Below are 54,503 nucleotides of genomic sequence, written 5' to 3'. Positions count from 1 at the left end.
TTCGTGCACAACCGGCTGGTCACCCCGATCCTGTTGGACCAGATCCTGTTCGTGCCGCTGATCCTGCCCATCCGCCGCGCCACGGCGGCGGCCCATCAGAACGGCTTCACGGCAGTGCCGGATCTCGGAGCGCCGTATCAGACGGCTTTGGTCGCACCGACGTAGGACAACACCACGTCGGATTCATCGGTGATTCGGGTCAGCGTCGAGTAGGAGCGAACGAACGATTGTCCGACGCATCCGTCGATCTTCATGTGGAACTCGCTGATCATGATCCACGGATTGGGACCCTTGAATTCTTTCCTGACCACCGGCACCACCACCACGAATCCCGGCTTCATCCCGACGCTGACCACTCCGTTGTACGGCGTGCTGATCAGCGGTAGGAGTTGGAACGGCTCGCCTGGTCCGAACGGCACCACCGCGCCGAGCGAGGGAGAAACACCCCCACCGTTGGCCATGGTGACACCGTTGGCTGTGCTCATATCGATGCCGCAACCGATTTCGTAGCCCACCTCGAGAATGCCGTGCGGGGTTTCCGGACCGATCAGGGAAGCGACGAATATCCCGCTGGACAGGTATTCACGCGACGACGCGGCGGTGGTCAACGGCGCCACCGGAACGTGCTTCTCGTCCCTGGCCCCGAGCGCCAGGGTCCAGCCGTCAGGCGTCGTCACCCGGGCGGGCACGCCGGGTGGTACCGCGCCGTCGGCCGACGACGCTGCGCCGACCGGCTGCGAGAAAGGGTCGGCCGCCGCCGACGGGGTGGAAACAGGTAGCGCCAGACAGACAGCGAGAACCGCAGCACGACGAACGACCGCGGACATGCGCACCACGGGCTACACGCTAGGTACAGTCCGGGCCAGTGTGGGCTTTGCTGGCTGACATGATCGGAGTTGTTGCGCGTTTGTAGCCGGTTTGCGACGAACACTCGGCAGGCTCGGATCGCAACAGCGTTTAACGAGTAAGCTCAGACATGGCCAGTCATTCGCGCCAGAGCAGAGAGGGCGACCGATGAGCCTTCGGAAATTTGCTGCGGGCATCGCTGCCGGCCTGATTGGACTTGCGGCCGCAGTCGGCAGTGCCGGCGCCGCAAACGCGGACCCCGATGACGCGGTGCCACCGATCATCGATGACTACTTGATCATCATCAACCCGCAGCTGGCGCAGGATCCCCGTTCCACGGACACACCCAACAACTTCGGCGTACCGGGCGCCAAGGACTGGACCGGCAGCGGAATGTTTTGTCAGAATCGAAACGCCAACTGCAAGAAGATGGGCTTCTAGCCCAACGAAATTTGCTGCCGGACAAGGCAATCAGCAGTTCGGTGTAGTCTACTAGTGGCTGCGGCCGGAAGGATGTTCCGTTTGTCCACCTGGCTCATCACCGGTTGTTCGACGGGGCTTGGTCGCGCCCTGGCTGAGGCCGTCATCGACAAGGGGCACAACGCGGTCGTGACGGCCCGCGACGTCACCAGCGTGAACGATCTCGCCGATGCCACCCCCGAGCGGGTGCTTGCGGCAACGCTGGACGTGACCAAGCCCGAACAGATCGACGAGGCGGTACTCCAAGCGCAGGAACGGTTCGGCGATATCGACGTGCTGGTCAACAACGCCGGCTACGGCTATCGATCCGCTGTCGAAGAGGGTGAAGACCAGAAGGTTCGCGCTCTGTTCGAAACGCACTTCTTCGGCACGGTCGCGATGATCAAGGCCGTCCTGCCGGCCATGCGTGCCCGCGGTTCCGGCGCCATCGTCAACATCTCCTCGATCGGCGTGCAGTTGACGCCGGTCGGATCGGGCTATTACTCGGCGGCCAAAGCCGCGGTCGAAGGCATGAGCGGGGCATTGACCGGTGAGCTTGCGCCGCTCGGCATTTCGGTCACCGTGGTCGAGCCCGGCGCCTTCCGTACCGATTTCTCCGGTCGCTCGCTGACGCAGTCGGAGACGGTCATTGATGACTACGCCGAGACCGCGGGACGACGCCGCAAAGAGAACGACACCATGCACGGTCACCAGACCGGTGATCCCGCCAAGGCGGCAGCAGCGATCATCGCCGCGGTCGAGGCGAACGAACCCCCCGCGTTCCTGCTGCTCGGCCAGGATGCGCTGTTCTCCTACCGGCATATCGCCGAGCGGCGCGCCAAGGAGATCGCCGCTTGGGAGGACCTCAGCGCAGGCACATGTTTAGACGACTGTACGTAAAGCCTTACGGCGTTGAACTTTTGTAACGATCAAAGCGTCCAGCGAGTACCTTCCCGCACCAAGGAACACCAGCAGGAAGAAGCCGAAGCAGTACAGGATGGCTAAGGTCCCACCGTTGCCGCCGGGCGGTTCGCCGATGGGCCATAAAGCGTGCGGTTGGTGCATCCAGAAATAGGCGACCGCCATCGTGCCGGACGCGAAGAACGCCGCGATCCGGGTGAACAGGCCCGCCGCGACCAACAACCCGGTGACGAATTCGATGGCCCCGGCGTACCAAGCTGGCCATTGCAGAACCGGGATGTCTTGGCCGGTCGAGACAGGCCAATCGAACAGAATCATGGAGCCGTGGCCCGCAAACAAGAGCCCGTAGACCAGTCGAAACAGGCTCAGCACCGCAGGCGAATAGCCGGCGAGGCGTTGGTCGAGGTTCATCTGACCCACCCTACGACCGTGACGGTGGCGGCCTAAATAGTGGGATGCATGTCTGTTACGCCACTCACGGTCGCGGCCCGCAAGCCAATAGCGTCCACGACATGCAAACAATTCCTGGCCTCGTCGATTCCGCGGTAGCTCGGGCCGCGCTTCAGCTGGCCGAATCCACCGAGTCAACATCGGTTTTCAATCACAGCGTGCGCAGCTACCTGTTCGCTGAGCTGCTCGCCGCTCACGACGGTCTAAGCCCGCAAACCGATTACGACAGCGAAACCCTGTTCCTGGGCTCCGTCCTGCACGACCTCGGCGCCGGGACCGCAGCTGCCGGCAAGGAACGTTTCGAGGTCGAAGGTGCCGACCTGGCAGCGACCCTGCTGACCGAACACGGTTGTGACCGTGCGGTAGTGGATGCGGTTTGGGAGGCGATCGCGCTGCACAGCTCCATGGGGATTGCACACCGCCGCGGGCCTATCTGTTATCTGGTCAGTGGCGGGGTAGGCATCGACTTCGGCCGCAACGCCGACTTCATCGACGACCAAGCCGCCGAGGCCATCCACTCTCGGTACCCGCGGTTGGCCATGGCCACAACGTTGGTGGACGCCATCGCCGCGCATGCCCAGCGCAGCCCGGACGCGGGAATGCCCTACACCATGGGCGGTGAGGTCCTGCGCGAACGGCGCAGTGGGGCGACCACGATGCTCGAGCACATGGCCGCGGCCGGCCGCTGGGGTAGCTGACCAGAGCCGTAGAGCCCTCGTGTACATGTACAGATGCACACGAGGAGACCACATTGGCATACCTGTACCTGCTCGTCGCCATCTTCGCCGAGGTGGTGGCCACCAGCCTGCTCAAGAGCACCGACGGCTTCAGTCGGCTATGGCCGACAACGGCCTGCCTGCTCGGGTATGCCGTCGCGTTCGCTTTACTCGCGCTGTCGATCTCGCGCGGCATGCAAACCGATGTCGCCTACGCACTGTGGTCGGCGATAGGCACGGCCGCGATCGTGTTGATCGCGGTGATGTTCCTGGGCTCCCCCATCTCGACCGCAAAGGTGGTCGGCGTCGGACTGATCATTGCCGGCGTGGTCACACTGAATCTCGGTGGCGCCCACTGACTTGGCCGGCCGGCTCGCCCACCACGGTCGCCGCCCAGGCAAGCAGCCTCCGCCACAGCCGATGCCGGCTCGAGGCCATGTTGTGGCAGTGCGCGCTGCCCGACAGGATCACGGTCGTCAGGTCGGGGCTATCGCGGTACATGGCGGCTTCGGCGCGCGGATCCGGCGAGACGTCGGTGGCACCGTAGCCGACCAGGACCGGCACGTCGATGGTGGCTGCGTGCTCGGCGACGATGCCGGGGATCATCGCGAGGCCGAACACCCGCGGTACCACCGACTTCGTTGCGGCGGAATCGGCTTCGATGACAGCGGACGGCACATCGGGCAGATGGAACCAGCTCTGCAGGTCGTCGCGCGGGCCTTCGAAGTACGGCGCCGGCAGGGCTGCGAGGATCTCGTCGCGAAGCGCTGTCCGCCCCTGCGGCGTGGCGGCCCGGGCAATGAAGTCCGGGCTCAGATTCAGCGGTGCCACATGCTTATTGGTGCACCCAAGTACCGCGAGCCCCACATAACTGGAATAGAGGGCTTGTTGGGTGATCGCCAGGTATCCGCCCAGGGAATGCGCGACGGCGACCACGGGCCGGTCGTCACCCGTCACGTCGGGCATGGCCGAAACCGCAACGGCGAGCGCGGCCGCGATGTGGGCGAAGTCGAAATCGCGTGTGAGCTTTGAACTCTCGCCCGTACCCAACGGGTCGACCGTTACGACCGAATAGCCGTTGCCGGCCGCGAATTCGGCGAAACTGTAGCCACAATGACCCGGGACGTGCAAATCCCAGTAGTGCCTGCTGTAGGTGCCGCCGGGCAGGCAGCACAGGACGGCGCCCCTTGGGTCAGCAGTGCACGCCGGGTAGTAGGTCGCGGCCAGGGATGCCGGCTCCCCCAGCGCAGCACTGACGTCGAAGTCGATGCTGGATCCGGAGGTCAACGCATCGAACCGTCAGGAAACCCGCGAGCCCAGCCGACCCAGATAAGCCAGCCACATCAAGCCGCCGAGCACCGAAGCGACAATCGCCCACGTCTTCGCGGTATTGGACGCACTGGTCGCTTCGGCATAGCGCCCCTGTCCCCATAACCCGTCCACCCTGGCGGCGTAAACGGTCGCCACGATGCCCGGGATGGTGCACAGGAAGATCGTGATGATCGACCACACCAGGTAATTGCTCGGCTTGCCCGCCTGCCCGTACTGCATGTGCGGCGGATAGGCGCCATAGGGTTGCGGCGACGACGGCGGGTATCCACCGCCCGGCGGTGGGTATCCCCCGCCCGGCGGTGGGTATCCCCCGGGTGGGTAGCCGCCGCCCGGCGCCGGGTAGCCGTACGGCTGTTGCGGCTGCGGCGGTGGGTATCCGCCGCCTTGGTAAGGCGGGTACTCCCCCGGCGAAGGCTCATAGCCTCCATACGGCGAGTAGTTGTCGGGCGGTGGGCCTGTCATGGCGACTCCGAACTGGAGTTAGCTGGAAAACGCGATCCATAACAGTGGCGCGGTGCATTGGGCGCTGTCAATCCCCAATCGGCACTTAACTATCAAGCTCTGGAACCGGCCGACCAGGATTGACCAGTATGTAACGGGTGATCGCGAGGCCGCCCGACGAGAACGCTGACAAACGATTCCATCAACCCGATCCGCTGCACCGGATGATCTGGCGTCGCCGTAATCAGCTTGGGCGCAACCTGTTCGGCAAACACCCGACGCCATGGTCAGCCGCGATCGCGGCACTGCCGGCCGGGTTCGACGGCGTCGTCAACCGGCCGGCCGAATAGCCCTGGTGCAGGGGTCTTGACACGGTTGGTTGATCCCGGGCAAGACCTGCGGTGTGATATCTGCGCCCGCGCGAATTGTCGCAAACGCCGCGATCGCGCCCAGGACACATATGACGGCCGTAATGATCAGCGCCACAGAGTAACCGGGACCGAGTGGCTGCCCGGGACCGGCGCTGATCCCCGCGGCCACCGGCAGCACTGCCACGGCGAACAATCCGGCGACCCTGGCGATGGCGTTGTTGACCCCCGAAGCAGTGCCCGCATAGTTATCCGGGACGGCAGACAGGACTGCCGCGGTCAAGGGCGCGACCGTGATCGCCAGCCCTACGCCGAACACCACCACTGCCGGCAGTACCGCACTCAAATACGTTGACCCGGGGACAATCCGGGCCATCAAAGCCAGGCCCACCGCCGCCACGAGCGGGCCGATGGTCATCGGAACCCGAGGACCCGTGCGTTGCGCAACAGCGCCGGCACGCGGAGAGCCGATCATCGTGATGATGGTGATCGGTAACGTCGCAACTCCGGCCGCAAGCGCGGAATAGTGCATGCTTTGCTGCAACTGCAGAACCAACAAGAACAACGCGCCGCCGACGGCGGTGTAGACGGCCAACGTACTCAGGTTTGCGCCAGTGAACTGCGCGGAGCGAAATAGCTTGAGCGGCAACAACGGTGCCGCCACTCGCCGCTCGATCAGCGGAAACGCCACTAAACCTGCGACGCCGACGATCGCCGTGCCCACAACGCCGGCGGTCCAGCCACGAGCGGGAACCTCGATCAGCGCATACGTCACCCCGGCCAGGCCGACGGTGATCGTCATCGTCCCCGCGAAGTCCGGACGGCCGGCGGCGGTCGGGTCACGTGACTCGCGGAGATGGCGTGCCGCGATCCAGGCCACTGCGGCGGCGAGCGGGACATTCAACAAGAACACCAGACGCCAGGACACCGCGTCGACCAGCCACCCGCCGATGAACGGACCGAGCGCCGTCGTCGCCCCGGACGCCCCGGCCCAAATTCCTACCGCACGACCCCGGTCCGCCTCGATGATGCCTGCATCGATCAACGCGAGACTGCCCGGCACAAGTGCGGCTGCACCGACGCCCTGGATCAGCCGGGCGCCGATCAGCCAGCCGATCCCTGGAGCCAGACCGCATGCGAGCGACGCGAGGGTGAAAATCGCCAGCCCGGCGACGAAGATCCGGCGGCGACCGTACCGGTCGCCGGCGACGCCGCCGGAAAGCAGTAACGCGCTTAAGGTCAATAGATAGCCATCCAGGATCCACTGCTGATCGGTCAGGCCGGCATCGAAGTCCCGACCAATCGCGGGAAGCGCCACGTTGACGACCGTGCCGTCCAGAAACGCGATGCCTGAGCCCAGGACCGCGGCGGCAAGCAGCCAGCGCGCACCGGCCGACGCCAACGGCAACTGACCCACCCCAGCATTGTGCGGCACGCGGCAGCGGTGATCATGCCTGTCGGAACAAAAAGAAAGGGACGCGGAGTTTACTCATGCAATCTCCTGCGTCCCGGTCCACCATATCCCGGCACCGGGGGCTTGCGGCAAGGCCAGGGTCGTACCGCACAATGGCTGGCCGGACCCCAGGGGGAATTGCGAATTGCAGGAATCCACGACCAGCTACGAGCACGAGCTAGAGGCCGAGCAAAGCTACGTCGACGAGCTCTACCAACGGCTCGAGAACGAACGCGCCCAGGCGAAGGCTCGCTACCGCGACGCGTTGCGGGGCGAGGGAACCAGCCCGATGGACCGCGACGTCGAGGTGCGGGCGCTGGCCAGGCGGATGACGCGTCTTGATGTCGCCGACGACGGATTGTGTTTCGGGCGGCTGGACAGCGCTTCGGGAAAGCGCTCCTACATCGGCCGCATCGGCCTGCTCGATGAAGACAACGAGTACGAGCCCTTACTGCTGGACTGGCGGGCGCCGGCGGCGCGGGCGTTTTACACGGCCACCGCGGCACACCCGGAGAACATGCGGCGGCGGCGACAGTTCCACACCCGCGGCCACCGCGTCGTCGACTTCACCGACGAGGTCCTCGGTCGCACCGAAGCCGGTGACCAGCTCGCAGATTCCAGCGACGCCGCCCTGCTGGCCGCGATCAACGCGCCCCGCGGTGACGGCATGCGCGACATCGTGGCAACGATCCAGGCCGAACAGGACGAGATCATCCGGCTCGACCACTCGGGCGTACTGGTGATCGAAGGGGGCCCCGGCACCGGCAAGACGGTCGTGGCGCTGCATCGCGTCGCCTACCTGCTCTACACCCAGCGGGAGCGGATGGAGCGGCACGGCGTGCTGGTGATCGGGCCCAATCCCGCGTTCTTGAACCACATCAGCCGGGTGCTGCCGTCGCTGGGTGAATCCACCGTGGTGTTCATGACCATCGGCGACCTGGTGCCAGGTCTGCGCGTCACTGCCGAAGACGAGCCCGACGTGGTCCGCCTGAAAGGTTCGCTGCAGATCCTGGACGTGCTCGCCGCGGCCATCGCCGACCGTCAACGGCTACCCGAGGATCCGTTGCGCATCAAACTGTCCGACGTCGAGCTGCGGATCGACGCCGAGACGGCGCAGTGGGCCAGGGAGGAAGCGCGCGCCACCAAGCTGCCCCACAACGCCGCCCGGGTGGCATTCACCGACATCGTCACATGGGTGCTCACCGAGCGCGCCATCGCCAAGATCGGCCGCGGCTGGCTGACCCGGTCCGACCGGAACGCCTGGGAGAAGCTTCGCGACGAACTGATCGAGGAGCTCGCGGAGAACGACGCATTCACCACCGCGCTCGACGAGTTATGGCCGATCCTGACTCCCGAAGAGTTGCTGTCCGGGCTGCTCGCGTCCCCCGAGCGGCTGCAGGCCGCGGGGGCAGACCCGGCATTGTTCCGCGAGGTCGGTGACGCCTGGACGGTGTCGGACGTCCCGTTGCTCGACGAGCTCACCGACCTGCTCGGCATCGACAAGGTGTCCAGTGAGCGAGCCCGACTGCAGGCCGAGCAGGAACAGCGTGAGGAGGCGGCGTACGCCGCCGGGGTGCTCGATTTGATGGTCAGCCGCGAGGACCTGATGGACGACGAGGATCAGCTGCTGGCCCAGGACCTGCTCTACGGCGAGGACCTTGCCGAGCGATTCGTCGAACGCGACACCCGAGAGTTGTCCGAACGCGCTGCCGCAGAACGGGATTGGACCTACCGGCACATCGTCGTCGACGAGGCGCAGGAACTCTCCGAAATGGACTGGCGGGTGTTGATGCGGCGCTGTCCGGCACGCTCCTTCACGGTGGTCGGCGATCTAGCCCAGCGCCGGTCCGCCGCCGGGGCGACGTCCTGGGACACCGTGCTGAAGCCCTACGTGCCGGGCCGGTGGGTCTATCGGGCGCTGTCGGTGAACTACCGGACCCCTGCGGAGATCATGACGATCGCCGCCGCGTTGCTCGCCGAGTATGCGCCCGCCGTCGAACCGCCGGAATCGGTGCGCGCGTGCGGCGTCAAGCCCTGGTCCCGGCGGGTCAGCGACGACGAGTTATCTTCCGCGCTAGACGAATTCGTCCGCGACGAAGCCCGCCGCGAGGGCACCAGCGTCGTGATCGGGCCGCCGGACGCGCCGGGCGCGGTGCCCCCTTCGGAGACCAAGGGCCTGGAGTTCGACGCCGTCCTGGTGGTAGACCCGCAACGCATCCTGTCCGAGAGCCCGCGCGGCGCCGCCGAACTGTACGTCGCCCTCACCCGCGCCACCCAGCGCCTCGGCGTCCTGCATCGCGATCCGTTGCCGCCGGCGCTGAGCGGACTGGAGGCCCGGGATTCATAGCTGGCGTTCACTTGTTCGGACGGCATTTCCAGTTCGGGTGTGAAAACATCGCAACGGGACTTCGGTGCGTTACTGGCGACATTCAGGGAGGGACTCACGATGACTGATGTCGATCGGACAGGTCCAACGACTGCCACCGGGCACCTCGTCGAACCCGCGCGCACCGGCATGCAGGCACCCGCGCTGCAGCGGGCGATCGCCGACCATCTGCGCTATTCCATCGGCCGCCCGGCCGCCGCACTGCGGCCCGAGCACTACTACAAGGCGCTCGCGCTGGCCGTGCGGGACCGCATGCAGGACCGCCGGGTGGCCTCGACTCAGGTGTCCCTCGACCTCGGCCGCAAGGTGACCTGCTATCTGTCTGCCGAGTTCCTGATGGGCCCTCAGCTCGGCAACAACCTGCTGAACCTCCGCATGGAGCGCGCGGCGCGGGACGCCCTGGCGGCGATGGGCCAGAACTATGACGAGGTGCTGGCATGCGAGGAGGAGCCCGGCCTGGGGAACGGCGGTCTGGGCCGGCTCGCCGCGTGCTACCTGGACTCGCTTGCCACCCTGGAGCGCCCGGCGATCGGCTACGGCATCCGCTACGAGTTCGGCATTTTCGACCAGGAGATCCACGACGGCTGGCAGGTCGAGCAGACCGACAACTGGCTGGACAACGGAAACCCTTGGGAAATCGCCAAACCCGACGTCAACTACCTGGTCAAGTGGGGCGGCCACGTCGAGCACTACACCGACGACGAGGGCCGTGACCGGTCCCGCTGGGTGCCGGGCCTGATGCTCAAGGGCGTCGCGTATGACACGCCCATCCAGGGATACGGCGTCAACACCTGCAACGTGCTCACGCTGTGGAGTGCGCGGGCGGTGAAGTCGTTCGCGCTGGACGCTTTCAATACCGGCGACTACTACAGGGCCGTAGAGGACGAGGTGACGTCGGAGACGGTCACCAAGGTGCTCTACCCCAACGACGAGCCCGAAGCCGGCAAGCGGCTGCGACTGCTGCAGCAGCACTTCTTCGTGTCGTGTTCGCTGCAGCACGTTCTGCACATCATGGACGACCTCGCCGATGTCTCGGTGCGCGAGCTTCCGCAGCGATTCGCCTTGCAGCTCAATGACACTCACCCCTCCATCGGGGTCGCCGAGTTGATGCGGCTACTGGTCGACGAGCGCCACCTGCTCTGGGAAGAGGCGTGGGACATCACCGTGGCGACCTTCGCCTACACCAATCACACGCTCCTGCCCGAGGCGCTGGAGACCTGGCCGCTGGAGATGTTCGGGCAGTCACTGCCCCGTCATCTGGAGATCATCTACGAGATCAACCGCCGCTTCCTCGACGAGGTCCGCATCCGGTTCCTGGGCGACGCCGAACGGGTCGGCCGGATGTCGCTGATCGGCGAGGAGGGCGGCAAGAACGTCCGCATGGCCCACCTGGCCACCGTCGGCAGCCATGCCATCAACGGGGTCGCCGCGCTGCACACCGAGCTGCTCAAAGACAGTGTGCTCAAGGACTTTTACGAGATGTGGCCGGAGCGATTCAGCAACAAGACCAACGGCGTGACGCCGCGCCGCTTCCTGGCGCTGGCCAACCCCGGCCTGCGGGAGTTGCTCGACCGCACCATCGGCGACGGCTGGCTGACCGATCTCGGCCGCTTACGCGGGCTCGAGCAGTACGTCAACGACTCGTCCTTCCGGGCGCAGTGGCGCGACATCAAACGCAGCAATAAGGCCCGGCTGGCCGCGTTCATCCGCTCCGCCACCGGTGTGGAACTGAACCCGAACTGGATTTTCGACATCCAGGTAAAACGCATTCATGAGTACAAGCGTCAACACCTCAACGTCCTGCACATCATTGCCCTGTACTACCGGCTCAAGCAGAACCCCGGTTTGTCGATTCCGCCGCGGGCGTTCATCTTTGGCGGCAAGGCGGCGCCCGGCTATTTCATCGCCAAGCGAATCATCAAGCTGATCAACGCCGTTGCCGAGACCATCAACGCCGACCCCGAGGTCAACCGGTTCCTGAAGGTGGCGTTCATCCCGAACTTCAACGTGCAGAACGCACATCTGATCTATCCCGCCGCCAACGTTTCCGAGCAGATCTCCACGGCAGGCAAGGAAGCCTCAGGCACCGGCAACATGAAGTTCATGATCAACGGCGCCCTGACCGTCGGCACCCTCGACGGAGCCAACGTCGAGATCCGCGAAGAGGCCGGGCCGGAGAACTTCTTTCTGTTCGGGCTGACGGTGCAGGAGGTGGAGGCCCTCAAGGCCAGCGGGTACCGCCCCCAGGATTACATCGACAGCAACGAGGAACTGCGCGCGGTGCTGGATCTGATTCTGGGCGGGACGTTCTCACACGGGGACCCCGAGGTGTTCCGGCCACTGGTGGACAATCTTCGCTACGACGACCCGTTCCTGGTGCTCGCCGACTTCGCCTCCTACGTGGAGTGCCAGGAGCGGGTAAGCGCGGCGTGGCAGGACGGCGAAGCCTGGACGAAGATGTCGATCCTGAACTCCGCACGCAGCGGCAAGTTCTCGTCGGACCGGGCCATCGCCGAGTACTGCGAGGACATCTGGCAGGTCTGGCCGCTGACAGTGAAGATCTGAGGGCCGACGGAAAAGGGTTCGGGTCTAGCCGTCCTCGCGCGCGACGTACACCGTGACGTAACCGATCGGGATGCCAGTCCTGGCCGCGATGCATTTACGCGCCGCCAACTCCACCGCGGCCCGCCGGCTGGCCCGGGCGACCCCACCCACCTCGGGGATCCGGATCAGCCATCCTTCGGCGTCGCGGGTGACTTCGATGTCGAAGCACTGGCCGACCGACAGGCAATGCAGGTGACGAGGGAACCGCTGGGCACGACCGCTGCGTAACGAATGTGAGCGACGCAGTGTGGGCTGGAGAGACATGGTTGCTTTCCTCAGTCGATGACGGACCGCGGGCAAGAATAATGCGACTCCTGAGCAAAACCTAATCGGCACAGCGGGCGGGCCAGAACCGCAGGTCTATGCTTGGGCCTCGCCACCGCCCCACCGCTACAAGCAGGGCCCAAGGAGGTCACAGTGCCGGTTGTTCTGGTGCATGGCAACCCCGAGACCCCGGCGATTTGGGGTCCCTTGGTGCAAGCGCTCGGCCGCGAGGATGTGGTGCGGTTGTCGCCGCCTGGTTTCGGTGCGCCACTGCCCGACGACTTCCCGGCGACGTTTTTGGCCTACCGTGACTGGCTCGAGGGCGAGCTGGAACAGATCTCCGGCCCGATCGACCTGGTCGGCCACGACTGGGGCGGTGGCCACGTCGTCAACGCGGTGATGCATCGCCCCGAGCTGGTCCGGAGCTGGGTCAGCGACGTAGTCGGCCTCTTCGACCCCGAATACGTCTGGCATGACATGGCGCAGATCTGGCAGACACCGGACGCAGGCGAAGAGCTGATCGAGACCATGATGGCCGGGACCGTCGAGGACCGCGCGGAGCAGCTGACCGGGCTGGGCATCACGCCCGACATCGCCACCTCTCTCGCGCAGGCGCAGGGTCCGGAGATGGGACGGGCCATTCTGTCGCTCTATCGCTCGGCCCGACAACCGGCAATGGCGGAGGCCGGTCAGGCCTTGCCGAATGCCGCGACGCGACCGGGGCTGTCGATACTGGCTACCGAGGACGGCTATGTCGGATCAGCGGCGATCCGCCGCCGCGCCGCCGAGCGCGCCGGAGCACGCACGGAGGTGCTGGACGGGCTCGGACATTGGTGGATGGTGCAGGACCCGGCCTGCGGCGCCGAGGCGCTGACGCGGTTCTGGGCGACGCTCGACTAGCCGGCTTCCTGCTCTTCGTTTCGGGCGGCTTCGGCTTTCGAGCGACCTTTGCCCGCGGTTCGGCGATGATCGCTTGCCGCGTCGTCGTGCAGATCTGTGTTGCGACCGGGCTTGGCCCGTGCGGCCCATTCGTGGCCCTCGGCGACCTGCTCGTTCAACTCGGCCGCGCGATCGCCCGCGTCTTGATCGCGTCCTTCATCCGACATGTCCCACGGAATAACCGCGCGGCGTACTCCCAAACACGAGGCTGCTTATCGAACGGCCAGTTCCAGCCGGTCCAGGCGGCGGACCAAGATACTGGGCAGCCACTCTCCCACGTCCGCCGCCTCGATCCAGTTGGTGCGTTCCAGCAGCATGCGGAAGACGATCTGCGCTTCTAACCGCGCCAGGGCGGCACCGATGCAGAAGTGGACACCCCGGCCGAAGGTGACGTGCCCTTTGGCGCCCGAGCGGTCGAGCCGGAATTCATCGGGCGCGTCGAACTGTGCGGGATCACGGTTGGCCGCACCCCACATCAGCAACAGATGAGAGTTCGCCTCGACCGGCACGCCGCCAAGGGTCGTGTCGCGCCATACGTGGCGATAGTGCCCCCGGAATGGCGGCTCGTATCGCAATGCCTCTTCGATGAAGGCGTTGAGTAGTTCCGGATTCCGCCGTAGCTGCTCTTGGATCTTCGGGCGGTCGGCGAGTATCCATGCGGCACTGCCCAATAGCGACGCCGTTGATTCGCCGGCGGCACTGAACAGGGTCAGCATGATGCCCATTGCGACGGTTTGGTCGACTTCACCGGAGGCGTAGCGAGCGGCCATGTCTGGGATCAGTCCGAATTCAGTTGCCGGGTCGGCTTTTTCGAAGTGTTCCAAGACGTAGGTGGACAGCTCGAATGCGGCCAGACCGGCCGTTTCGAGCTGAGCTTGGGTGACCACGCCATCGAGCAACGTTGTAGTTGCGAAGCCGAGTCGAATCAGCTTGTCGACGTCGGCCTGGGGCAGGCCCAGCAACTTGGCGACCACCATCATCGGTAATCGGTTGGCCAGAGCGCTCATCCATTCGATGCGCCCGGCGTGCAGATTCTCGGTCCAGAGCCGCTCGGCGAGCTCGCCGGCGAATTCTTCGATGACGCGGACGCGCTTGGCGGACAAGTGTGGCAGCAGGATCTTGCGGTGCGCCGCATGAATCGGGTCGTCGGCGGTCGCCAACGCATGGCTGGGGCTACCTGGCTCCATCATGTCGAATGGGCCGACGGTCCCGTCCTCGCGGTAGACGATGGTCGCGGTGAGATTCGACGAGAAGTCGTCGACCCGGTTCACGGCGTCGATCAGCGCATCCCAACCGCAAACCGCGAAGAACGCCGAATCGCCGATGCGGTGCACCGGCGCCTCGGCGCGCATCCGCTCGTACAGCGGATAGGGATCCTGCAGCGCCTCCGCGCCGAAGAAGTTCACCGGGTCGTCCAGTACCGCCACGCACTCAGGCTGAACGTGATCGTTGGCCCCCGTCAACGGTGGCCCGTGAAGTTGATAAGCCCCAAACGTTCGCGACGAAGGCGGCGAAATCAGTTGCACGGCATGACCTGCATTTTCGAGTGAGAAATTCATGCCGAATGTCTCAGCATGCAAAAGCCTTGCAAGGCGTTCGCGCCAGATGCAACATCGTCACATGCCACAGACCGATTGGCTGGTGGGAAGAGATCGGCACGACGAAGCCGCGGACCGAATCTACGCCGCCGCGGCCGAACTGATCCTGGACGCCGGCTACGAGGCATTCTCCATCGATGCGCTGGCCAAGCGCATCCATTGCTCACCGGCCACCATCTATCGCCACGCCGGTGGCAAGGCAGCGATCCGCGACGCGGTGGTGAAGATCCACGCCACCCAAATCGTCGACTCCGTGCGCGAGTCGATCAGGGATCTTCGTGGTCCGGACCGCGTGGTGGCCGCGACCATTGCCGCCCTCGAGCGGGTGCAGTCGCACCCGCTCACTCAGCTCTTCCGCTCGATGGACATGGACTCCGGGAGCGACTGGCTGACCAATTCGCCTGCCGTCACAGGATTCGCCGCCGAGATGCTGGGCACGGACGACGCCGACCCGCTCGCCGCACAATGGCTGATCCGCGTCTTTCTCGCATTGTGGGTATGGCCGCTGAAAGACCCGAAAGCCGAACTGGCGATGCTGCAGCGCTTCTTCGCGGCCTCGTTCCGCGGATCCTGACCCACGATCAGCGCCGGACCTCCTCGGCCAATGCCTGACGCCATACTGATGCGGGATGATGCAGCATCGGTTCGTTCCGGCCGAAGAGCACCTCGGCGACTCCGCCTTCCAGACCCCGCTGACACGCCTCCGCCATCGGAAAGTCTTGATTGCACAACACGTTACACACCGCCTCCATCGACATTCGGTACCACTCGCGTTCCTGATCCGTGGTGATCGGGGTCGGCGAACCGTAGGTGATATAGACGACGCACTCCCCCGGGTTGCGGCCCGGGTACACCCGAAGCATCTGGTAGGACGCGGGCGCCTCGATCAGGACGCATGAGGGGAACAAGCCATAGACCACCGTACCGAAAAACTGTTCGGGCCAATCGGATTCGGGCACATCAGCCAAATTGACGATGTCGCGGAACGGAAAGGCCCACCGGTTGTGACGACCGTAGCTGTCGCACACCGAGTTGTTGCAGGCGATGGGGTCGAGGGTGTCGGCGTGCACGTATGGGAAGTGGTATCCCTCGAAGTTCACGCCGACCGCCAATTTCCAGTTGGTGGCGATCTCGAACCGCCTGGTCTCGGCGTGGTGCCGGGTCCCGAAGTCATACTGGGACAACGGTTCGGCGAGCTCGCCCAGTGCGTCGTCGATGTCGGTTCCCGGCGCCAAGCCAACCGTGATCAGGCCGGCGTGCTCGCTCACGGGCAACGGGATCAATCCCCTGCCCTCTAACGAGCCCGCGAACATCTTGCGAGCCGGCGCACCGGTCAGGCGACCGTCCGTGCCGTACGTCCAACCGTGGTACGGACAGGTGAACATCCTTGCGGTCCCGCAACCGTCGGCCACCTGGGCTCCGCGATGCGCGCAGCCGTTGACGAACCCCCGCAGGGCGCCTTCCCGACCGCGCACCACCAGAATGGGAACGCCCATCACGTCTTTGGTGGTGTACTGGCCGGGCGTCGCAACTTCTCCGGCCCAACCGATGACGTGCGGAACCCGCCGCAGCATCGCCACTTCGGCCTCGAAGTGGTCTCGATCAACGAAGGCTTCGCGCGGCTCGTGCCATACATCCTCGACCGTGTCGAGCGTGTCGTTCTCCAAGTGCTTTAGCACCCGTCGCGTGAGCTCCAATGACTCCTGCCTTGGCATGCCACTCCTCAGGTTCCTTACGAGGTCGTCCACCAACGCCGCCCGAACCGCGCCGCACCGGCCGGCGATGAAGCACTGCAGCTCCTCACCCGCTCACAATACACTTCAGGCTGCTTGTATGGTCAAGGTGTGACCGAACCGCGGACGCTGGAGTTCGAGCTACCTCATATCCGAATGACCGCGCTCGCCTGGGGACCGGAGGACGGCCGGCTGGCCCTGTGTGTGCATGGCTTCCCGCACAGCGCCCATAGTTGGCGTGACGTCGGAGCAATGCTGGTGGCCAACGGATTTCACGTGGTCGCATCGGCTACCTGGACGGCGTGATCGACGGGCTCCCACCCGGAAGCCGGGTCCAGATCATTGCGGGCGCCGGGCACTTCCTGCAGGTCGACCAGCCCGAGGCGGTGTGCTCCGCCATCCTCGACTATCTCAACGGCGAATAGGGTTGGGCCGCAACTCGTAGTCGTTCTCGTTCACTCGGCTTGTCCACCGCCAATAGTCGAAGATGCGGAAACCGTACAACGTCGGCAACTCCCCGGCGGAATTCTTGTAGTAACTGCTGCAGACGGCCGGATGGCTGTAGACCATCCGCTTCAGCCGCTCCTGGTTACGCCGGTTGTAGTCGTCACAGACGTCCTTACGCGGCATGACCGATCCGACACCACGCGCGAGCACCAGGTCGATACATCCCATGATGTAACGCATCTGGCACTCGGAGTTGTAGATGATGCTGGCGCCGTTGACGGCGTTGGTGCCCGGCCCGTACATGCAGAAGAAATTGGGGAAGCCCGGCACGGTGACCCCAAGGTAGGCGTAGGCGGAATCGCCCCACACGGTGTTGAGCTCCACCCCGTCCAGACCCCGGACGTTGACGGGGCCGAGTTGGTGGTTGACGTCGAAACCCGTTGCCCAGACCAGGACGTCGGCCGGCCGGTGCTTACCGTCGACGGTGGTGACTCCGGTCGGAGTGATCTCCGCGATGCCCTCGGTGACCAGCTCGACGTCGTCGCGCTGCAAAGTCCTCAACCAGGTTCCGTTGTCCTGCAACGTCCGTTTGCCCATCGGCGGGTACTTCGGCGTGACCTTCTCCAGCAGCTCCTCGTCGGCGCAGAAGGCCCGCATCCACGCGATGAACAGTTCCCGAATGGCATGGTTGGACTCGTTGCAGGACAGTCCGCCGTTGTCCCACTCCGGGTCGATCAGCACTTGCTCGTCAAGCGCGTCGGCAATCGGCCACCAGGACACGAACCGCAGCCATCTGGCGTAGTAGGGCAGGTGGCGGATGGCCCATCTGGCGCCGTCGGGGATCGCGTCGTGGTAGCTCGGATTGGGCGCCATCCATTGCGGGGTTCGCTGGTAGACGTCCACCCGTGCGGTCGTGTCCGCGATCGCGGGCACGAGTTGGAATCCACTGGCTCCCGCGCCGATCACCGCGACCCGCTTGCCGGTCAAATCGACGTCATCACGCCAGTCCGCGGTGTGGAATGAGGACCCCCGAAAAGCACTGGCGCCGTTGAGGTTCGGGATGATGGAGTTGCTGAACTGTCCCACGGCGCAGATCACCGCCCGAGCGGTCAACGTGTCCTGGCCGCCGTCGGCAGACCGGATCGTCACCCGCCAGGTGGCCGAGTCATCGTCCCAGGCCGCCCCGGTCACCTCGGTGTTGAAGCGCGCGTGGGGCTCGATGCCGTGACGGGCCGCGACGTCTTGCAGGTATTGCAGGATCTCCGGCTGCTCGGCGTAGTAATGGGTCCAGTGGTCGCTGGGTTCGAATGAGTAGGTGTAGTACTGGCTGGCGATGTCGACGCGGCAGCCGGGATACCGGTTGGCAAGCCAGGTTCCGCCGACCCCCGGCTGCTTGTCGATGATCGTGAACGGCACACCTGCCGCCTTGAGCTTGATCCCGGCCAGCAAACCGGCCTCGCCGCAACCTATGACGACCACCGGAAATCCGGCGCGCTGCTCGGGCGTCGACGCCGGCGCAGGGCCGCACTGATCGGCGTCACTGAATCTCAGGTCCGCAGCGACATAGTCGACGAACTGCTCGGTCACTGCTCCGGCTGATATCGCGTCGAACATCGCCCGCATCTGCGCGGCGTCGGGTACGAACGGTGGCGGGCAGCCACGGTCCCGGTAGTCGCGGATCACGTCGAAAGCACGGTCCCGCACGGTCCGCTTGTCGGGTTCGCTCATAGCGCCCTGCAGATCCATGGCAATCAACATGAACGGTCGCGGGAGTTCGTCGAGCAGGCCCATGTCGCCCGTCATGTGCACCATCGACATCAGCAGGGCGGGCACACTGGATTGCTCGACGGCGGCGCGGATGACCTCGTCGGAGTCGTCGAAGGGCAGGCCGAGCAACACGTTTGCGTTGAGCACCGTCCCGGTCGGGGCGCCGACTGTCGAGTGACTCATTACAGCACCATACATTCACTGCGGTGCGTATGGTCAAGAACACGCACCGGTGCTAGCTTGAAGACAAGACGAAAGTCCCACGAGTGTCTGGTCAAACGACGCAGGACACGCCGAGGCAGGACGTAATGACTCTTCAGGTACGACGGGTGCGATTCGACTTCGCCGGGGACGACATCCCGTTCATATGGCATCAGCAACGACCGGCGTTCGCCGTCCAGTGCAACCTGATCACCTTCTTCGCACCGAGTTTCGAGAAGTTCATCGTGGATGCCACCCGTGAGGCGATCCCGCTGATCCGCGATCCCCGCGCCGCGGAAGAGGCAATGGCGTACCTGCGGCAGGAAGCTCAACATTCAGCGGCGCACATGAGCCACTTCCGCGCCCTCGTCCGACGCTGGCCCGGGCTGCAGGCCACGATGGATGAGGTTGTCGCTTCCTTCGAGTACCTGACCGCCACCAAACCACTGGCGTGGCGCCTGGCTTACACCGCGATCATCGAGAACACCTTCACGCCCTACTTCAAAGTCTTCCTCGATCACGAGGACAAACTGTTCGAGCCCGGCGACGAGCGAGTGGCCTCGCTCTTCTTGTGGCACTTCGTCGAGGAGATCGAGCACCGCAGTTCGGCCCTGATGGTTTACGACGCCGTCCACGGCAGTTTCCCGTACCGCCTGAAAACGATCGGCGGCGTCGTCAAGCACATCGGTGAGATCCTCTCGATCGTGACGGACGGTTTTCAGCAGCACGTCCCGGCTTCGGACGGCGGGAGCTATGGGCAACTGCTGCCGGCCGGTTGGTCGCTGGGGGCGATCCGTGCGTCGATCAACGCGAACCGCCGACTCACGGGTTCCGGGCAGGCCACCTACGCCGGCGTACCCAAGCGAGAAGTGGCCGCGATGCTGGCGGGTCTCGTCCGTTCCCAGGGGCCCCGCCACGATCCCACTTACGAGAATCTGCCCGCGTTCGCTGGGCGCTGGTTCGACCGGTACGCCGAGGAACCCAAGTGCGCCGCGCACTGGTATTCGGTCGGCGCGACCAGCGGTTAGCTTGCTGTGCACCGATATGATCGCGCCATGCACGCGGCTCAGGTGGGCAGATAGTGGTCCGAAGTCACGGCTGGTCCGGCAACACGCCGCGTTCGGATGAAGAGGCCATCACCCGGATTCTCGACGCCGCCGATGAGTTGATCGCCGAGCGAGGTTCGGCGATGCGGATCGCCGACGTCGCGCGCTCGCTCGGGGTGACTCGCCAGACGGTGTACCGCTACTTTCCCGGCACCGAAGCGTTGATGATCGCCACCGCAATGCGCTCCGGAGACGGGTTCCTGCAACAACTGGCCGAACACGTGCGCGGCCAGACCGACCCCGCCGCAGCGATGGTGGAAGGGGTCGCCTTCGCGATAGAGCATCTCTCCGACGACAACCGCCTCGGTCTGATCCTCAGCAAGCGATCGCGGGACTCGGTGACCACCTCCCTCACCTCTGACACGGCGTTGGCGTTCAGCCGTTCGATGCTGCACCGGTACGAGGTCGATTGGGAGGCGGCCGGTTTCGACGAGGAAGCGCTGAGCGAGCTCTCTGAGTTCTGCCTTCGGGTCCTGTACTCCTTCCTGATCGACCGCGGCCAGGCGCACCGAAGCGGTGACGATCTGCGGCGTTTCCTGGCGCGCTGGATCGGGCCCGCCGTCGTCTACCCACGAATGGCGGGTGCGATGGAAACGTTGGCTGAGATGACCGCGCCCCCGCAACGGTCCCGACGCCGGTCGGCCTCGTGACCCGTGCCCGGGGGGCAGATTGGCGCTCGTTGCACCGGAACGCTAATTTCCTGGGGTGATGTTCTCAGCTGCTGGTGCCCTCGCGCGGTGGATCGCCCCTTTCCTCACAGTTGCGGCCGTTGCCGGCCTAGGTTTCCTTGCCGACCCGGTGCAGGTCGGCCGCGCCCCGTCGGTGCGGCTGGCCGCCGACGGCAACCCACTGGCCGGCATGCCGTTCTACGTCAACCCCAACTCCGCGGCGATGCGCGCCGCCCAGCACGCCGAGCCGCCGAGCCCCGAGCTGACCGCCATCGCCAACACCCCGCAGGCGTACTGGATCGTGCCCGGCTCTTCGGCGTCGACGGTCGCCAGGTACGCCGGGGACGCGGCGGCCGCCGGCGCGATGCCCGTGTTCAGCATCTACGGAATCCCGCACCGTGACTGCGGCAGCTTCGCCGCCGGAGGGTTCGGCTCGGCCGGTGAATACCGCGGCTGGATCGACGGCATCGCCAACGACCTTGGCTCCTCGCCGGCGGCGGTCGTCGTCGAACCCGATGCTCTGGCCATGGCCGACTGCCTGTCAGGTGACCAGCGCCAGGAACGCTACGACTTGATTCGCTACGCCGTCGAGGCGCTGACGCGCGACCCGAATGCGGCCGTGTATGTCGACGCCGGCCACCTGCGCTGGCACAGCGCCGAGGACATGGCCGGTCGGCTCAACCAGGCAGGCGTCGCCCGGGCCCGGGGATTCAGCCTCAACACCGCGAACTTCTTCACCACCGGAGACGAGATCGGCTACGGCGAGGCGATCTCAGGGCTCACGAATGGTTCGCACTACGTGATCGACACCTCACGCAACGGCGTGGGACCAGCGCCGGACTCCGCTCTGAACTGGTGCAACCCCAGCGGCCGGGCGCTGGGCACCCCGCCTACGGCGGCCACCGCGGGTGCCCACGCCGACGCCTACCTCTGGGTGAAGCGGCCGGGCGAATCCGACGGAACTTGCGACAAGGGCGACCCGCCGGCGGGCACCTTCGTCAACCAGTTCGCCATCGATCTGGCGCGCCGCGCTGGTTAACCCGAAAATCATTCCGCCGGCCTCCGGACAGGCGTAACTTTTTCTCCAGCTATCGGCGTAAAAACCCCGGGGCGGGGTAAACATACGTCGAATAGTCGCTTTGCAGAACCGGAGGGCTGCACGGTGAGGTGGGTGTTCGGCGTGCTAGGCGCCGCAGCGGTGCTCGGGTCACTTTTCGGGTTGACACTGCCCCTGTCGCTGCAAGTCGTCGATCGCGGGGGAACCCCGATCGCTTGTGGCACCGGATTCCATCCGGACCGTTCCGTTGCCGCCCACGAAGATGTCGTCAACCGGGACCTGCAGACCCACTTCGGCGCACCATATGAGCCGAGCGACTACACGGCTCAATGCGACGCGATGGTGGCTGCCCGGCGCGACATCTCTTTCTCCGTAATGGCTTTCGGCGGCGGCCTGCTGGCTGTCACCGTTCTGCTCACGCTGCGGGCGGCTGGCTATGTGGATTTTTCCCGACGAAGCCGTAGTCAGCGGTGGGCCACTGGGGGCAGAGCGGTCGGCATTCCGCCGGCGCCCGCGCCGGTCCGGTATTGCGATGATCTCAGCAGCGCGCTCAGCAGCATCGGGATCCGCGTCCAGCACTGAATTGTGTCACCGTCGATACTTCCACCTCCGGCACGAAACGAAAGACGTTGCCCGCGAGTGATACTCGGCAGACAGGAAGAACGGCGTCGACGGCGATGTACCCAGGGCGAGGGGCTCGCGGTGTCGCGACCGCAAACTTGCGGCGATCGGACCGGCTATTTCGGCCAGATGTAGCAGGCCGCATGTCAACAAGCCGCATTTTGTTCTGCCAGTTGGTATTCCGAACCATCGGCCCACCATGGTTGTGCGTCAAGAGCAGTTTGGCGATGTCGCCCTTAGCTTGATCACCAACGATCTCGACGATTTTCCGCACCACCCCGCAGGTGCACTACTTGCTCAGACAGTGCCTTACGACAGATCACTAATCCCAGCAGCCTCGGACGTCGCCATCACCGGCGGCCCGCCTGCGAGTCACGCAGCCAATCTCAAGACAGGTTGCCTATTCTCGACACATGCCTATCGCTTCCCTCACCGCGGATGTCGTTGTCATCCACACCGACGGCGGCTGCAGACCCAACCCTGGGCCCGGCGGCTGGGGGGCGGTGTTGCGCCAACGTCAGCACGTCCGCGAGATGTGCGGTGGCGAGTCCGGCCAGACCAGCAACAACCGGATGGAGCTGATGGCGCCGATCATGGCGCTGGAGGCCCTGACCCGCGCCGTGGACGTGCACCTGTTCACCGACAGCACGTACGTCCGGAACGGCATCACCAAGTGGGTTCTTGGCTGGGAGCGTAACGGTTGGATGACGGCCGCGAAGCAGCCGGTGAAGAACGTCGACCTCTGGCAGCGACTTCAGGCGGCCTGCGCGCGGCATCGGGTCGAGTGGTTCTGGGTGAAGGGGCACGCCGGTGTCGCCGACAACGAACTCGCCGACCAACTGGCACTGCGAGGCATGCGCGAAGCGATCGCCCTAGCCGCAGCTCAATAGCGCACGCGGCCGCTTGCCCCTGGTTGCCGCTGCTTGGCTCCCTGGGCGCTGACACACGCCGAAGTTGGGATCGGTAGCGCTACCGCACCGGTCTAATCGCCGAGACGACGCCGAGACGCGGCGCACAGACAAGGGGGAAAGAATGCACACCACACGGATGCTGGCCGCAGCGCTGACGTCTGTCGGTATCGCCGCGGCAGGCCTGGGTCTGGGTACGGGAACCGCGTCGGCCGCCCCATCGGTGCCTCATCAATGGTGCCCAGGCGACTCCATGTATCCGCCGGCCGGCCCTGGCGCCGTCTACGTGTGGGACATGAACGTGTGCCACACCTGGCAGTACGTGCGCATGGGGATGGGCAATGTCGCCAGCAAAAACTTCGACGGCAGCATCGACAATGGCGCCAGCAATGTCTTTGATGGCCCGAACCCGCCGCCGGGGTCCGCATTCGAGTGCGGCACCGGTCTGTTCGGCGAACCCATCCGTTGCTAGAACTGCGTCGTGGCTCTGGCCGGTCAACCACACAGCCCGATTTGATATCAGCTACGACACACCACTTCTGTTAACTGAAATCACATAGTTAACATCGCGCGATGCAGGAGTTGTTGTGTGATCCATGCCTGGGGCGGTCGCGCCCGATCGCCCGGCGTGACGTATTGCGTTACGCGGCGGCGATTGCTGCGCTGCCGGGGTTGTATGCGGCAGCGGCGGCCGGCGCCGCCGTCCCTGCGTCGGCCGCGGCAGCACCCAAGCTGATTGACTTCGCGATGCATCAGATTCCGGCAGAGCACATTCGGGCCGCGGGCTACCACGGTGTCATCAACTACGTCTCGCTGTCGCGGCCCGGCTCGTCGTTCGGCGCCAAGCCGATCACCCGGCCCTACGCCGAGCAACTGACCGCCGCCGGGCTGATGATCGTCAGCAATTACCAGTACGGCAAGCCGGGCGGGTCGGCGCCGTCGGACTTCAAGCGCGGGTTCGACGGCGGCGTCGCCGATGCTCGCACCGCCTGGAAACTGCACACCGCGGCGGGCGGCGGCCAGAGTGCCCCGATCTTCTTCACTATCGATGAGGACATCAACCACGACACCTGGAACAACGTGGCGCTGAAGTGGTTTCGCGGCATCAACTCGGTGCTGGGCGTGCAGCGCACCGGCGTCTACGGCGGTATCGACGTGTGCAAGTGGGCGGCCGACGACGGCGTCATCGGAAACTCGCGCACCCCCGGCCGTCGGTGGGCCTGGCAGACCAAGGCCTGGTCCGAGGGTCAGATCTACCCGGGCGCGGTCCTCTACCAACGCGTGGTTAGTACGGCGTCGAATCCAGGGCCGAAAGTCGGGGGGCAAGAGGTCGACGTCAACGACGTCCTTGCTGCGGATTGCGGTCAGTGGAACCTTCATCCTTGAGCCCACCACCAATTTCGTCCACCGGTGCAGGCCGCTCAGCCGCGATACTGCTGCTCATTGCGGCGGATACGGTCCCAACCAAGAGCCCAGATCCGCTCGAACTCCGCGGCCATGAACCGCTCTTCGAAAGGTGTTGCCAGCAACCAGAATCCGTGCGCAGTGATGTACTCGAATCCCGCAACAACGGTGACGCCGCCGGACTCGATCAGCTGCACCTCGCCCACACCGCGCCAGAATCCACCAAAGGTCCACCGTACGAGCCGATCGGGTTGCACCTCCACGTTTCGAGTCACAAGCGGAAACGGGAAACGCTTCAGCGGAACGGCGTACCAGCCATCGCCTTTGGACTTGGTATTACCCGCCGCGCCGTACAGAGTGGCCCAATCCGCGGGAGTAGCGAAATACGGGAAGATCCGATGCGCAGGAAGGTGGAACTCTTCGCGGAAACCCAGATACACCGAGGTCCTTTCTAGGTTCGGTACACCATTCGGGCAGTTCCCTGTTCGAATGACGACAGCTGTAACCATTGAACTCCTGCCGCCTCGGTCAAGAAACCCCTGATGTCGCGCAGGGACACTCTTGCGACAGCAGATTTCGCGTCATCGCAGCGACGCCGGTGCCCCCAGGCCGCGACTAATACGTAACCCCGGCGATGGCCGGGGAATCAGTGGTCAAAACGAGCTGCCAGCCGATGCCGGCGCGCTGCGCGAGTCGAAGCTGTTCACACCACAGGGTTGGGTCGGTGAGCGCGCCGGCGTGCAGTCAAGGCTCTTGGATCGTCTTGGGCGCGATCCTTCGTGGCGGTGGACTGATTGGAGTCGACTGATTGAAGTCGTGCAGCGGTGGTATTCACGATCAGCGCGCGTCGGGGCAGCAAAGAGCTAGTGACTTAAGAGTGGTGATTGCTGAGTCGGCAGTGGCTCGGGCGATGGTCATCGCCGCTGAGCGAAACGATGCCGGCACGCTGCATTAGGGATGTGACGGATAGGAGTTCAGCAATGGGATACAACGTGACACCGCCAGACATCAATGTTCGAGGCGAAAAGTTTGAAGACAGCGCCGACCCGATCCGAGTGGCGTTCGAGGCTTACCGCAAAGGCCGGGAACAAACCACTCTCGGCGACGTCGACGCGAGGGAGCTTGCGGAGCACATCAAAGCGGCGCTGCCGTAAGGCGCGTCGCAACCAGGCGCTATTCGATGGGGGGCGGTATCTCTCGCAGCGCGTCATCGACGGTTGTGTGGAGCTCGAACTTGGAGTCTATCCCGGTCAAGCGGATGGGTCTGAGGGTGGTCGGCCCGGTAGCTACCACCGCGAAATACCGCTTCCCTTTTGATCTTTCGCCTGTCTGGCCGAGTAACTGCAGTCCCACCGAGGCGAGAAAGTCCACCCCCGACAGATCGATAATGAGCGCCGCCGGCTCTTCGGCTAGAACTTCGTCGATAGCGCCAGCCAGGTGTGGAGCGGAGCTCAGATCAATTTCACCCGTGACCGTGAGCAGGACCACACCGGCCCGGCGCTCGACCGACGTGGCGATTAGATCCTCAGGCGACATTGGCCCTCGTTTCGGGGGTCGTCCGGGAGGGCGCTTCTTACCCTGTGCGAACTTAGAGAGCTTAACGTGCCCGATCGTCGGCGACGAGGCAGAGATCTTTTGCCGTATCGGGGTGGCTCGCCCGAGGTCGCAAGCAGGATTAATCGACCCGCCAAATGGCTATGCTCGCTCCGATGTCCCGCGAGGTGCCACCGGTTGACCAGGTTGGCGGCAGCTCCTTTGCCGTCCACCTTGCTGCCGCGCCGGAACATATCGCGACCTTCCGCCACGAGTTAAGACACTGGCTCCAAGGCTTGGCACTTGACCCTGCCCGAATTTACGACATATTGCTGGCCGCGGGCGAAGCCGTCACAAATGCGATTGAGCACGGGAGTTGCTCCGACGCAACCCAATCGGTTTCGGTGCAAGCGGCACTGCATAAGGGAACCGTCACAGTCGTGGTCAGTGACGGTGGCCGCTGGATCGACTCGCCAGATGCTCCGCTGACGCCGACCCAGCACCGAGGCCGGGGCTTGTTCCTCATGGAAGGGCTCGCTGACCGCTGCGCCATCGACGGCACGGATCAAGGCACACGAATAACCATGCACTTCGATGTGCCGGCAGCTGCTGATCGGAGAGCCGGGGCGCGGCTGAGCGAGCCAAGAGAATGCTGATGCCCGTCTGCATTGTTGCTGATACGCGAGCTCAGCGGGTCGAATAGGACTTTGAGCTGCGATTATTGAGTGGAGCTAAGGGGACTCGAACCCCTGACCCCCACACTGCCAGTGTGGTGCGCTACCAGCTGCGCCATAGCCCCAAGTCGTGCCAATCGAAGCTACACCACCTGCAACCGTCCATCAAAACCGCTGGTCAGTCATCCTCGTCGGCCGCCGAAGAAGCCGCCGAGCCATAGTCACAAGCGCCAACCAGCCGCGTTTCCGGCCCTAGCACCCAGCCGAAGGCGGCAATCAACAGCACGATCCCGCTGATCGAAAAGCTCCACCCGTAGCTGATGTGCCCGGCCACCCAACCGACCGCGGTTGCTCCGACGATCGCGCCGAGATCGGACACCATCTGCACCATCGCGACCGGGGCACCGGCCCGGGCCTCGCTGCCCAGGATGTCGGCCACCGCGGCCTGCATCGGTGACATGTAGACGCCCGCCGTCGCGCCGCCCACGAACGCCGCCGCCAGAAACCATGGCAACGAAGTCGCGAAGCCGAGCCACACCGTTGCCGCACCGGACGCGGCCAGCCCGACGATCAGCAATGTGCGCCGCCCCATCCGGTCGGACAGGTCACCGCTCGGGATGACGGCCAGCGCGTTGCCCACCGCGAACGTTGCGAGCACCACGCCGATGATGCCCACACTGCGACCCATGACGTCGGTGATGAACAGCGGGACGAGCGCGACCCGAAGCCCGAACGCCGACCAGCCTGTGGCAAGACTGGCTCCCAAAGCCGCCCAGTATGCGCGGACACGTAGCGCCTGGCGCATGGTCACCGTCGAACGCGTCGGCGGCCCGGGTGCCGTCAGTTCCGAGTTCCGCAGGCTGTATGCGAGCACCACCACCACGCCGAGCAGTGCGCCGCCGTAGACAAGGAAGGGAGCCGCCAACCCCCAGTGCGCGGCGATGCCGCCGACCGCCGGACCACCGACCGCGCCCACCATGAACGAGGTGGTGAACAGCCCCGCGACCCGTCCCCGCGCATCCGGTGGGCTGATATGGATCATCAGTCCCAGCGCCGAGACGAAGAACATTGTCGATCCGATGCCGCTGATCAGCCGGAACACCAGTAACTGCCAGTAGGTGTGGGAGAAGGGACACGCGGCGGTGGACAACGCCACGATCAGCACACCCGCGATGTAGATCCGCCGCTCCCCCAGCCGATGCACCAACACACCGCTGACCGGGGCGAAGCACATCCGGCTCAACGAGAAAGCGGTGACCAGGAAGGTCACCGCGTCGATGCTGACTCCGAAAGAACGGGCGAAGGAAGGCATCACCGGCGAGATGACGCCATAACCCAGCGCGACCATGATGTTTGCCCAGCTGAGGATCCAGACTTCGCGTGGCAGCCGGGTGGCCCCCCTGGACCTAGGACGTCGCAGGGAAATGGTCACCCGATGACTTTATTGACCACCTCTCGCGCGGTTTCTTGCACCTCCGTCAAATGCTCGGATCCGAGGAAGGATTCGGCGTAGATCTTGTACACATCCTCGGTGCCCGAGGGCCGGGCCGCGAACCACGCGTTGGCCGTGGTCACCTTGAGTCCGCCCAGTGGCGCGCCGTTGCCCGGCGCGTTGGTCAGCTTCGCCGTGATCGGTTCCCCCGCCAGCTCGGTGGCCGTCACCTGCTCGGCAGACAGCCGAGACAACCGAGCCTTCTGCTCACGGTCGGCCGGCGCATCCACCCGGGCATACACCGGCGCACCGTATTCCGACGCCAATTCCGCGTACCGCTGCGACGGGGTCCGACCGGTCACCGCGAGGATCTCCGATGCCAGCAGCGCCAAGATGATGCCGTCCTTATCGGTGGTCCACACCGACCCGTCCCGCCGCAGGAACGATGCGCCCGCCGACTCCTCGCCACCGAACCCGATGGTTCCGCCGATCAGCCCGTCGACGAACCACTTGAACCCGACCGGCACTTCGACCAGCGAACGCCCGATACCGCCCACCACCCGGTCGATGATCGACGAACTCACCGCGGTCTTGCCGACGGCGATACCGCCCGGCCACGACGGCCGATGGGTGTAGAGGTAGTCGATCGCCACCGCCAGATAGTGGTTCGGGTTCAGCAGCCCCTCATCGGGTGTGACGATCCCGTGCCGGTCGGAGTCGGCGTCGTTGCCGGTGGCGATCTGGTATTCATCCCGATTAGCGATCAGGGAAGCCATCGCGTCCGGCGAACTGCAGTCCATCCGGATCTTGCCGTCGTGGTCCAGCGTCATGAACCGCCACGTCGCGTCCACCAGCGGATTGACCACCGTCAGATCGAGGCGGTGACGCGAGGCGATCTCCGCCCAGTAATCCACGCTGGCCCCGCCCAGCGGGTCGGCACCGATGCGCACCCCGGCCTCACGTATCGCATCGATGTCCACCACATTCGGCAAGTCGTCGACGTAGGCGCCCAGATAGTCGTGGCGCCGCACGGAACCTGATGCACGTGCCCACGGGACACGGCGTACCGCGGACATATCTCGCAGAATCTCGTTGGCGCGCTTGGCAATTGCCCCTGTCGCGTCGCTGTCCGCCGGACCACCGTGCGGCGGGTTGTACTTGAAGCCGCCGTCGGGCGGCGGATTGTGCGACGGCGTGACCACGATCCCGTCGGCCAAACCCTCGGTGCGGCCGCGGTTGTAAGTCAAGATGGCGTGGCTGATCGCCGGCGTCGGCGTGTACCGGTCGGCCGCGTCGACAAAGGCAACAACATCGTTGGCGGCCAACACTTCCAGCGCCGAAACCCACGCGGGCTCCGAAAGCCCGTGCGTGTCCCGACCGATGAACAGTGGACCCGTGGTGCCCTGTGCGGCCCGGTATTCGACGATCGCCTGGGTGATCGCCAGAATATGCGCCTCGTTGAACGCCCCGTTCAGCGCCGATCCCCGATGCCCTGACGTGCCGAACACGACCTGCTGCGCCACGTCGTCGGGATCAGGCTCGACGGTGTAGTACGCCGTCACCAGGTGCGACAGGTCGACAAGGTCTTCGGGCAGTGCCGGCTGACCGGCGCGCGGGTTGGCCATGGTTACCAATTCTGCCCACATCCCGCGACCCGGTCTTAGGCTGCTAGGCGCACGGTTGGCACACGGGAGGTAAACACCAGTGGCGCGGCCTGACTATCGAGAGCTTGCAGCAATTTTCGCCGGCGGCGCGCTGGGCTCGTTGGCCAGAGCCGGGCTGGCGACGCTCGTTGTTCCCGATCCGGCACGTTGGCCCTGGCCTACGTTCGTCGTCAACATCGTCGGCGCCTTCCTGGTCGGATACTTCACCACCCGACTCCTGGAACGATTGCCGCTGTCCAGTTATCGTCGTCCCCTGCTGGGCACCGGATTGTGCGGCGGGCTGACCACCTTTTCCACCATGCAGGTCGAGACCGTCCGGATGATCGAGCACCGCCATTGGGTGCTGGCCACCAGCTACACGCTCGTCAGCATCGTGCTCGGCCTGCTGGCGGTGTACCTGGCCACGGCCCTGGTCCGCCGGGTGCGCATCCGATGACGACCGTTCTGGTGTGGCTGGGCGTCATGGCCATCGGCGGCATCGGGTCGGTGGCGCGGTTTCTGGTGGACCGGTCCGTCGCCCGCCGGGTCGGCCGCGGCTTTCCGTTCGGCACGCTGACGGTCAACATCACCGGTGCCGCCCTGCTCGGGTTCCTCGCCACCCTCGCGCTGCCGAAGGACGTGGCCTTGCTGGCCGGCACCGCGTTCGTCGGCGCCTACACGACGTTTTCGACCTGGATGCTGGAAACCCAACGTCTCAGCGAGGAACGGCAGCTGCTCGCGGCGTTCGCCAATATCGGCGTCAGCGTCGTCCTTGGGCTGGCGGCGGCGGTACTCGGTCAGCGGATCGCGGGGCTGATATGAGCGAACAGAGCCTGAAGCTGACCGCATACTTCGGCGAGCGGCAGCGCGCCGTCGGTGAACCCAGGCGGTTTCTGGCCGACGGGATGCTGGACCTGTTCGGCTCACGCGGAGTGGCCACCAGCGTCATGCTGCGCGGCATCGCCAGCTTCGGCCCCAAGGGCGATCTGCGCACCGATCAATCGCTGAGCCTGTCCGAAGACCCGCCGGTCACCATCGCGGCGGTCGACGTCGAATCCAAGATCCGTCCCCTGGTCGACGAGGTCGCAGCGATGACCGGTCGCGGCATGGTGACACTGGAACGAGCGCGATTGATCACCCGCGACAGCGGCACCGACGCCCTCGGCGAGATCGACAGCCGGACCGGAGACGCGGCCAAGCTCACCATCTACGTCGGCCGCCAGGTACGCGTCGCGGGCAAGCCCGCCCACTACACGATCTGCGAACTGCTGCATCGGCACTCATTCGCCGGCGCCACAGTGCTTCTCGGGGTCGACGGCACCGCATACGGCCAGCGCCAGCGAGCCCGCTTCTTCGGCCGCAACGTCAATGTTCCCCAGATGATCATCGCAGTCGGGTTGCCTGCACAGGTTTCGGCCGCGGCCACCGAACTGGCCCGGATGCTGCCCAACCCGTTGCTGACCGTCGAACGGGTGCGGTTGTGCAAACGTGACGGCGAACTGTTCGCCCGCCCCCAGGAGCTACCGGCGGCCGACAGCCAGGGCCGCACGCTGTGGCAGAAGCTGATGGTGCACACCGCCGAGGTCGGTCGCGATGACACCCAACCGATCCACCGCGCCATAGTGCACCGGCTGATGCAGTCCCAGACGGCTCGCGGCGCTACCGTGCTACGCGGCATCTGGGGTTTCCACGGTGACCATGAACCACACGGCGACAAGCTTTTTCAGCTCACCCGCAAGGTGCCGCTGGCCACCATCATCGTCGACACACCACAGGCGATCGCGCGCAGTTTCACCGTGGTCGACGAGCTGACGGTCCACCACGGATTGGTCACCAGCGAAATGGTTCCCGCTGCGATATCGCTGGACGGCACGCAACGCAGCACCGAAACACCGCTTGCCGAATACGATTACTGAACGCCGCAACCCGCCAGCAGCGCATCAAGCAATCCAGCGAAGCGCCGCGCCGCGCCTCCGTGCGTCATCACACGCAGTAGTAACGTGCCGATCAATGCTTCCGCGACCGCATCGAGGTCGGTGTCGGCACGAATCTGTCCATCCCGCACACCACGATGGAGCCGAACCAACACACCCGCATGCTGCGGTGCGCTCAACTGCTGATACAGCGCAATCCCGTCGGCGGAATTCGCCGCCGCTGCCGCCACCAGTGCCCGCACCAGGGCGGCGTTGGCCGGTTCAGCCAGGAAGTCGGCATGTTCGTCGAGCCACGATGTCAGGTCGTCGCGGATGTCTCCGGTCTCGGCGACGGGGAACGATCCGGACCCTCCAAATGCGGCCAACACGGCATCGGCAACCAGAGGTGCCTTCGAGGGCCAGCGGCGGTACACCGTCTTCTTTCCCACGCCGGCACGCGCGGCAACGCTTTCCATCGATAGTCCCGCGTAGCCGGCCGACGCCAGCAGGTCCCGGGTAGCGGCGAGGATCGCCTCGTCGAGCTGCCTATCGCGCGGCCGACCGAGCTGAGTTACCGTCATATAGGAAACGATACGTGTCGTATCTCTACGAGCACCGGAAGGACCCTTAATGACCGCCGCGCTCTCGGTACCTAAGACCTGGGATGACCTGACGCCGGAGTGGATGACAGCCGCGCTTGCCGCGAAGCATCCGGGTTGCCAGGTCGACACGGTCGAGGTGACAGGGCGCGACGACGGCACCAATCGGCGAGCCCGGCTGAGCGTGACCTATTCGGCCGGAACCGGGCCGGCGACCCTCTTCGCCAAGGCCGCCGATCCGGCACACAAAGAGATGATCCGACTGACCAGCGGCATGTTCCACGAACCGCGACTGTTCACCTGCGGCGTCGAACTGCCGCTGGAACATCCCCTTGTCTACGCCGCCCTGATTGATGAGGACGCCTACGATTTCGTGCTGCTCATGGAAGACCTCACCGCCCGCGGCGCCGATCCGCGGGATGCCACGCGGCCGATGTCCGTGGAGCAGGTCGCCACCGGCGTGCGAGGTTTGGCCAGATTGCACGGAAGATACTGGGGCGAACGGGCGTTGCAGCATCCCGCCCTGCACTGGCTGGAGCCCTTCTTGCCGTGGGACGGAATGCAATACGCCCCACTGCATCAAGCGCAGCAAAGTCTGGGCGACGCGCCCCCCGAGGTGCTGGCGCTGACCATCGACCAACTCATCGAAACAATCTGGAAGCCCTACATCAGAACTCTGACGACTTCACCCCCGACGTTGTTGCACGGCGACCCGCACATCGGCAATACCTATCTGCTTCCCAATGACGAGGTCGGCTTCCTGGACTGGCAGGTCGCCCGAAGCGGCAATTGGTCGCTGGATCTGGGCTACTTCCTGCAAGGCGCCCTGACCATCGACGATCGCCGCAGCAGCGAACGCGCGCTGCTGGAGGAATACCGCGTCTCCCTCGGGTTACCCGCCGAGGAATTGCCGAGCGCCCAGGAGGTCTGGCTGCGCTACCGTGCGTCTGTGGCACACGGACTCGCGATCTGGTTATGCACCGCCAGCGCCGGTGAACTGTGGCAGCGTCCGGACATTGCTATCGCACTGGCACAACGTTATTCGGCCGCGTATGCCGATCTGGACACCGCTGAGGCACTGGTCGAGATCACACGATGAACTCAACCACTGCCGAGTAGCTTCGCCAGCACGGCCACGTGACTGATGTCGACCTGACGGGTCGAGGTCACCAAAGTAAGCGCGCCACGCTTGGCCATGTCCCGCAGCTTTTCCAGCGCCGGACTGCCCGCAAGCTCCGCCTCGTAACGCGCCGCGAACTCGTCGAACAGCTCGGGCCGGTGGTGGTACCACTCCCGCAGCTCCTTCGACGGCGCCACGTCCTTGCACCAAATGCCCACTCGCGAATCGTCTTTGCGGACCCCGCGTGGCCAGATGCGGTCCACCAGCACCCGCTGCCCTTCGCCGGGATCCGGTTTGTCGTAGATTCGAGCCATCCGGACCTCATGCTTGGAAATCATTGCACCACAGTTCAATTCACCCGAATACCAGGCTGATGTGGTTGTGGCAATACGTCTGGATCGCTGCGTAGACCGTCGATTTGGCTTCCTGCTGGGTGAAGTTGCCGGGTCCGCCTACGAGTCGGGCCATGGTCGCCTGGTAGGTCGCGGGCGTCGGGTCCTGATCAAGCATCGAGCAGGTGGTGTGCGCCTGATCGATCATCCACTGCGTGCTTACTCTGCCCTGATAGTTGACGCCCGATTCGGAGAGCCACTTGGTGTAATTGTGGTCCTGCAGAGTCATCGGATCCGCTTGAGCCCCAGGGCATATCACCAATATCGGTCCGGCAAGTGAACCCACCAAAGCTGCCCCGTGCTTCATCGTCCGCCTCCTCGACGACAGGTGCTGCCAGAAGACGTTACGCCGGGTTTATCAGTAGTGGTAGGTGTCCGACGGGGCCGGCGAGTGCACCTGCTCGTCTTCGAACTCCGAGGCCTCGATGCCGTACGAGCGTGCCAGATCCAGGATTTTGGTGGCACGGGCGATGCGCGGCAGGTCCGACCCGTTGCGGATCTCGCCCCCGTCCCGCTCGAACTCGGCGAAAAACTCTTTGGCCCAACCGATTTCTTCCTGCGACGGCGACAGGCCCTCGTTGACCACCGCGCACTGGTCCGGGGACAGACAGATTTTGCCGGTCATGCCGAACTCCACGGACACCGCGGTAGCCTCGATGAGCTTCAGCGGGTTTGAACCGATGGTCGGCCCGTCGATGGCACTGGCCAGTCCCGCGGCCTTAGCGGCGATGGTGAACCGGGACCGCGCATACGCCAGGGTGGTCGGGTCTTCACCGAACCCGGTGTCGCGGCGGAAGTCGCCGATGCCGAACGCCAGCCGGAAGGTGCCCTTGGCCGCCGCGATCTCGGTGATGCGCTCCAGCCCGCGGGCAGTTTCGACCAGTGCCACGATCGGCACGTTGGGTAGCCGCTTGGCGGTCTCGGTGACGTGATCGACCGATTCGACCATCGCCAGCATGACCCCGCCCACCGGTGTGTCGGCCAGCTTCGCGAGGTCCTCGGCCCACCACGGCGTCCCGAAGCCGTTGACCCGCACCCAGTCGTTGTTGTCCGCGGACAGCCAGCGCACGACGTTGTCGCGGGCGGTCACTTTGTCTTTCGGGGCCACCGCGTCCTCGATGTCGAAGACGACGATGTCGGCGCGAGATCGGGACGCGGCCTCGAACCGGTCGGCATGGGCGCCGTTGACCAGCAGCCAGCTCCGGGCCAGGACCGGATCGAGGCGTGAGCCGATGTCGGCGGGATCCGTCGCGTCGTAGTTGGCGTGGTCATACATTGCGTGGTCGGCCGCCTCTGCATTCCGGTCGTGTCGAGCGTGTCGTCACTAACCGTAGCGGCAGGTCAAGCGACCAGGGCAGCGGCCAGATCCAGCGGTTCCACCTCGACCCCTGCCAGATCAGCGTTGAAGTCCGGCCCCAGCAGGTGACCGGCCTCGTGCATCTGGAGCAGCGGTCCGCTGGTGAACGTAGCGAGATCCATCGACACGGGCGTCATGTCCTCCCACGGCCCGGTGGCGTGCCGCTGCGCGTAGGCCGCGGCCGAGAAAATCAGGTGCACGACGACCGGTTCTCCATCTCGCGCCACGTACTCGTTCGACTCCACCCACGCGCCGCGCAGGTCGGGATCGACCAGCAGCCATACCTCGTTTTCGGCTCGAACGCGAGCGACAAAACGCTGGTAACGAGCGTTCAGGTCAGCTTGTAAATGCAAAGGCATGGCATATCTTACCAACAGCAATAGTTGACTATGCAAACTGTACGATGAATGTCGTGAATTGCCCACGATGTGTGGGCGAAGGTGGTTGGATGGCCGCGTGGCAAACATCACCCGAAGTCGGACGGTGACGGCTCCACAGCAGGCGATCTGGGATATCCTGGCCGACTTCGGCGGGCTGGGTTCCTGGATGGACAGCGTCGACCATTCGTGCGTGTTGCGCGCGGGCCCCGACGGCGAGCCGGTCGGCACCACCCGACGCGTGCAGCTGGGCGGCAACGTGCTGGTGGAGACCATTACCGAATTCGAGCCGCCCACCACGCTGGCCTACGACATCGAGGGGCTACCGACCCGGTTGGGGCAGATGGCCAATCGCTGGACGCTGCAACCCGCGGGCGCCGCAACTTTGGTGACGCTGACCAGCACGCTCAAGATCGGCAACCGCCCGCCGGCCCACCTGGCCGAACGGGTGTTACTGCGGTTCATGGCCAGGCAGTCCGACGCGCTCTTGGCCGGACTCGCTCATCGAGTGGAGACCACGCATGTCTGATCGCCCCGACATCGTCATCCTGATGACCGACGAGGAGCGCGCGGTGCCGCCCTACGAATCCGCCGATGTCCTCGCCTGGCGGCAGCGGGCCCTACCCGGCCGCCGGTGGTTCGACGAACACGGCGTGAGTTTCACCCGGCACTACACCGGTTCGCTCGCCTGCGTGCCGAGCCGGCCCACCATCTTCACCGGCCACTACCCCGACCTGCACGGTGTCACTCAGACCGACGGCATCGGCAAACGCTACGACGACTCCCGGTTGCGCTGGCTGCGCGCCGGCGAGGTACCCACGCTGGGCAACTGGTTCCGAGCGGCCGGGTATGACACCCATTACGACGGCAAGTGGCACATCTCGCACGCCGACCTCGAGGATCCGGCGACCGGTGGCGCACTGGCCACCAACGACGACGACGGAGTCGTCGACCCGGCGGCCGTGCAGCGCTATCTCGACGCCGACCGGCTCGCCCCCTACGGCTTCTCCGGCTGGGTGGGACCCGAACCCCACGGCGCCGGCAACGCCAACAGCGGCTACCGACGGGACCCGCTGATCGCCGACCGGGTGGTGGCGTGGCTCGAGGACCGCTACGCGCGCCGCCGCGCCGGTGACGCGGCCGCGTTGCGCCCCTTCCTGCTGGTGGCCAGCTTCGTCAACCCGCACGACATCGTCCTGTTCCCGGCCTGGGCGCGGCGCAGCCCGGTGCAGCCGTCGCCGCTCGACCCGCCGCCGGTGCCGCCGGCCCCCACCTCCGAAGAGGACCTGTCGACGAAGCCCGCCGCGCAGATCGCCTTCCGCGAGGCCTACTACTCGGGATACGGACCGACTCCGGCTATCAGCCGCACGTACAAGCGGAACGCGCAGCGCTATCGAGACCTGTACTACCGCTTACACGCCGAAGTCGACGCCCCGATCGACCGGGTGCGGCGGGCCGTCACCGAGGGCGGATCGGACAACGCCGTCCTGGTACGCACTTCCGACCACGGCGAGCTCCTCGGCGCACACGGCGGCTTGCACCAGAAGTGGTTCAACATGTACGACGAGGCCACCCGGGTGCCGTTCGTCATCGCTCGTATCGGCCGGCAGGCGACCGGGCCGCGCGCCGTGACCGCGCCCACCTCTCATGTTGATCTGGTGCCGACCCTGCTCAGCGCAGCCGGCATCGACGTGGAGGCCACGGCCACCGACCTCGCCGAGTCGTTCTCCGAGGTGCATCCGCTCCCGGGGCGCGACCTGATGCCGGTAGTGGACGGGGCACCCGCCGACGAGACCAGGGCTGTGTATCTGATGACGCGCGACAACGTGCTCGAGGGTGACACCGGGGCCTCGGCGCTGTCGCGTCAACTCGGCCGTGACGTGAATCCTCCTGCGCCGCTTCGCATCAAGCTGCCGGCACACGTAGCCTCGAACTTCGAGGGACTGGTGGTGCGCGTCGACGACAGCGACGGCGGCGCCGGACACCTGTGGAAGCTGGTGCGCACGTTCGACGACCCGGCCACCTGGACGGAGCCCGGCGTGCGGCACCTGGCCTCCAACGGCATCGGCGGCGAGGCCTACCGCACCGACCCGATCGACGACCAATGGGAACTGTATGACCTCACCACCGACCCCGTGGAGGCGGACAACAGGTGGGCCGACCCCGGATTGCATGAATTGCGAACGCATCTGCGGATGCAGCTCAAGCAAGCTCGGGCGTCGTCGGTGCCCGAACGCAACCGGCCGTGGCCCTACGCCACCCGGCAACCACCCGAGCGCAAGTCGCCAGGGGTGCTGCAGCGGGTGTTCGGTCGGTTCGGCTAGATTCCACCTAGCCAGACTGGATCGAGGCCAGCAACTTGTGGGCGCGCTGAGCCCGGTCTGAATCCTGTGCCATCACTTCTTCGAAAAACGAAGCCACATCGTCCAATCCGGCCTTCTTGGCATCCCGCACGTACTGCCCGTAGTCGTGGCCAGCCTTCAGTGAGTGGTACTGCACCGAGATCAGATCAAAAGTGACGTCGTCGAATCCGGTTTCACCCGTAGCCATGATTTCTCCTCGTGTGTGAATTGATCCGTCAGTGCTACCCCTGCGCAGAGTGCCTAAACGACTATCAGGACTGCAAATCCAGCGCCGCGCCGATGAGCGCCAGGTGGCTGAGCCCCTGCGGCAGATTGCCCAGGAACGAGTTGTCGCCCGGGTCGATCATCTCGGCAAACACGCCCACATCGTTGCCCAGCGCCACCAGTTCGTCCATCAACTCGCGCGCCTCTTCATCGCGGCCGACCGAGTGCAGCGCCGACACCGTCCAGAAGGAGCAGGCGACGAACGCCCCCTCTTGTTCTTCCCGCGCGCCGGTGAAGCGATAGAGCAGCGGTCCACTGCCCAAGTTGTGGCGAAGGGCGTCAATGGTCTTAGACATCCGCGGGCCCTGGTCGAAACCGCTGCCGGCGTGCAACAGGATTGAGGCATCGAGTTTTCCGCTGCCCGGATACCACTCGTAGCTGGTGAGTTCGTCCGACCAGCATTCGCGTTCCACCCAGTTGCGGATGCGTTCGGCTTCACTGGCCCAGCGGTCCGGATCGCCGGGAATCTGGCCCATCTCGGCCAGCCCTACCGCGCAGCGCAAAGCGTGCCAGCAGCCCAGCTTGGAAGAGGTGTAGTGCTCCAGCGCCTCCAGCTCCCACATTCCGGCGTCACGGTTGCGCCACGCGTCGCAGGCTTGGTCGGCGAAGTCGGCCAACATGTGTCCGGTGTGCGTGTCCAGCGCATGACCGGCGTCGACGTACAACCGCACGGTTGAAAACAGATCGGCGTAGATGCTCAGCTGCAGTTGATTGTGTGCGCGGTTGCCCGTCACCACCGGGCCGATTCCGCGCCAGCCGGGCGCCTCCCGCTCGATCACCGGATCCACCGGCGAACCGTCCAGGCGGTAGAACACCCCGGTGCCGGCGCGGTGGCGACGCACGGTGCGCAGCAACCAGCTGATTGCGGCGTGGGTCTCCTCCCTGATGCCCAACCGGCGCAACGCGTCGAGTGTGTAAGCGGTGTCGCGCACCCACGCGTAGCGGTAGTCCCAATTCTTCCCTCCGGTCCGCCGTTCGGGGAGCGAGGTCGTCGCGGCCGCGGCCACGGCACCGGTCGGGGTGAAGATCAGCAGTTTCAAGAACAGCACGCTGCGGTGCAGCGCTTCTTTCCAGGTGCCGGTGCACTCGAACTGACTGGACCAGTTAGACCAATGGGCGACGGTGCGGTCCAGACCGCGGTCGATGTCGTCCACCGGCGACAACATCAACGGTTCTGCGTCGGTGGCCACCAACCCGATTACCCGACGCTGTCCGGCATCGATGGTGAACGCGCCCGCTACGGCTTGGTCGGTGACCTCGGCGTCCATGTCTTCGGAAGTCACCACGCCGAGGTTTAAATCTTTGAGGCGCAGCACTATTCCGTGCGGGGTCTGTCGGGCCCACGGCGACGCCGTATCGAAGCAGGTGCCGGGTGCGATGCGCCACCGCATCGGCACTTCACCGTCGACGCCATCCACCCGGCGCACCAGTTCAGTCCATGGCAACCGGCCATCGAGGCCAAGGTTGAGCGCATCGGTGACCAGCACCTGTCCGGCATCGGTGCTGAAGGTCGTTTCCAATACGTTGGTTCCCGGCAGGTAGCGGCGCTGCGAGGTGAAGGGAATCGACGGTGCCAGTTCGAGGCGACCGCCGTTGGACGAGTCGAGGGCGGCGGCGAAGGCCGGTATCGAGTCGAGGTTGGGTATCGGAAGCCAGTCGATGGCACCGTCTTCGGCGACCAGCGCGATCGTGCGGCCGTCCCCGATCGGGGCGTAGCTGCGCAGCGGAACGAAACCGTCTTCGCGACAGGGTGATTCAGTTGGCGCTGAGGTGGTCGGGTCTAGTTCGGGTGCCGGCACGCCATCGCGTTCCCCAGCTGGTCGAGGATAAACCCGGCGCGGGCCGTGTAGATCAGGCGTTACGGGGTAGCCGGGACGCCATGGCGAAGATCGGATATTTCTTGTCCTGTGAGCAATTCGGACCCGCGGAGCTGGTCGACCAGGCCAAGCGCGCTGAGGCGGCCGGGTTTGACGCGCTGTGGATCTCCGACCATTTTCACCCCTGGAACGACGAGCAGGGCCAAAGTCCTTTCGTCTGGGGCATCATCGGCGCGCTGTCGCAGGTGACCAGCCTGCCCGTCAGCACCGCGGTGACCTGTCCGACCATCCGCATCCATCCGGCGATCATCGCCCAAGCCGCGGCCACGGCGGCGGTTCAGTTGAACGGACGCTTCGTCCTGGGCGTGGGCAGTGGTGAGGCGCTTAACGAGCACATCCTGGGCGATCCTTGGCCTTCGGTCGGGGTGCGGCAGGAGATGCTGGAAGAGGCGATCGATGTGATCCGCCTGCTGCACAAGGGTGACGAAGTCAGCCACCACGGCAAGCACTACGAAGTGCAAGACGCTCGTATCTACACTCGCCCGGACCAGCCGGTCCCCATCTACGTGTCCGGTTTCGGCCCGCAGGCCGCCGAACTGGCCGGCCGGATTGGCGACGGGTACGTGCTGGCGATGCCTGACGCCGATCTGGTGAAAACCTTCCGCGAGTCAGGTGGCGGCGGCAAACCGGTGCAAGCCGGCACCAAGGTCAGCTGGGATCGCGACCCGGACAACGGACTCAAGGCGGCCCACCGGCTGTGGGCCAACGAGGCGCTGCCCGGGCAGGCGGCCCAGATTCTGCCTCGGCCAAGGGATTTCGCCGAATTGATGTCGCTGGTTGCGCCGGAACAGGTAGCCGAGAACGTCACCTGCGGGCCCGACACCGACAAGCATGCCGCTCAGGTCCGGCAGCATTTCGAGGCCGGCATCGACGAGGTATACGTGCAGCAGATCGGACCCGATATGGAAGGGTTCTTCACGGCCTGGGAGCGCGAAGTGCTGCCCCAGTTACGTCAGTAGGGGTCAGGCCAGCGGCGCCAGCTGAGCCGCCAGCCCATCGAGCCTGCGCAGCGTCTCATCGCGTGGCTCGCTCGGCAACTCCACCAGGACCCGCTCGACGCCCAACGGCGCATAGCCGGCCAGGACATCGGGGCTCGCCTCACCCCACTGACACACCGTCACCGGCACATCGGGCCCGGCCGTGTTGCGCAACTCGTCGAGTGGCCACGACAACAACTCCGGGGACGGGCAGATCGCGATCCAACCGGCTCCCAGGCGGGCGATCCGCTTGAAACTGGCCGGACCGCCACCGACATACAGCGGCGGATACGGCTTGGTGGCTGGCTTGGGCCAGCAGTAGATCGGATCGAAATCGACATGCTTGCCGTGGAATTCGGCTTGCTCCTTGGTCCAGATCTCGATCATGGCGAGCAGCCGCTCTTCGGCCACCCGGCCGCGCACCGCGGGATCGACACCGTGGTTGGCGACTTCCTCACGCAGCCAACCCACACCCACTCCGAAGCGGAAACGACCCTGCGACACCAAATCCAGCGACGCGACCCCTTTGGCCGTGACGATGGGATCTCGTTCGGGAACCAGCGCGATCCCGGTACCCAGCACCAGCCTCTGGGTGGCCGTCCCCGCCGCGGTCAACGCCACAAACGGATCCAGCGGCCGGTAGTACTTCCGCGGCAGCTCACCGCCACCGGGGTAGGGGCTGTCGTGGTTGACCGGGATATGGGTGTGTTCGGCCACGAACAGTGACTCGAACCCGCGCTCCTCAAGAGCTCGCCCCAGTTCCGCCGGCCCGATGCTCTCGTCAGTGATGAACGCCAGAACACCGAAATCCATCGCTTACTCCTCCGCGCGACCCGACGCGAATTGCTGCCTGGCGGCATAAAGAATAGAGCCGGCGGTGTGAAAGGACGTTGTCTCGCAATACGCGGGATCAATCGGCAGATTGGCCGCACGCCGCAGCATCATCGTCGCCAGGGTGCTGTTGGTGGCATACGGAATGATCAGCACGTTCGCGCACGCGTCGCCGCTCTTCGCGCTGATGACGTGCTGATGCTTGAGCTGCCACCCGCGCCAGTTCAGATCGGGTGGGCGTTGCAGCGACGGCCAGTTGACGTTGATTTCGGTGATCTCGCCCAGCCGGTTACTCAGCGCCAGCACCAGGTCCGGCAGCTCACCACTGATCCGATCGGTGCGCGGCCACCACGCACCGTCGATGTCCTGGCCCAGGTCAGAAGCGAGGCTGAGTCGGATGGGGGTGGCTCGTCGGCGGGCCACCAGAGGATATGTCACGGCGCGGTCGGACGGGTGGGGCGCATCAGGATCGTTCCTTCCCACCGCCGACAACCGAACGGCTCAGTGGCAAAGCTACGCCACCGGTCACCCGGCCCCAACGGCGAGGTGGTCGTGGGCTTGATGCCACCGAACTATGCGTACTGTGGAATTAATGCCGGTTCGGCACGCAAATCCGCAATATGAGCGAGGATAGGTGGCATGGCCATACAGGACTGGCGGGACGCTCCCGAGATCCATCCGTCGGAGATCCGGGTAGGTGACGCCATCGGTACGGTGGACGCCGAGCATTCCCGCTACATCGTGAAAATGATCAGCGGCCCCCAATCGGGCCGCAAGCGCTGGACCTTCTTCGGTCGCGACGACCGGGGACAGGACTACGCGAGCACGTTCGGCGAGAACGATCTGGTGCGCAGGTTCGCCAAAGCATCCTGATGGTGTAGGCGCCGACCGGAATGGGCAGACCACCGTTTCGGTTCGCCGTTCAGGCCACCAACGCCGCGAGCGCCCACGAGTGGCGTGACACCGCTCTGAAGGTCCAGGACCTCGGCTATGCCACGCTGTTTCTGGCCGATCACTACCTTGGGCCCGGCCCTGCCCAGCGCGCCGCTCGCACGCCCCGCCAAGACCTCGCTCCCATCGCGGCGATGGCCGCGGCAGCGACGGTGACCGAGACGCTGCGCATCGGATGCCGCGTCTTCTGCGTCGATTACCACCTCCCAGCCGTGCTGGCCAAGGAGGCCGCCACTCTTGATCTGCTCTCCGACGGACGGCTGGAATTAGGTATCGGTGCGGGGTGGAGCGCTGACGAGTACGCCGCGTTGGGCGTGCCGTTCGACCGCCCGCAGCGCCGAATCGCCAAGCTGCGCGAGGTGATTGGCTTGTTGCGTGCCCACTTCTCCGGCACTGAGATCGATTGCGCCGGTGAATTCGTCAATGTGCAGGGCTACGCCGGCCGGCCCCGGCCCGTGCAACGTCCGTATCCGCCGATCATGGTCGGTGGCGGCGGCCGGCGGGTTCTGAGCCTGGCCGCCCAGGAAGCAGACATCGTCAGCATCTCCAACGTCCCCTTCATCGCGCGCAACGAGGCCGGCCTCGATCCGCAGGCGGAGGCGCGCCGCCGGATCGGCTATGTGCGGGCCGCCGCGGGTGACCGCTACGGCGCCCTGGAGGTCGAGAGCTCGCCGTATTTCGTCGACGTCACCGAGGACACGCAGGCCGCGCTGGCGAATCTGGCGTCCCGCACCGGAATTGCACCGGAGGTCTTGCGCGACCATCCGAATGTGTTGATCGGCTCGGGGGAAACTATTGCCGAGACGCTTCTTTCGCGCCGCGAGGTGCTGGGCGTGAACTATGTGACCGTGCAGCAGGCACACGTCGACGCCTTCGCAGGCGTCGTCGCTAAGCTGAGCGGCCGCGGATGATGCTGGCTGACCAAGGCTTTGACAGGGCCTTGAAGAAGGCCTTGACAAAGGAGTCGACGATGCCGAAATTCTCGCTGCCCGACGACGCGCCATCCGGGCTGACGTCCCCGGTGACCGCCAAGGTTATGAAGTACGCGTCCAAAGGGCACGTTGCGGTCTTCAAGCTCACCAATGGGCGCATCGGCAACAAATGGCGTATCGGCGCCGGCCTCCGCAAGCCCGTGCCGACGCTGCTGCTCGAACATCGGGGCCGTAAGTCGGGCCGCGAATTCACCACGCCGCTGCTGTATCTCAACGACGGTGACGACTTCGTCATCGTGGCGTCGCAGGGCGGTATGCCCAAGAACCCGCAGTGGTACCACAACCTGGTCGCCAACCCCGAGACCCGGATCCACGTGAAAGGCCGACGCAACCTCGCGGTCTCGGCCCGCGTCGCCACACCCGGAGAACGGGCCGAGCTGTGGCCGCGCTTGGTCGATCTGTACGCCGACTTCGCCAAGTATCAAAGCTGGACCGAGCGGGAGATCCCCGTGGTCATCCTTTCCCCACGCTGACCGTCAGCCGGAACAGCGCGCGCTGCAGGGTCGGCAGGATCTCGGTGATGGGGATCTCTCCGGCGGCGAACCGCGCAACCAGGCCGTAGGCGAGGTTCGACACGATCGGCGGCAGATCCTCGACCAGGTCGGCGTCGGTGTCACGCAGCACCGCCATGGTGGCCGGGATGACAACGTCGAGGCCACGGTCGACGAGCCGCCGGCCCCCGGGAGCCGACCGCGCCCGGAAGTAGGCGCGAAGCATGTCCGGGTGACGTTCCCACGGCTCGAAGATGGTGCGGAAGACCCGCATGAGCCCGTCGTAGACGGATTCGTCGGGATCATGCGTCTGCGACGCCAATCCGGCGTACCGGTTCGCGTCCATCCAGCTCTCCAGCGCGGCCAGGATCAGCGCGTCCCGGTTCGGAAAGCGCTTGTAGATGGTGGCCAACGACGTCCGCGAGCGCTTTGCCACCTCGCGCAACTGCACCGCGTCGTAGCCGTCGGATTCCAGGATGCCCACTACGACATCGAGGATGGGGTCACCGACTCGGCGATCCTGATCGCCGATCGTCGCTTCGGCGCCGACCACGTGACGAACCCCTTGCCCTCGTCGGGTAACCCGGTTACCGTACCTTCTGTAACAAGGTTACTCAACGAGGAGGGCCATGGCAGGCCGGGTTGCAGGCAAGGTCGCATTCGTTACGGGCGCGGCGCGCGGACAGGGCCGCAGTCACGCGGTGCGACTGGCGCAAGAGGGCGCCGACATCATCGCCATCGATATCTGTCGGGGCTTCGACAACTCCCCCGCTCCGGCGTCCTCGCCGGAAGACCTGGCCGAGACGGCCGACCTCGTCAAGGGCCTGGACCGCCGCGTGGTCACCGCCGAGGTCGACGTCCGCGACTACGAAGCGCTCAAGGCTGCGGTCGACAGCGGCGTCGAGCAACTCGGCCGGCTCGACATCGTGGTGGCCAACGCCGGCATCGGCACCATCGCTCCGCGCCTGGACCGGATGGACGAAGACCTGTGGCAGGAGATGCTCGACGTCAACCTGAGCGGGGTGTGGAAGTCAGTGAAAGCCGCTGTCCCCCACATGCTTTCGGGTGATGGCGGTTCCATCGTGCTGACCAGTTCGGTGGCCGGCCTGAAGGCCTACACGCATACTGGGCACTACAACGCCGCCAAGCACGGCGTGGTGGGGCTGATGCGGTCGTTCGCCGTCGAGCTGGGGCCGAGGAACATTCGGGTCAACACCGTGCACCCGACCCACGTCAACACACCACTGTTGATCAACGACATGACCTTTCGGCTGTTCCGCCCCGACCTGGAGAATCCCGGACCAGACGACCTGGCACCCATCTGTCAGACCTTCCACACATTGCCGATCCCCTGGGTGAACGCCGAAGACATCAGCAACGCCGTGTTGTTCCTGGCCTCCGACGAGGCGCGCTACATCACCGGAGTCACGCTTCCCGTGGACGCGGGCAGCTGCCTGAAGTAAGGAAACGCCCCCGCATGACCATCGCCCCCGAGACGGACGTCTACTACGACCCCTACGACGTCAACATCACCGCGGACCCCTACCCCACCTACGCCCGGCTGCGCGACGAGGCCCCGCTCTATTACAACGAGCGCTACAACTTCTGGGCGATCTCCCGGCATGCCGATGTGGAGAAGGCGCTCTCGGACTGGGAGACGTTCTCCAACAGCCGAAGTGACATTCTCGAGCTGATCCAGTCCAAGTTCCCGATGCCGCCCGGCGTGATGATGTTCGAGGACCCCCCGACCCACACCATGCTGCGCGGCGTCATGTCTCGCGTCTTCACCCCACGGCGGATGGCGGCCATCGAGGATCAGATCCGCGCTTACTGCGTGCGTTGTCTGGATCCACTGGTCGGCTCGGACGGATTCGACATCATCGCCGAACTCGCCTCGATGATGCCGATGCGCGTGATCGGCATGCTGCTGGGCATCCCAGAGGAAGAGCAGATCGGCGTGCGCGACGCCAATGACGCCAACCTGCGCACCAGGCCCGGTACCCCGATGAAGGTGGCCGACCCGGAAGCGATCGCCGATGGCCGCATCTACGCCGAGTACGTCGACTGGCGGGCCAAGAACCCCTCCGACGACTTGATGACCTCGCTGCTCAACGTCGAGTTCGAGGACGCCGACGGCGTGACGCGCAAGCTCACCCGCAAGGAGGTGCTGCACTACACGCAGGTGGTCGCCGGGGCGGGCAACGAGACGACGGGACGGCTGATCGGCTGGCTGGCCAAGGTGCTGGCCGAGCATCCCGATCAGCGCCGGGAGATCGTGCAGGACCGGTCGCTGCTGACGCGCGCGGTCGACGAAACGCTGCGGTTCGAGCCGACAGGTCCGCACGTCGGGCGCTACACGATCCGCGACTTCGAGGCCTACGGCACCAAGGTGCCGGCCGGCAGCGCGGTGCTGCTGCTCTTCGGGGCGGCCAACCGAGATCCGTTGCGCTACATGGATCCTGACACCTTCAACATCCATCGCGACAACATCTCGCATCTCACGTTCGGCAAAGGCGTGCATTACTGCCTGGGCGCGAACCTGGCCCGGTTGGAAGGCAGGGTGGCACTCGACGAGCTGCTCAACCGGTGGCCGGAGTGGGAAATCGACTACGACAGCCTCAAGCTGGCGCCCACCTCGACGGTCCGGGGCTGGGAGCGGCTACGCATTGTGGTGTGACCGGGACGGGAATTAATCACCCGCCGCGGCGGTATAACAACGCATGAAACTCAACGATGCGGCGCGGCAGCTCATCGGAGCAGGTGCCGACGCCACCCTGGTCACCCTCAATCCCGACGGCAGTCCCCAGGTGAGCCTGGTCTGGGTCGCGCTGCAGTCGACGCCGGACGGCGACGAACTCGTCACCGCGCATCTGGCCGAACACAAGAAGGTGCGCAACGTCCGCAACGATCCGCGGGTTGCGGTGACCATCGTGTCCACCGAGGACCCGGGCGGGGCGATGCGCCCCTACCTGGCCATCAACGGCACCGCCCGAATCGTCGAGGGCGGGGCGCCCGAGTTGCTCAAGGAACTCGCGAAGACACTGTCCGACCCGAACGTCTTTCCCCCACCCGGCGCGCCGCCCGGTTTCCTGACCCGCATCCGCATCGACAAGGTCGGCGGCATCGGGCCTTGGTCCTGATGGCGTCCTAGCAGCGTCCTAGCTAAGACCTCAGGCGTCGGTCGGCTCGACCGCCGCCGGCCTGCGGCGCGCCGCACCCCACAATCCGACACCGATGCCCACCGCGGCGCCGCCCAACCCAATGACGCGCTGCGCAGGCTTCATCTGGTCATGCACGCTGAGCCCGCCGAGCAGGTCTGCCGCGTCGGCACCGCCGGAGGCCAGGAACCAGCCGCGGGTATTCTTGCCCCGCAGACCCGAGACGGCGAGCAGGCCGCCGATCAGCGCGTCGCGGTAACCCATTGAGCGCAAAAGCAATTGCGCGGTCGCGGTCTGATCGTCGGGATCACCCCACAACTTGTTTGCCTTGATGGGGTCAACGAGGAAGGAAATACCGGAGGCAAGCCGGATGCTGCCGGCAATGAGCGCCGCACGATCAATCGACATGGTCGGCAGCTTAGTACCGAGCACTCCGATCTCAATGAGCTTGTTGCGAAAGCGATTTATCCCTCCCCCCGTGCAGCGGCCGGTCGATAGGATTCCCGCGACACACGAGCAAAAGGAGTCCAGGGATGACGTGGCAGATCGTGCTGTTTGTGCTGGGTTTGATCGTTGCCGGCGTCGCGGCGGTGTCGTGGCGGTTCGCCGGCAGCGACACCGGCCGCGCCCGCGGCAGGCGCGTGGCACTGGGCGCGCTCGCCGCCGCGGTGCTGTTCTTCCTCTTCGGCTGCTTCACGATCGTGGGCACTCGCCAGATCGCGATCCTCACCACCTTCGGCCGGCCGACCGGCGTGAGCCTGAACAACGGTTTTCACGGTAAGTGGCCGTGGCAGATGGCGCACCAGATGGACGGAGCCGTCCAGATCGACAAGTACGTCAAGAACGGCAGCCACGATGAACGCATCATGGTGCGGCTAGGCAATCAATCCACCGCATGGGCCGACGTCAGCATCCGCTGGCAGCTCAAGCAGCACGCCGCTCCGGAGCTTTTTCAGAGCTACAAGACGTTCGACAACGTGCGGGTAAACCTGATCGAGCGCAACCTGTCGGTGGCGCTAAACGAGGTGTTCGCCGCTTTCAACCCGCTGGACCCGCGCAACTTGGAGGTGTCGCCGTTGCCGGCGCTGGCAAAGCGGGCCGCCGACATCCTGCGCCAGGACGTCGGCGGGCAGGTCGACATCTTCGACGTCAACGTGCCGACCATCCAGTACGACCAGGGCACCGAGGACAAGATCAACCAGCTCAACCAGCAGCGCGCGCAGACCTCGATCGCGGTGGAGTCCCAGCGCACCGCCGAGGCGCAGGCCAAGGCGAACGAGATCCTGTCCCGCTCGATCAGCAACGACCCGAATGTGGTGGTGCAGAACTGCATCACCGCCGCGATCAATAAGGGGATCAGCCCGTTGGGCTGCTGGCCGGGCACCGCGGCGGTGCCGACCGTGCCGGTGCCCGGGCGGTAGGCGTGCCGCTCCCGTTCGCCGACGCGCTGCGCGGCCGCTGGGGTGGACGCAGGCCCAGCCTGGATCTGCTCGAAGAGGTCGAGGACCTCGAGACCGAGGCGACCGAAGCGGCCCTGGACACCGTCGACCTACCGGCCGCCGATCCGGCCGTGCTGCTGCAGAAGATGGAGAACCGGCTCGTCCGCAACCAGCTGGCCCATCCCGACGTGCTGGCCCCCGAGGAAGTGCGCAGACTGCGCTACATCCTCAACTTCGCCCGGCTCGCCGACTTCGAACCCGGGGCGGCGGGTCCCGGCGGCCGCCGCGGCCGCGGGGACATCTCGGTGGGCGCGGAGGTCGGGCCGTGGCGGTCCCGCGTCGTCGACGCGCTCTACGGGCCGCTGCGCGAGGAATCGGATCCGGTCAAGGCGCTGACGGCCGCACGTGAGGTGCTCAGGAGCCTGACCGACGAGCAGGACGATCAACGATCCGTCCTAATCGAACGCCACCGTAACGATTTCAGCGCCGATGAACTCGACGCCGAGGTCGGCTACAAGAAGCTGGTGACGATCCTGGGCGGGGGCGGTGGCGCCGGTTTCGTCTATATCGGCGGCGTGCAACGCCTGTTGGAGGCCGGTCAGTTACCCGACTACCTGATCGGCTCCTCGTTCGGCTCGATCCTGGGCAGCCTGGTGGCCCGGGAACTGCCGATACCGATCGAGGAGTACGTCGACTGGGCCAAAACGGTCTCCTATCGGGCCATCCTGGGGCCGGAGCGGCTGCGCCGCCGTCACGGTATGGCCGGCCTGTTCACGTTGCGGTTCGACGAGTTCGCCCACGCGCTGCTCAGCCGCGAGGACGGTGAACGGCTGCGGATGTCGGACCTGGCGATCCCGTTCGACGTCGTCATCGCCGGCGTGCGCCGGCAACCGTACGCAGCGCTGCCCTCCCGGTTTCGCCGCCCCGAACTGGCGGCGTTGCAGGGCCGGTCAGTTCCGTTCCGCCCCATCGGGATTGGGCCGCTGGTCGCGGCACGCATGTGGCAGGTCTCGGCGTTCATCGACCTGCGGGTGGTCAAGCCGGTCGTCGTCACCGGCGACGATCCCGCGCTCGACTTCGACGTCCTGGACGCGGCATCGTTCTCGTCGGCGATCCCCGGCGTGCTGCACCACGAGACCCGCGACCCGCGCATGCTGCCGCTGCTCGACGACCTGTGCGCCCAGCGGGACATCGCGGCGCTCGTGGATGGCGGTGCGGCCAGCAATGTCCCGGTAGAACTGGCCTGGAAGCGGGTCCGCGACGGCAAGCTCGGTACCCGCAATGCCTGCTACCTGGCGTTCGATTGCTTTCACCCACAATGGGATTCGCGACACCTCTGGCTGGCGCCGATCCTGCAGGCGATCCAGCTGCAGATGCTGCGCAACCTCCCCTACGCCGACCACCTGGTCCGATTCGAACGGACCCTGTCGCCGATCAACCTCGCCCCGTCGGCCGCCGCGATCGACCGCGCGTGCCGCTGGGGACGGAGCAGCGTCGACAAAGCCATCCCGGTGACGTCGGCACTGTTGCAGGCCACGTGGTGGGAAGGTGACGCCCCCGCGGCGCCCAGCACGGAGCCCCAGGAACACGCGAAGTCGGTGGCGTCGTCGATGAGTTCGGTGATGGCCGCGATCCAGGCGCCCAGCAGCCGCTTCGCCCGCTGGCGCGGCCGTCGCCTGACCTGACCGGCAACCGCAGACTACGATGACCCACATGTCCGACCCGGAGGAATCGGGGAACCTGGCGTGGTCGCGGGGTAACGACGTCCCGGCCGTCACGAACATGCCGGCCGAGGGCGGTGACCGCCAGCAGGCCGCCGGCGCGCCGGCAGACATCGACCAGACCTGGCTCACCGCCTGGAGCCGCGCCGCCGCGCTGCTGTTGACGTGTCTGGCGCTCGCGATCGTGATCGTGGTGGTCGGCTGGGTGATGGCCACCGACAACAAATCGAACGACGCCTCACAACCGGCCGGCACCACCGCCGCGTCGAGCCGTGCCTCGGCGACGACGACCACCACCGTCTCCTCGACGCCCGACCAGGACAACCGCTACATCGCGGCGCTCAACGAAAAAGGCATTGAGTTCGCCAATCCCGACGTGGCCGTACACAACGGGAAAACGGTGTGCCAGAACCTTGATGCCGGCATGTCCGTCCAGCAGATAACGGCGCAGTTTCAACAAGACAGTCCCGATTTCGCCGCTCACGCCAACGATTTCGTCGCCGTGTCCGTCCGCGCCTACTGCACGCAGTACAGCAAGTTGGTCGCCGCCTTCTGATCAGTCGGTGGCCCGCCGGAAGGCGCTGACCAGTTCCGCAAGCGCCTCGGTCGTGTGCGCAGGGTCGCGCGGCAGCCCGCCGCTGAACCGGATATCGGTCGCTCCGTCGGCGACGAGCTGTGTCGCAGCGTCGATGCAGGCAGCGACGTCGATGGAGCGGTCGGGGGCTTTCACCAACGCCGCGGACCCCTGCACCTGCAAACCGCTCGGGTCGCCGCCGGCGTCGGTGATTGCCTTTTTCATGGCCGGGACGGCGCCTTTGAGGTTGGTGATGGCGGGTCCCCATGGGATCCAACGTTTTCCGAATCTGCTCAGCCGTCGTGCCACCGCCGGATTGACCGTTCCGCTGACCCAGATCGGGATACCGCCGGCCTGCACCGGCTTTGGCATCTGGTGAATGCCGTCGAACGACAATTCCGGCGAGTCGTAGGTCGCGCGCTGTTGGGTCCACAACGTCTCGCACACCTCGAGGGTGTGGTCGAGCAGACGCCCGCGCCGCTCGAACGCCAGACCCGCCGCCTCGTACTCCTCGCGTTGCCAGCCGATGCCCACGCCCAGGTCCACCCGACCGCCCGACAGGGCATCCAAGGTGGCCAGTTGCTTGGCCAACACCACCGGCCGCCGCAGAGCGGCCAATAACACCCCAGTGCCGAGCCGGATGCGTTCGGTGGTGGCGGCCACCGCGGTCAGGAGCACGACGGGTTCCAGCCAGTGCCCATCCGGGCCGGTCGGCTGGCGTCCTCCCGCGGTTCCACCCAACGCCGGGTCGCTGTAGGCGGCCAGGTTCTCGCCGAATACCACGTGGTCGGACACCACCACCCGGTCGACACCGGCCGCATCCATGGCACGCGCGGTGTCAAGGGTCCCTTGCCAGTCCGCCTCCGGGTCATCACTGAAAGTGCGCAGATACAACGAGATTTTCGGACGATCCGTCATGCGTCGAGAGTATCGGTCAAGAACGCGCTTACCGCTATCGTGCAGGGAGCGGCGACGGTGCTGCGCCCCCGGATCGAGGCAGGTATTGCAATGGATCTTGGTTTTACCGGTGCGACAACGGTCGTCACCGGAGGCAGCAAGGGCATGGGACTGGCCATCGCCGAGAGCTTGGGCACCGAAGGCGCGTCGGTCGCCATCATGGCCCGCGGCCGGGCCGCACTCGACGCTGCCGCCGCAAAAATCCGCTCGGCCGGCGCGCCTGAGGTGCTGCCGGTCGAGGTGGACATGTCCGACCCACAATCGATCGTCGCCGGCTTCGGCGCGGTGGCCGACCGGTGGCCTTCGCTCAATGCGCTGGTCCACACCGTCGGACCGAGCGCCGGATCGTTCGACGATCTCGACGACGCGGATTGGCATGCGGCGTTCGAGCTGGGCACGATGTCGGCGGTGCGGTCGATCCGGGCCGCCCTCCCCCAACTGCGCGCGGCGAATTGGGCGCGCATCGTGACGCTGTCCGCCCATTCCATCCAGCGGCAGAGTCCGCACCTGGTGGCCTACACCGCGGCCAAGTCGGCCCTGTCCAGCGTCACCAAGAACCTATCCAAAAGTCTTGGCCCCGAGGGCATCCTGGTGAACTGCGTATGCCCCGGGACGATCGTGACGGCCAGCTTCACCGAGGTGCTCAAGGATACGCTGGCGCTCGACGGCCTGGACTCGTCCGATCCGCACGATGTCATGCGCTGGGTGGAGAAGACCTTTCATCACCCCTGCGATCTCGGCCGGGCCGGACTCCCGGAGGAGATCGCCTCGGTGACAACGTATCTGGCTTCCCGCCGCAACGGATATGTGACCGGCGCGACCGTGAACGTCGACGGCGGATCCGACTTCATCTAGCCTTTCAGACGCGGCCGACGGCCGCCCGGTTCTCCTTGCGGTAGGCCGAACTCCGGACCACGAACCAAGTGGCGAGCGGGCGCACCATACGGATCAGCGGCACCAGCAGGCCGAATTCTCGCCGCATATCCCGCAATTGGTCCTCAAGCCCGCGCGTCTGGTACTGCAGCAGACGCTGACTTTCTTCGGTGTCCACCCAGTCGCCGAAGAACCGGGGCGGGGTTGTCTGCACGTAGGCGTCAGCGGGGACGGGGCCGATTCCGATCGCACCCATCAGCGTATTGGTGAATTCGTAATAAGTTGTCCGGCAACTCTCCCCGCCGGCGATGTACAGGGTCTTCCCGATCGCTTCCGCACAACCCACCGCACGCGCGAATGCCGTCCCCGCGTCGGCGGGATGGAGGAACTCGAATCGCGCGTCGGGACTGAACTCGAACATGATGCTGGGATCCTGGCTCTGCAGGTGGATGGGCGAGGCCGCCGCGAGCCGCAGGATGCTCCACTGCAGCCCCGATTGCCGAATTGCCTGCTCGCAGGCCGCCTTCTGCCGGCCGTACTCGTCAGTCGGTGAGACCGGCATGTCCACCCGCAGCGGCGGCTCACGGTCTTGAATCTCGCCACACACACCGATGGACGACGCGAAGACGAGCCGTTTGGCGGTGGGTGACTGTTCCATGCGCGCGATCAGGTTCCGGGTCGCGTCGAGGTTCACCTTCTGCGCCAAAGCGGGCGACCGTTCCGAGGCGGGCGGAATGATGGCAGCCAGGTGGATCACCGCGTCCACGTCCTGCAACGCCTGCCGCACCGAGTCGTCAGACGTGATGTCGCCCCAGAAGAAGTGCACCCGTGTGTCGAAGGCGGATGCCAGTTTTCGGGCGCGACGGGACGGAAGATCGAACGCGACCACGTCGTGGCCTTCGAGCACCAGGGATTCGAGCGTCGACAGGCCGATATTGCCCAGCGCACCCGTCAACAGCACTCTCATGCTTCATCCTCGAATCGGTATCGGCGCGGCGAGTTCGCGCAGCGAACCCAGGAACAGCTCATCCATCCGCGGACTCAGGTCGGCCAGGGTCGGGGCGGTGGCATAGCCGGCCGAGCCGAAAACCCTTTGCAACGAGCATGTGTCGGCGGTAGGGCCGATGGAGAGACACAGGCAGGCGATACCGTCTGCGCGCAGCTCCACCAGCGCCTTGGCGGCGTCGGCTTCGGCGTAGCGGCCTTCGTAACCGTCGTCGTACGGGTAACCATCGGAAAGCACGATGAGCAGCCTGTTCGGGGTGCCGGCCTCGGTCTTGAGGATCTCCCCCGCACCCCGGATCCC

The 54,503-nt window shown here is 65.5% G+C and carries 65 protein-coding genes, 1 tRNA gene and 1 pseudogene (1 of these 67 running past the window's edge); 38 read left to right on the top strand and 29 right to left on the bottom strand.

The features are described from left to right. On the top strand, positions 1-165 hold the final stretch of the coding sequence (gene lipL / locus A5645_RS04470; protein ID WP_301336978.1) for an esterase/beta-lactamase LipL. The gene continues 1,095 nt to the left of window position 1, outside the view; 165 of the gene's 1,260 nt are visible here — the last part of the coding sequence; the start codon falls outside the window, past its left edge; its stop codon occupies positions 163-165. Here the strand turns inward: lipL and A5645_RS04465 are convergent. Beyond that, complete coding sequence (locus tag A5645_RS04465) at positions 138-827, bottom strand: MspA family porin (protein WP_065034788.1); 690 nt, start codon at positions 825-827, stop codon at positions 138-140. The two genes, lipL and A5645_RS04465, sit on opposite strands and share 28 nt — an antisense overlap. Before the next feature lie 187 nt (positions 828-1,014). Between A5645_RS04465 and A5645_RS04460 the strand changes: the two genes are divergently transcribed. Beyond that, entirely contained in the window at positions 1,015-1,287 is a 273-nt protein-coding gene (locus A5645_RS04460; RefSeq protein ID WP_065128591.1) for a hypothetical protein, read from the top strand. 81 nt (positions 1,288-1,368) lie between these two features. After that, positions 1,369-2,205 (top strand): oxidoreductase, encoded by an 837-nt coding sequence (locus A5645_RS04455; protein WP_065034787.1) that lies wholly within the window; start codon positions 1,369-1,371, stop codon positions 2,203-2,205. Here the strand turns inward: A5645_RS04455 and A5645_RS04450 are convergent. Beyond that, a complete protein-coding gene (locus A5645_RS04450; protein ID WP_065034778.1) occupies positions 2,188-2,637 on the bottom strand; it encodes a DoxX family protein in 450 nt (149 codons plus the stop codon). The genes A5645_RS04455 and A5645_RS04450 overlap by 18 nt on opposite strands. Before the next feature lie 101 nt (positions 2,638-2,738). Here A5645_RS04450 and A5645_RS04445 point away from each other — a divergent pair, with 101 nt between their 5' ends. Both A5645_RS04445 and A5645_RS04440 read left to right on the top strand, forming a co-directional pair. After that, entirely contained in the window at positions 2,739-3,374 is a 636-nt protein-coding gene (locus A5645_RS04445) for an HD domain-containing protein (protein ID WP_065034777.1), read from the top strand. A 53-nt stretch (positions 3,375-3,427) separates the two neighbouring features. Then, positions 3,428-3,751: a DMT family transporter gene (locus A5645_RS04440; RefSeq protein WP_065034776.1), complete on the top strand. Its 324-nt coding sequence runs from the start codon at positions 3,428-3,430 to the stop codon at positions 3,749-3,751. Here A5645_RS04440 and A5645_RS04435 read toward each other — a convergent pair. Further along, the gene (locus A5645_RS04435; protein ID WP_065128590.1) at positions 3,723-4,679 is read right to left on the bottom strand and encodes an alpha/beta hydrolase; all 957 of its coding nucleotides are present in this window, start codon (positions 4,677-4,679) and stop codon (positions 3,723-3,725) included. The genes A5645_RS04440 and A5645_RS04435 overlap by 29 nt on opposite strands. Before the next feature lie 12 nt (positions 4,680-4,691). Further along, a complete protein-coding gene (locus tag A5645_RS27535) occupies positions 4,692-5,186 on the bottom strand; it encodes a CD225/dispanin family protein (RefSeq protein ID WP_155767840.1) in 495 nt (164 codons plus the stop codon). A gap of 137 nt (positions 5,187-5,323) precedes the next feature. Between A5645_RS27535 and A5645_RS04425 the strand changes: the two genes are divergently transcribed. Beyond that, positions 5,324-5,515: a hypothetical protein gene (locus A5645_RS04425; protein ID WP_065128589.1), complete on the top strand. Its 192-nt coding sequence runs from the start codon at positions 5,324-5,326 to the stop codon at positions 5,513-5,515. Here A5645_RS04425 and A5645_RS04420 read toward each other — a convergent pair. Continuing rightward, a complete protein-coding gene (locus tag A5645_RS04420; protein WP_081288156.1) occupies positions 5,496-6,950 on the bottom strand; it encodes an MFS transporter in 1,455 nt (484 codons plus the stop codon). The two genes, A5645_RS04425 and A5645_RS04420, sit on opposite strands and share 20 nt — an antisense overlap. A 181-nt stretch (positions 6,951-7,131) precedes the next feature. Between A5645_RS04420 and helR the strand changes: the two genes are divergently transcribed. Next, a complete protein-coding gene (gene helR, locus A5645_RS04415) occupies positions 7,132-9,333 on the top strand; it encodes an RNA polymerase recycling motor ATPase HelR (protein WP_065128587.1) in 2,202 nt (733 codons plus the stop codon). A gap of 99 nt (positions 9,334-9,432) precedes the next feature. Beyond that, positions 9,433-11,937 carry a glycogen/starch/alpha-glucan phosphorylase gene (locus A5645_RS04410; RefSeq protein WP_065034771.1) on the top strand — a complete coding sequence of 835 codons (2,505 nt, stop codon included), beginning with the start codon at positions 9,433-9,435 and terminating at the stop codon, positions 11,935-11,937. A 24-nt stretch (positions 11,938-11,961) separates the two neighbouring features. Here A5645_RS04410 and A5645_RS04405 read toward each other — a convergent pair whose 3' ends face one another. After that, positions 11,962-12,168: a long chain fatty acid-CoA synthetase Faa4p gene (locus A5645_RS04405; protein ID WP_172830464.1), complete on the bottom strand. Its 207-nt coding sequence runs from the start codon at positions 12,166-12,168 to the stop codon at positions 11,962-11,964. 225 nt (positions 12,169-12,393) lie between these two features. On the opposite strand from A5645_RS04405, the gene A5645_RS04400 reads away from it, so the two are divergent. Then, positions 12,394-13,140: an alpha/beta fold hydrolase gene (locus A5645_RS04400; protein ID WP_065034770.1), complete on the top strand. Its 747-nt coding sequence runs from the start codon at positions 12,394-12,396 to the stop codon at positions 13,138-13,140. On the opposite strand, the gene A5645_RS04395 is transcribed toward A5645_RS04400, so the two are convergent. Further along, positions 13,137-13,346, bottom strand: a complete 210-nt coding sequence (locus A5645_RS04395; RefSeq protein WP_065034769.1) for a hypothetical protein — start codon at positions 13,344-13,346, stop codon at positions 13,137-13,139. The two genes, A5645_RS04400 and A5645_RS04395, sit on opposite strands and share 4 nt — an antisense overlap. 45 nt (positions 13,347-13,391) lie before the next feature. Beyond that, positions 13,392-14,606 carry a cytochrome P450 gene (locus A5645_RS04390; RefSeq protein WP_065128586.1) on the bottom strand — a complete coding sequence of 405 codons (1,215 nt, stop codon included), beginning with the start codon at positions 14,604-14,606 and terminating at the stop codon, positions 13,392-13,394. 193 nt (positions 14,607-14,799) lie between these two features. Here A5645_RS04390 and A5645_RS04385 point away from each other — a divergent pair, with 193 nt between their 5' ends. After that, complete coding sequence (locus A5645_RS04385; protein ID WP_065034767.1) at positions 14,800-15,351, top strand: TetR/AcrR family transcriptional regulator; 552 nt, start codon at positions 14,800-14,802, stop codon at positions 15,349-15,351. Positions 15,352-15,358: 7 nt separating this feature from the next. On the opposite strand, the gene A5645_RS04380 is transcribed toward A5645_RS04385, so the two are convergent. Beyond that, positions 15,359-16,492, bottom strand: coding sequence for an aromatic ring-hydroxylating oxygenase subunit alpha (locus tag A5645_RS04380; protein ID WP_081288153.1), 1,134 nt, complete (start codon positions 16,490-16,492; stop codon positions 15,359-15,361). 129 nt (positions 16,493-16,621) lie between these two features. Between A5645_RS04380 and A5645_RS27530 the strand changes: the two genes are divergently transcribed. Beyond that, positions 16,622-16,816 (top strand): alpha/beta fold hydrolase, encoded by a 195-nt coding sequence (locus tag A5645_RS27530; RefSeq protein WP_155767839.1) that lies wholly within the window; start codon positions 16,622-16,624, stop codon positions 16,814-16,816. Further along, positions 16,813-16,935, top strand: coding sequence for an alpha/beta fold hydrolase (locus A5645_RS28055; RefSeq protein ID WP_172830462.1), 123 nt, complete (start codon positions 16,813-16,815; stop codon positions 16,933-16,935). The genes A5645_RS27530 and A5645_RS28055 overlap by 4 nt, the downstream gene beginning before the upstream one ends. On the opposite strand, the gene A5645_RS04375 is transcribed toward A5645_RS28055, so the two are convergent. Beyond that, positions 16,922-18,907, bottom strand: a complete 1,986-nt coding sequence (locus tag A5645_RS04375; RefSeq protein WP_065128584.1) for a flavin-containing monooxygenase — start codon at positions 18,905-18,907, stop codon at positions 16,922-16,924. The genes A5645_RS28055 and A5645_RS04375 overlap by 14 nt on opposite strands. A gap of 125 nt (positions 18,908-19,032) precedes the next feature. On the opposite strand from A5645_RS04375, the gene A5645_RS04370 reads away from it, so the two are divergent. From A5645_RS04370 to A5645_RS04340, 7 genes are all read left to right on the top strand, one after another. After that, the gene (locus tag A5645_RS04370; RefSeq protein ID WP_065128583.1) at positions 19,033-19,953 is read left to right on the top strand and encodes a metal-dependent hydrolase; all 921 of its coding nucleotides are present in this window, start codon (positions 19,033-19,035) and stop codon (positions 19,951-19,953) included. A gap of 53 nt (positions 19,954-20,006) precedes the next feature. Then, complete coding sequence (locus tag A5645_RS04365) at positions 20,007-20,681, top strand: TetR/AcrR family transcriptional regulator (RefSeq protein ID WP_065128582.1); 675 nt, start codon at positions 20,007-20,009, stop codon at positions 20,679-20,681. A gap of 55 nt (positions 20,682-20,736) precedes the next feature. Continuing rightward, complete coding sequence (locus A5645_RS04360; RefSeq protein ID WP_065128581.1) at positions 20,737-21,738, top strand: glycoside hydrolase family 6 protein; 1,002 nt, start codon at positions 20,737-20,739, stop codon at positions 21,736-21,738. A 132-nt stretch (positions 21,739-21,870) separates the two neighbouring features. Continuing rightward, on the top strand, positions 21,871-22,338 hold the full coding sequence (locus A5645_RS04355; RefSeq protein ID WP_065034760.1) for a hypothetical protein: 468 nt from the start codon (positions 21,871-21,873) through the stop codon (positions 22,336-22,338). Positions 22,339-22,790: 452 nt separating this feature from the next. Beyond that, entirely contained in the window at positions 22,791-23,267 is a 477-nt protein-coding gene (gene rnhA / locus A5645_RS04350; RefSeq protein WP_065128580.1) for a ribonuclease HI, read from the top strand. 142 nt (positions 23,268-23,409) lie between these two features. Continuing rightward, the gene (locus tag A5645_RS04345) at positions 23,410-23,757 is read left to right on the top strand and encodes a hypothetical protein (RefSeq protein ID WP_231123029.1); all 348 of its coding nucleotides are present in this window, start codon (positions 23,410-23,412) and stop codon (positions 23,755-23,757) included. 101 nt (positions 23,758-23,858) lie between these two features. Next, positions 23,859-24,671 (top strand): DUF1906 domain-containing protein, encoded by an 813-nt coding sequence (locus tag A5645_RS04340; RefSeq protein ID WP_065037706.1) that lies wholly within the window; start codon positions 23,859-23,861, stop codon positions 24,669-24,671. Positions 24,672-24,706: 35 nt separating this feature from the next. Here A5645_RS04340 and A5645_RS04335 read toward each other — a convergent pair whose 3' ends face one another. Further along, positions 24,707-25,198: a hypothetical protein gene (locus A5645_RS04335; protein ID WP_155767837.1), complete on the bottom strand. Its 492-nt coding sequence runs from the start codon at positions 25,196-25,198 to the stop codon at positions 24,707-24,709. A 471-nt stretch (positions 25,199-25,669) separates the two neighbouring features. On the opposite strand from A5645_RS04335, the gene A5645_RS27525 reads away from it, so the two are divergent. After that, the gene (locus A5645_RS27525; protein WP_155767836.1) at positions 25,670-25,843 is read left to right on the top strand and encodes a hypothetical protein; all 174 of its coding nucleotides are present in this window, start codon (positions 25,670-25,672) and stop codon (positions 25,841-25,843) included. A gap of 19 nt (positions 25,844-25,862) precedes the next feature. Here the strand turns inward: A5645_RS27525 and A5645_RS04330 are convergent, their stop codons facing one another. After that, positions 25,863-26,225 carry an STAS domain-containing protein gene (locus tag A5645_RS04330; RefSeq protein ID WP_065128578.1) on the bottom strand — a complete coding sequence of 121 codons (363 nt, stop codon included), beginning with the start codon at positions 26,223-26,225 and terminating at the stop codon, positions 25,863-25,865. Between the two features lie 173 nt (positions 26,226-26,398). Here A5645_RS04330 and A5645_RS04325 point away from each other — a divergent pair, with 173 nt between their 5' ends. Then, positions 26,399-26,878: an ATP-binding protein gene (locus A5645_RS04325; protein WP_172830461.1), complete on the top strand. Its 480-nt coding sequence runs from the start codon at positions 26,399-26,401 to the stop codon at positions 26,876-26,878. A gap of 70 nt (positions 26,879-26,948) precedes the next feature. On the opposite strand, the gene A5645_RS04320 is transcribed toward A5645_RS04325, so the two are convergent. The 3 genes from A5645_RS04320 to pgm form a co-directional block, all read right to left on the bottom strand. Further along, positions 26,949-27,021: transfer RNA gene (locus tag A5645_RS04320), tRNA-Ala, on the bottom strand. Between the two features lie 53 nt (positions 27,022-27,074). After that, positions 27,075-28,247, bottom strand: a complete 1,173-nt coding sequence (locus A5645_RS04315) for an MFS transporter (protein WP_436405466.1) — start codon at positions 28,245-28,247, stop codon at positions 27,075-27,077. A gap of 77 nt (positions 28,248-28,324) precedes the next feature. Further along, positions 28,325-29,953, bottom strand: coding sequence for a phosphoglucomutase (alpha-D-glucose-1,6-bisphosphate-dependent) (pgm, locus tag A5645_RS04310; RefSeq protein WP_065128576.1), 1,629 nt, complete (start codon positions 29,951-29,953; stop codon positions 28,325-28,327). Positions 29,954-30,032: 79 nt separating this feature from the next. Here pgm and crcB (A5645_RS04305) point away from each other — a divergent pair, with 79 nt between their 5' ends. The 3 genes from crcB (A5645_RS04305) to A5645_RS04295 are packed head-to-tail and all read left to right on the top strand — an operon-like array spanning position 30,033 to position 31,887. Beyond that, on the top strand, positions 30,033-30,428 hold the full coding sequence (gene crcB / locus A5645_RS04305; protein WP_065037700.1) for a fluoride efflux transporter CrcB: 396 nt from the start codon (positions 30,033-30,035) through the stop codon (positions 30,426-30,428). Next, complete coding sequence (crcB, locus tag A5645_RS04300; protein ID WP_065037699.1) at positions 30,425-30,793, top strand: fluoride efflux transporter CrcB; 369 nt, start codon at positions 30,425-30,427, stop codon at positions 30,791-30,793. Before crcB (A5645_RS04305) ends, crcB (A5645_RS04300) begins: the two co-directional genes overlap by 4 nt. After that, on the top strand, positions 30,790-31,887 hold the full coding sequence (locus tag A5645_RS04295; RefSeq protein ID WP_065128575.1) for a DUF190 domain-containing protein: 1,098 nt from the start codon (positions 30,790-30,792) through the stop codon (positions 31,885-31,887). The genes crcB (A5645_RS04300) and A5645_RS04295 overlap by 4 nt, the downstream gene beginning before the upstream one ends. On the opposite strand, the gene A5645_RS04290 is transcribed toward A5645_RS04295, so the two are convergent. Beyond that, positions 31,881-32,465, bottom strand: a complete 585-nt coding sequence (locus tag A5645_RS04290; protein WP_065037697.1) for a TetR/AcrR family transcriptional regulator — start codon at positions 32,463-32,465, stop codon at positions 31,881-31,883. The genes A5645_RS04295 and A5645_RS04290 overlap by 7 nt on opposite strands. Before the next feature lie 49 nt (positions 32,466-32,514). Between A5645_RS04290 and A5645_RS04285 the strand changes: the two genes are divergently transcribed. Continuing rightward, positions 32,515-33,582, top strand: a complete 1,068-nt coding sequence (locus A5645_RS04285) for a phosphotransferase (RefSeq protein WP_065037696.1) — start codon at positions 32,515-32,517, stop codon at positions 33,580-33,582. Positions 33,583-33,584: 2 nt separating this feature from the next. Here the strand turns inward: A5645_RS04285 and A5645_RS04280 are convergent, their stop codons facing one another. The 4 genes from A5645_RS04280 to A5645_RS04265 all read right to left on the bottom strand — a co-directional run bounded on the left by A5645_RS04280 (position 33,585) and on the right by A5645_RS04265 (position 35,711). After that, complete coding sequence (locus tag A5645_RS04280; RefSeq protein WP_065128574.1) at positions 33,585-33,941, bottom strand: DUF488 domain-containing protein; 357 nt, start codon at positions 33,939-33,941, stop codon at positions 33,585-33,587. Between the two features lie 16 nt (positions 33,942-33,957). Continuing rightward, entirely contained in the window at positions 33,958-34,224 is a 267-nt protein-coding gene (locus tag A5645_RS04275; protein WP_065037694.1) for a DUF732 domain-containing protein, read from the bottom strand. 129 nt (positions 34,225-34,353) lie between these two features. Next, complete coding sequence (locus tag A5645_RS04270; protein WP_065128573.1) at positions 34,354-35,271, bottom strand: HpcH/HpaI aldolase/citrate lyase family protein; 918 nt, start codon at positions 35,269-35,271, stop codon at positions 34,354-34,356. Between the two features lie 65 nt (positions 35,272-35,336). Next, a complete protein-coding gene (locus tag A5645_RS04265) occupies positions 35,337-35,711 on the bottom strand; it encodes a DUF2750 domain-containing protein (RefSeq protein WP_065128572.1) in 375 nt (124 codons plus the stop codon). Positions 35,712-35,778: 67 nt separating this feature from the next. Here A5645_RS04265 and A5645_RS04260 point away from each other — a divergent pair, with 67 nt between their 5' ends. Together A5645_RS04260 and A5645_RS04255 are read left to right on the top strand one after the other, a co-directional pair. Next, a complete protein-coding gene (locus A5645_RS04260) occupies positions 35,779-36,258 on the top strand; it encodes an SRPBCC family protein (RefSeq protein ID WP_065128571.1) in 480 nt (159 codons plus the stop codon). Next, positions 36,251-38,053 carry a sulfatase family protein gene (locus tag A5645_RS04255; RefSeq protein ID WP_065128570.1) on the top strand — a complete coding sequence of 601 codons (1,803 nt, stop codon included), beginning with the start codon at positions 36,251-36,253 and terminating at the stop codon, positions 38,051-38,053. Before A5645_RS04260 ends, A5645_RS04255 begins: the two co-directional genes overlap by 8 nt. A gap of 7 nt (positions 38,054-38,060) precedes the next feature. On the opposite strand, the gene A5645_RS04250 is transcribed toward A5645_RS04255, so the two are convergent. Together A5645_RS04250 and A5645_RS04245 are read right to left on the bottom strand one after the other, a co-directional pair. Next, on the bottom strand, positions 38,061-38,279 hold the full coding sequence (locus tag A5645_RS04250) for an acyl carrier protein (protein ID WP_065128569.1): 219 nt from the start codon (positions 38,277-38,279) through the stop codon (positions 38,061-38,063). 64 nt (positions 38,280-38,343) lie between these two features. Continuing rightward, positions 38,344-40,155, bottom strand: coding sequence for a glycoside hydrolase family 15 protein (locus tag A5645_RS04245; protein ID WP_065128568.1), 1,812 nt, complete (start codon positions 40,153-40,155; stop codon positions 38,344-38,346). Positions 40,156-40,235: 80 nt separating this feature from the next. Here A5645_RS04245 and A5645_RS04240 point away from each other — a divergent pair, with 80 nt between their 5' ends. Further along, the gene (locus A5645_RS04240; protein WP_065034093.1) at positions 40,236-41,192 is read left to right on the top strand and encodes an LLM class F420-dependent oxidoreductase; all 957 of its coding nucleotides are present in this window, start codon (positions 40,236-40,238) and stop codon (positions 41,190-41,192) included. Positions 41,193-41,195: 3 nt separating this feature from the next. Here A5645_RS04240 and A5645_RS04235 read toward each other — a convergent pair whose 3' ends face one another. After that, positions 41,196-42,023 carry an LLM class F420-dependent oxidoreductase gene (locus A5645_RS04235; RefSeq protein ID WP_065128567.1) on the bottom strand — a complete coding sequence of 276 codons (828 nt, stop codon included), beginning with the start codon at positions 42,021-42,023 and terminating at the stop codon, positions 41,196-41,198. A 3-nt stretch (positions 42,024-42,026) separates the two neighbouring features. Beyond that, a complete protein-coding gene (locus tag A5645_RS04230; RefSeq protein ID WP_172830460.1) occupies positions 42,027-42,479 on the bottom strand; it encodes a DUF5994 family protein in 453 nt (150 codons plus the stop codon). A 201-nt stretch (positions 42,480-42,680) separates the two neighbouring features. Here A5645_RS04230 and A5645_RS04225 point away from each other — a divergent pair, with 201 nt between their 5' ends. From A5645_RS04225 to A5645_RS04215, 3 genes are read left to right on the top strand one after another with little or no spacing between them, the layout of a single operon-like run. Continuing rightward, the gene (locus tag A5645_RS04225; RefSeq protein WP_036353988.1) at positions 42,681-42,914 is read left to right on the top strand and encodes a hypothetical protein; all 234 of its coding nucleotides are present in this window, start codon (positions 42,681-42,683) and stop codon (positions 42,912-42,914) included. A 20-nt stretch (positions 42,915-42,934) separates the two neighbouring features. After that, complete coding sequence (locus A5645_RS04220; RefSeq protein WP_065128566.1) at positions 42,935-43,903, top strand: TIGR03621 family F420-dependent LLM class oxidoreductase; 969 nt, start codon at positions 42,935-42,937, stop codon at positions 43,901-43,903. Between the two features lie 59 nt (positions 43,904-43,962). After that, positions 43,963-44,457 (top strand): nitroreductase family deazaflavin-dependent oxidoreductase, encoded by a 495-nt coding sequence (locus tag A5645_RS04215; protein ID WP_065034091.1) that lies wholly within the window; start codon positions 43,963-43,965, stop codon positions 44,455-44,457. On the opposite strand, the gene A5645_RS04210 is transcribed toward A5645_RS04215, so the two are convergent. Further along, positions 44,438-45,028 carry a TetR/AcrR family transcriptional regulator gene (locus A5645_RS04210; RefSeq protein ID WP_081288151.1) on the bottom strand — a complete coding sequence of 197 codons (591 nt, stop codon included), beginning with the start codon at positions 45,026-45,028 and terminating at the stop codon, positions 44,438-44,440. The two genes, A5645_RS04215 and A5645_RS04210, sit on opposite strands and share 20 nt — an antisense overlap. A gap of 76 nt (positions 45,029-45,104) precedes the next feature. Here A5645_RS04210 and A5645_RS04205 point away from each other — a divergent pair, with 76 nt between their 5' ends. The 3 genes from A5645_RS04205 to A5645_RS04195 are packed head-to-tail and all read left to right on the top strand — an operon-like array spanning position 45,105 to position 47,615. Beyond that, complete coding sequence (locus tag A5645_RS04205) at positions 45,105-45,938, top strand: mycofactocin-coupled SDR family oxidoreductase (RefSeq protein ID WP_065128565.1); 834 nt, start codon at positions 45,105-45,107, stop codon at positions 45,936-45,938. A 14-nt stretch (positions 45,939-45,952) separates the two neighbouring features. Then, the gene (locus tag A5645_RS04200) at positions 45,953-47,152 is read left to right on the top strand and encodes a cytochrome P450 (RefSeq protein ID WP_065034078.1); all 1,200 of its coding nucleotides are present in this window, start codon (positions 45,953-45,955) and stop codon (positions 47,150-47,152) included. Positions 47,153-47,195: 43 nt separating this feature from the next. Next, the gene (locus tag A5645_RS04195; protein WP_065034077.1) at positions 47,196-47,615 is read left to right on the top strand and encodes a TIGR03618 family F420-dependent PPOX class oxidoreductase; all 420 of its coding nucleotides are present in this window, start codon (positions 47,196-47,198) and stop codon (positions 47,613-47,615) included. Positions 47,616-47,645: 30 nt separating this feature from the next. Here A5645_RS04195 and A5645_RS04190 read toward each other — a convergent pair whose 3' ends face one another. Then, entirely contained in the window at positions 47,646-48,041 is a 396-nt protein-coding gene (locus tag A5645_RS04190) for a DUF4267 domain-containing protein (RefSeq protein WP_065034089.1), read from the bottom strand. Positions 48,042-48,166: 125 nt separating this feature from the next. Between A5645_RS04190 and A5645_RS04185 the strand changes: the two genes are divergently transcribed. The 3 genes from A5645_RS04185 to A5645_RS04175 are packed head-to-tail and all read left to right on the top strand — an operon-like array spanning position 48,167 to position 51,349. Next, a complete protein-coding gene (locus tag A5645_RS04185) occupies positions 48,167-49,054 on the top strand; it encodes an Rv3090 family protease (RefSeq protein WP_065034076.1) in 888 nt (295 codons plus the stop codon). A gap of 2 nt (positions 49,055-49,056) precedes the next feature. Continuing rightward, a complete protein-coding gene (locus tag A5645_RS04180; RefSeq protein ID WP_065128564.1) occupies positions 49,057-50,757 on the top strand; it encodes a patatin-like phospholipase family protein in 1,701 nt (566 codons plus the stop codon). 28 nt (positions 50,758-50,785) lie between these two features. Continuing rightward, positions 50,786-51,349 carry a DUF732 domain-containing protein gene (locus tag A5645_RS04175; RefSeq protein WP_172830459.1) on the top strand — a complete coding sequence of 188 codons (564 nt, stop codon included), beginning with the start codon at positions 50,786-50,788 and terminating at the stop codon, positions 51,347-51,349. On the opposite strand, the gene A5645_RS04170 is transcribed toward A5645_RS04175, so the two are convergent. Further along, on the bottom strand, positions 51,350-52,285 hold the full coding sequence (locus A5645_RS04170) for a TIGR03619 family F420-dependent LLM class oxidoreductase (RefSeq protein ID WP_065128563.1): 936 nt from the start codon (positions 52,283-52,285) through the stop codon (positions 51,350-51,352). 90 nt (positions 52,286-52,375) lie between these two features. On the opposite strand from A5645_RS04170, the gene A5645_RS04165 reads away from it, so the two are divergent. After that, positions 52,376-53,179: an SDR family NAD(P)-dependent oxidoreductase gene (locus A5645_RS04165; RefSeq protein ID WP_065128562.1), complete on the top strand. Its 804-nt coding sequence runs from the start codon at positions 52,376-52,378 to the stop codon at positions 53,177-53,179. 4 nt (positions 53,180-53,183) lie between these two features. On the opposite strand, the gene A5645_RS04160 is transcribed toward A5645_RS04165, so the two are convergent. After that, entirely contained in the window at positions 53,184-54,164 is a 981-nt protein-coding gene (locus A5645_RS04160) for an NAD-dependent epimerase/dehydratase family protein (RefSeq protein ID WP_065128561.1), read from the bottom strand. 3 nt (positions 54,165-54,167) lie between these two features. Then, positions 54,168-54,503, bottom strand: a pseudogene (locus A5645_RS04155) (VWA domain-containing protein); the annotation flags it as partial.

This window comes from Mycobacterium asiaticum (assembly GCF_001673635.1).
GTDB lineage: Bacteria > Actinomycetota > Actinomycetes > Mycobacteriales > Mycobacteriaceae > Mycobacterium > Mycobacterium asiaticum_C.
This window is presented reverse-complemented; position numbering and strand designations above follow the sequence as displayed.

Coding starts and splice junctions, on each gene's coding strand:
- A5645_RS04465 (WP_065034788.1), bottom strand. CDS start 827: ATGTCCGCGGTCGTTCGTCGTGCTGCGGTTCTCGCTGTCTGTCTGGCG.
- A5645_RS04460 (WP_065128591.1), top strand. CDS start 1,015: ATGAGCCTTCGGAAATTTGCTGCGGGCATCGCTGCCGGCCTGATTGGA.
- A5645_RS04450 (WP_065034778.1), bottom strand. CDS start 2,637: ATGAACCTCGACCAACGCCTCGCCGGCTATTCGCCTGCGGTGCTGAGC.
- A5645_RS04445 (WP_065034777.1), top strand. CDS start 2,739: ATGCAAACAATTCCTGGCCTCGTCGATTCCGCGGTAGCTCGGGCCGCG.
- A5645_RS27535 (WP_155767840.1), bottom strand. CDS start 5,186: ATGACAGGCCCACCGCCCGACAACTACTCGCCGTATGGAGGCTATGAG.
- A5645_RS04410 (WP_065034771.1), top strand. CDS start 9,433: ATGACTGATGTCGATCGGACAGGTCCAACGACTGCCACCGGGCACCTC.
- A5645_RS04395 (WP_065034769.1), bottom strand. CDS start 13,346: ATGTCGGATGAAGGACGCGATCAAGACGCGGGCGATCGCGCGGCCGAG.
- A5645_RS04385 (WP_065034767.1), top strand. CDS start 14,800: ATGCCACAGACCGATTGGCTGGTGGGAAGAGATCGGCACGACGAAGCC.
- A5645_RS04380 (WP_081288153.1), bottom strand. CDS start 16,492: ATGCCAAGGCAGGAGTCATTGGAGCTCACGCGACGGGTGCTAAAGCAC.
- A5645_RS04375 (WP_065128584.1), bottom strand. CDS start 18,907: ATGAGTCACTCGACAGTCGGCGCCCCGACCGGGACGGTGCTCAACGCA.
- A5645_RS04370 (WP_065128583.1), top strand. CDS start 19,033: ATGACTCTTCAGGTACGACGGGTGCGATTCGACTTCGCCGGGGACGAC.
- rnhA (WP_065128580.1), top strand. CDS start 22,791: ATGCCTATCGCTTCCCTCACCGCGGATGTCGTTGTCATCCACACCGAC.
- A5645_RS04345 (WP_231123029.1), top strand. CDS start 23,410: ATGCACACCACACGGATGCTGGCCGCAGCGCTGACGTCTGTCGGTATC.
- A5645_RS04340 (WP_065037706.1), top strand. CDS start 23,859: ATGCAGGAGTTGTTGTGTGATCCATGCCTGGGGCGGTCGCGCCCGATC.
- A5645_RS04335 (WP_155767837.1), bottom strand. CDS start 25,198: ATGGTTACAGCTGTCGTCATTCGAACAGGGAACTGCCCGAATGGTGTA.
- A5645_RS27525 (WP_155767836.1), top strand. CDS start 25,670: ATGGGATACAACGTGACACCGCCAGACATCAATGTTCGAGGCGAAAAG.
- A5645_RS04330 (WP_065128578.1), bottom strand. CDS start 26,225: ATGTCGCCTGAGGATCTAATCGCCACGTCGGTCGAGCGCCGGGCCGGT.
- A5645_RS04325 (WP_172830461.1), top strand. CDS start 26,399: ATGTCCCGCGAGGTGCCACCGGTTGACCAGGTTGGCGGCAGCTCCTTT.
- pgm (WP_065128576.1), bottom strand. CDS start 29,953: ATGGCCAACCCGCGCGCCGGTCAGCCGGCACTGCCCGAAGACCTTGTC.
- crcB (WP_065037699.1), top strand. CDS start 30,425: ATGACGACCGTTCTGGTGTGGCTGGGCGTCATGGCCATCGGCGGCATC.
- A5645_RS04295 (WP_065128575.1), top strand. CDS start 30,790: ATGAGCGAACAGAGCCTGAAGCTGACCGCATACTTCGGCGAGCGGCAG.
- A5645_RS04290 (WP_065037697.1), bottom strand. CDS start 32,465: ATGACGGTAACTCAGCTCGGTCGGCCGCGCGATAGGCAGCTCGACGAG.
- A5645_RS04285 (WP_065037696.1), top strand. CDS start 32,515: ATGACCGCCGCGCTCTCGGTACCTAAGACCTGGGATGACCTGACGCCG.
- A5645_RS04280 (WP_065128574.1), bottom strand. CDS start 33,941: ATGATTTCCAAGCATGAGGTCCGGATGGCTCGAATCTACGACAAACCG.
- A5645_RS04275 (WP_065037694.1), bottom strand. CDS start 34,224: ATGACTCTGCAGGACCACAATTACACCAAGTGGCTCTCCGAATCGGGC.
- A5645_RS04270 (WP_065128573.1), bottom strand. CDS start 35,271: ATGTATGACCACGCCAACTACGACGCGACGGATCCCGCCGACATCGGC.
- A5645_RS04265 (WP_065128572.1), bottom strand. CDS start 35,711: ATGCCTTTGCATTTACAAGCTGACCTGAACGCTCGTTACCAGCGTTTT.
- A5645_RS04260 (WP_065128571.1), top strand. CDS start 35,779: ATGTGTGGGCGAAGGTGGTTGGATGGCCGCGTGGCAAACATCACCCGA.
- A5645_RS04255 (WP_065128570.1), top strand. CDS start 36,251: ATGTCTGATCGCCCCGACATCGTCATCCTGATGACCGACGAGGAGCGC.
- A5645_RS04250 (WP_065128569.1), bottom strand. CDS start 38,279: ATGGCTACGGGTGAAACCGGATTCGACGACGTCACTTTTGATCTGATC.
- A5645_RS04240 (WP_065034093.1), top strand. CDS start 40,236: ATGGCGAAGATCGGATATTTCTTGTCCTGTGAGCAATTCGGACCCGCG.
- A5645_RS04235 (WP_065128567.1), bottom strand. CDS start 42,023: ATGGATTTCGGTGTTCTGGCGTTCATCACTGACGAGAGCATCGGGCCG.
- A5645_RS04225 (WP_036353988.1), top strand. CDS start 42,681: ATGGCCATACAGGACTGGCGGGACGCTCCCGAGATCCATCCGTCGGAG.
- A5645_RS04220 (WP_065128566.1), top strand. CDS start 42,935: ATGGGCAGACCACCGTTTCGGTTCGCCGTTCAGGCCACCAACGCCGCG.
- A5645_RS04215 (WP_065034091.1), top strand. CDS start 43,963: ATGCCGAAATTCTCGCTGCCCGACGACGCGCCATCCGGGCTGACGTCC.
- A5645_RS04205 (WP_065128565.1), top strand. CDS start 45,105: ATGGCAGGCCGGGTTGCAGGCAAGGTCGCATTCGTTACGGGCGCGGCG.
- A5645_RS04200 (WP_065034078.1), top strand. CDS start 45,953: ATGACCATCGCCCCCGAGACGGACGTCTACTACGACCCCTACGACGTC.
- A5645_RS04195 (WP_065034077.1), top strand. CDS start 47,196: ATGAAACTCAACGATGCGGCGCGGCAGCTCATCGGAGCAGGTGCCGAC.
- A5645_RS04190 (WP_065034089.1), bottom strand. CDS start 48,041: ATGTCGATTGATCGTGCGGCGCTCATTGCCGGCAGCATCCGGCTTGCC.
- A5645_RS04185 (WP_065034076.1), top strand. CDS start 48,167: ATGACGTGGCAGATCGTGCTGTTTGTGCTGGGTTTGATCGTTGCCGGC.
- A5645_RS04175 (WP_172830459.1), top strand. CDS start 50,786: ATGTCCGACCCGGAGGAATCGGGGAACCTGGCGTGGTCGCGGGGTAAC.
- A5645_RS04170 (WP_065128563.1), bottom strand. CDS start 52,285: ATGACGGATCGTCCGAAAATCTCGTTGTATCTGCGCACTTTCAGTGAT.
- A5645_RS04165 (WP_065128562.1), top strand. CDS start 52,376: ATGGATCTTGGTTTTACCGGTGCGACAACGGTCGTCACCGGAGGCAGC.
- A5645_RS04160 (WP_065128561.1), bottom strand. CDS start 54,164: ATGAGAGTGCTGTTGACGGGTGCGCTGGGCAATATCGGCCTGTCGACG.